The sequence below is a fragment of the Vibrio sp. S/42/10 genome (assembly GCF_029890535.1).
Lineage (GTDB): Bacteria > Pseudomonadota > Gammaproteobacteria > Enterobacterales > Vibrionaceae > Vibrio > Vibrio cyclitrophicus.
Genome location: NZ_JAKMZC010000011.1, coordinates 57,672 through 115,342, shown reverse-complemented (window position 1 = coordinate 115,342; position 57,671 = coordinate 57,672). Strand labels below are relative to the sequence as shown.

48 protein-coding genes and 1 pseudogene (2 of these 49 cut by a window edge) are annotated in these 57,671 nt (G+C 44.1%); 29 read left to right on the top strand and 20 right to left on the bottom strand.

Annotated elements, in window-relative coordinates; genetic code table 11:
* A protein-coding gene (locus L8S15_RS13555) for an anaerobic C4-dicarboxylate transporter (protein ID WP_016766967.1) crosses the window boundary here: on the top strand, positions 1-468 show its 3' portion. Its footprint begins 861 nt before the window's first position; the window shows 468 of its 1,329 coding nt (coding positions 862-1,329); its start codon lies beyond the left edge, outside the window; it ends in the stop codon at positions 466-468.
* A 107-nt stretch (positions 469-575) separates the two neighbouring features.
* Here the strand turns inward: L8S15_RS13555 and L8S15_RS13550 are convergent, their stop codons facing one another.
* From L8S15_RS13550 to L8S15_RS13540, 3 genes are all read right to left on the bottom strand, one after another.
* Positions 576-899 (bottom strand): DUF4144 domain-containing protein, encoded by a 324-nt coding sequence (locus L8S15_RS13550; protein ID WP_010432783.1) that lies wholly within the window; start codon positions 897-899, stop codon positions 576-578.
* A 93-nt stretch (positions 900-992) separates the two neighbouring features.
* Positions 993-1,784, bottom strand: coding sequence for a CLCA_X family protein (locus L8S15_RS13545; protein WP_032544918.1), 792 nt, complete (start codon positions 1,782-1,784; stop codon positions 993-995).
* Between the two features lie 135 nt (positions 1,785-1,919).
* A complete protein-coding gene (locus L8S15_RS13540) occupies positions 1,920-2,621 on the bottom strand; it encodes a flavin reductase (RefSeq protein WP_016795531.1) in 702 nt (233 codons plus the stop codon).
* Between the two features lie 260 nt (positions 2,622-2,881).
* Here L8S15_RS13540 and L8S15_RS13535 point away from each other — a divergent pair, with 260 nt between their 5' ends.
* The 3 genes from L8S15_RS13535 to L8S15_RS13525 all read left to right on the top strand — a co-directional run bounded on the left by L8S15_RS13535 (position 2,882) and on the right by L8S15_RS13525 (position 6,660).
* The gene (locus L8S15_RS13535; RefSeq protein ID WP_010432794.1) at positions 2,882-4,213 is read left to right on the top strand and encodes a ferric reductase-like transmembrane domain-containing protein; all 1,332 of its coding nucleotides are present in this window, start codon (positions 2,882-2,884) and stop codon (positions 4,211-4,213) included.
* A gap of 172 nt (positions 4,214-4,385) precedes the next feature.
* A complete protein-coding gene (locus L8S15_RS13530) occupies positions 4,386-4,793 on the top strand; it encodes a hypothetical protein (protein ID WP_010432797.1) in 408 nt (135 codons plus the stop codon).
* 493 nt (positions 4,794-5,286) lie between these two features.
* Positions 5,287-6,660, top strand: a complete 1,374-nt coding sequence (locus tag L8S15_RS13525) for a carbohydrate porin (RefSeq protein WP_016766971.1) — start codon at positions 5,287-5,289, stop codon at positions 6,658-6,660.
* A gap of 167 nt (positions 6,661-6,827) precedes the next feature.
* Here the strand turns inward: L8S15_RS13525 and L8S15_RS13520 are convergent, their stop codons facing one another.
* On the bottom strand, positions 6,828-7,814 hold the full coding sequence (locus tag L8S15_RS13520; RefSeq protein ID WP_016787549.1) for a LacI family DNA-binding transcriptional regulator: 987 nt from the start codon (positions 7,812-7,814) through the stop codon (positions 6,828-6,830).
* A gap of 234 nt (positions 7,815-8,048) precedes the next feature.
* On the opposite strand from L8S15_RS13520, the gene L8S15_RS13515 reads away from it, so the two are divergent.
* The 3 genes from L8S15_RS13515 (at position 8,049) to L8S15_RS13505 (ending at position 12,085) form a co-directional block, all read left to right on the top strand.
* Positions 8,049-9,488 (top strand): sucrose-specific PTS transporter subunit IIBC, encoded by a 1,440-nt coding sequence (locus tag L8S15_RS13515; protein ID WP_010432806.1) that lies wholly within the window; start codon positions 8,049-8,051, stop codon positions 9,486-9,488.
* A gap of 195 nt (positions 9,489-9,683) precedes the next feature.
* Positions 9,684-10,643 carry an aminoimidazole riboside kinase gene (locus L8S15_RS13510; RefSeq protein ID WP_016787551.1) on the top strand — a complete coding sequence of 320 codons (960 nt, stop codon included), beginning with the start codon at positions 9,684-9,686 and terminating at the stop codon, positions 10,641-10,643.
* Positions 10,640-12,085 carry a sucrose-6-phosphate hydrolase gene (locus L8S15_RS13505; RefSeq protein ID WP_016787552.1) on the top strand — a complete coding sequence of 482 codons (1,446 nt, stop codon included), beginning with the start codon at positions 10,640-10,642 and terminating at the stop codon, positions 12,083-12,085. Before L8S15_RS13510 ends, L8S15_RS13505 begins: the two co-directional genes overlap by 4 nt.
* A 69-nt stretch (positions 12,086-12,154) precedes the next feature.
* Here L8S15_RS13505 and L8S15_RS13500 read toward each other — a convergent pair whose 3' ends face one another.
* A complete protein-coding gene (locus tag L8S15_RS13500; protein WP_016766975.1) occupies positions 12,155-12,802 on the bottom strand; it encodes a glutathione S-transferase family protein in 648 nt (215 codons plus the stop codon).
* Between the two features lie 97 nt (positions 12,803-12,899).
* Between L8S15_RS13500 and L8S15_RS13495 the strand changes: the two genes are divergently transcribed.
* Complete coding sequence (locus L8S15_RS13495) at positions 12,900-13,751, top strand: LysR family transcriptional regulator (RefSeq protein WP_016785528.1); 852 nt, start codon at positions 12,900-12,902, stop codon at positions 13,749-13,751.
* Here the strand turns inward: L8S15_RS13495 and L8S15_RS13490 are convergent.
* Together L8S15_RS13490 and L8S15_RS13485 are read right to left on the bottom strand one after the other, a co-directional pair.
* Entirely contained in the window at positions 13,744-15,222 is a 1,479-nt protein-coding gene (locus L8S15_RS13490) for a deoxyribodipyrimidine photo-lyase (RefSeq protein WP_016785529.1), read from the bottom strand. The genes L8S15_RS13495 and L8S15_RS13490 overlap by 8 nt on opposite strands.
* A 107-nt stretch (positions 15,223-15,329) precedes the next feature.
* Complete coding sequence (locus L8S15_RS13485) at positions 15,330-17,126, bottom strand: sigma-54-dependent Fis family transcriptional regulator (RefSeq protein ID WP_280573552.1); 1,797 nt, start codon at positions 17,124-17,126, stop codon at positions 15,330-15,332.
* 330 nt (positions 17,127-17,456) lie between these two features.
* Here L8S15_RS13485 and L8S15_RS13480 point away from each other — a divergent pair, with 330 nt between their 5' ends.
* A complete protein-coding gene (locus L8S15_RS13480) occupies positions 17,457-18,977 on the top strand; it encodes an aldehyde dehydrogenase family protein (protein WP_016797750.1) in 1,521 nt (506 codons plus the stop codon).
* 143 nt (positions 18,978-19,120) lie between these two features.
* Here the strand turns inward: L8S15_RS13480 and L8S15_RS13475 are convergent, their stop codons facing one another.
* From L8S15_RS13475 to L8S15_RS13460, 4 genes are all read right to left on the bottom strand, one after another.
* Complete coding sequence (locus tag L8S15_RS13475; RefSeq protein ID WP_010432825.1) at positions 19,121-19,858, bottom strand: NUDIX domain-containing protein; 738 nt, start codon at positions 19,856-19,858, stop codon at positions 19,121-19,123.
* 230 nt (positions 19,859-20,088) lie between these two features.
* Complete coding sequence (locus L8S15_RS13470) at positions 20,089-20,490, bottom strand: hypothetical protein (RefSeq protein WP_010432828.1); 402 nt, start codon at positions 20,488-20,490, stop codon at positions 20,089-20,091.
* A gap of 222 nt (positions 20,491-20,712) precedes the next feature.
* A complete protein-coding gene (gene fghA, locus L8S15_RS13465) occupies positions 20,713-21,552 on the bottom strand; it encodes an S-formylglutathione hydrolase (protein ID WP_102386616.1) in 840 nt (279 codons plus the stop codon).
* A gap of 157 nt (positions 21,553-21,709) precedes the next feature.
* Positions 21,710-22,858 carry an S-(hydroxymethyl)glutathione dehydrogenase/class III alcohol dehydrogenase gene (locus L8S15_RS13460; protein WP_012601124.1) on the bottom strand — a complete coding sequence of 383 codons (1,149 nt, stop codon included), beginning with the start codon at positions 22,856-22,858 and terminating at the stop codon, positions 21,710-21,712.
* A gap of 510 nt (positions 22,859-23,368) precedes the next feature.
* Between L8S15_RS13460 and L8S15_RS13455 the strand changes: the two genes are divergently transcribed.
* From L8S15_RS13455 to folM, 7 genes are all read left to right on the top strand, one after another.
* A complete protein-coding gene (locus L8S15_RS13455; RefSeq protein WP_280573543.1) occupies positions 23,369-25,555 on the top strand; it encodes a metallophosphoesterase in 2,187 nt (728 codons plus the stop codon).
* Between the two features lie 241 nt (positions 25,556-25,796).
* A complete protein-coding gene (locus tag L8S15_RS13450) occupies positions 25,797-26,141 on the top strand; it encodes an SMR family transporter (RefSeq protein ID WP_016786018.1) in 345 nt (114 codons plus the stop codon).
* A gap of 228 nt (positions 26,142-26,369) precedes the next feature.
* A complete protein-coding gene (locus L8S15_RS13445; RefSeq protein WP_010432840.1) occupies positions 26,370-26,615 on the top strand; it encodes a hypothetical protein in 246 nt (81 codons plus the stop codon).
* Between the two features lie 466 nt (positions 26,616-27,081).
* Complete coding sequence (gene folK, locus L8S15_RS13440) at positions 27,082-27,606, top strand: 2-amino-4-hydroxy-6-hydroxymethyldihydropteridine diphosphokinase (protein ID WP_016766985.1); 525 nt, start codon at positions 27,082-27,084, stop codon at positions 27,604-27,606.
* An 86-nt stretch (positions 27,607-27,692) separates the two neighbouring features.
* Positions 27,693-28,070: a dihydroneopterin triphosphate 2'-epimerase gene (gene folX, locus L8S15_RS13435; protein WP_010432847.1), complete on the top strand. Its 378-nt coding sequence runs from the start codon at positions 27,693-27,695 to the stop codon at positions 28,068-28,070.
* Positions 28,071-28,080: 10 nt separating this feature from the next.
* On the top strand, positions 28,081-28,719 hold the full coding sequence (gene folE / locus L8S15_RS13430; RefSeq protein WP_010432850.1) for a GTP cyclohydrolase I FolE: 639 nt from the start codon (positions 28,081-28,083) through the stop codon (positions 28,717-28,719).
* Positions 28,716-29,432: a dihydromonapterin reductase gene (gene folM / locus L8S15_RS13425; protein ID WP_016766986.1), complete on the top strand. Its 717-nt coding sequence runs from the start codon at positions 28,716-28,718 to the stop codon at positions 29,430-29,432. The genes folE and folM overlap by 4 nt, the downstream gene beginning before the upstream one ends.
* 275 nt (positions 29,433-29,707) lie before the next feature.
* On the opposite strand, the gene L8S15_RS13420 is transcribed toward folM, so the two are convergent.
* Together L8S15_RS13420 and L8S15_RS13415 are read right to left on the bottom strand one after the other, a co-directional pair.
* Complete coding sequence (locus L8S15_RS13420; RefSeq protein WP_016787557.1) at positions 29,708-30,301, bottom strand: NAD(P)H-dependent oxidoreductase; 594 nt, start codon at positions 30,299-30,301, stop codon at positions 29,708-29,710.
* Positions 30,298-31,206, bottom strand: a complete 909-nt coding sequence (locus tag L8S15_RS13415) for a DMT family transporter (RefSeq protein WP_016785536.1) — start codon at positions 31,204-31,206, stop codon at positions 30,298-30,300. The genes L8S15_RS13420 and L8S15_RS13415 overlap by 4 nt, the downstream gene beginning before the upstream one ends.
* Before the next feature lie 130 nt (positions 31,207-31,336).
* On the opposite strand from L8S15_RS13415, the gene L8S15_RS13410 reads away from it, so the two are divergent.
* From L8S15_RS13410 to L8S15_RS13380, 7 genes and pseudogenes are all read left to right on the top strand, one after another.
* Positions 31,337-31,819, top strand: a complete 483-nt coding sequence (locus L8S15_RS13410; protein WP_010432882.1) for a MarR family transcriptional regulator — start codon at positions 31,337-31,339, stop codon at positions 31,817-31,819.
* A 779-nt stretch (positions 31,820-32,598) separates the two neighbouring features.
* Positions 32,599-33,732 (top strand): outer membrane protein transport protein, encoded by a 1,134-nt coding sequence (locus L8S15_RS13405; RefSeq protein ID WP_016795545.1) that lies wholly within the window; start codon positions 32,599-32,601, stop codon positions 33,730-33,732.
* 297 nt (positions 33,733-34,029) lie between these two features.
* Entirely contained in the window at positions 34,030-35,355 is a 1,326-nt protein-coding gene (locus L8S15_RS13400) for an anaerobic sulfatase maturase (protein ID WP_016787559.1), read from the top strand.
* Positions 35,356-35,358: 3 nt separating this feature from the next.
* On the top strand, positions 35,359-36,204 hold the full coding sequence (locus L8S15_RS13395) for a LysR family transcriptional regulator (RefSeq protein WP_010432889.1): 846 nt from the start codon (positions 35,359-35,361) through the stop codon (positions 36,202-36,204).
* Positions 36,205-36,434: 230 nt separating this feature from the next.
* A pseudogene (locus L8S15_RS13390) lies at positions 36,435-38,789 on the top strand (arylsulfatase).
* A 180-nt stretch (positions 38,790-38,969) separates the two neighbouring features.
* Entirely contained in the window at positions 38,970-39,278 is a 309-nt protein-coding gene (locus L8S15_RS13385; protein ID WP_016785541.1) for a hypothetical protein, read from the top strand.
* Positions 39,278-40,309, top strand: a complete 1,032-nt coding sequence (locus L8S15_RS13380) for an efflux RND transporter periplasmic adaptor subunit (protein ID WP_016785542.1) — start codon at positions 39,278-39,280, stop codon at positions 40,307-40,309. The genes L8S15_RS13385 and L8S15_RS13380 overlap by 1 nt, the downstream gene beginning before the upstream one ends.
* Before the next feature lie 103 nt (positions 40,310-40,412).
* Here the strand turns inward: L8S15_RS13380 and mpaA are convergent, their stop codons facing one another.
* The gene (gene mpaA, locus L8S15_RS13375) at positions 40,413-41,114 is read right to left on the bottom strand and encodes a murein tripeptide amidase MpaA (protein WP_280573657.1); all 702 of its coding nucleotides are present in this window, start codon (positions 41,112-41,114) and stop codon (positions 40,413-40,415) included.
* Positions 41,115-41,434: 320 nt separating this feature from the next.
* Between mpaA and L8S15_RS13370 the strand changes: the two genes are divergently transcribed.
* The 3 genes from L8S15_RS13370 (at position 41,435) to L8S15_RS13360 (ending at position 46,499) form a co-directional block, all read left to right on the top strand.
* A complete protein-coding gene (locus tag L8S15_RS13370) occupies positions 41,435-43,060 on the top strand; it encodes an ABC transporter substrate-binding protein (RefSeq protein ID WP_280573529.1) in 1,626 nt (541 codons plus the stop codon).
* Between the two features lie 504 nt (positions 43,061-43,564).
* On the top strand, positions 43,565-44,767 hold the full coding sequence (locus tag L8S15_RS13365; protein WP_280573526.1) for a GGDEF domain-containing protein: 1,203 nt from the start codon (positions 43,565-43,567) through the stop codon (positions 44,765-44,767).
* A 226-nt stretch (positions 44,768-44,993) separates the two neighbouring features.
* A complete protein-coding gene (locus tag L8S15_RS13360) occupies positions 44,994-46,499 on the top strand; it encodes a bifunctional diguanylate cyclase/phosphodiesterase (protein WP_016766994.1) in 1,506 nt (501 codons plus the stop codon).
* A gap of 157 nt (positions 46,500-46,656) precedes the next feature.
* On the opposite strand, the gene L8S15_RS13355 is transcribed toward L8S15_RS13360, so the two are convergent.
* The 4 genes from L8S15_RS13355 to L8S15_RS13340 all read right to left on the bottom strand — a co-directional run bounded on the left by L8S15_RS13355 (position 46,657) and on the right by L8S15_RS13340 (position 52,020).
* On the bottom strand, positions 46,657-48,069 hold the full coding sequence (locus tag L8S15_RS13355; RefSeq protein ID WP_102344526.1) for a fructose-specific PTS transporter subunit EIIC: 1,413 nt from the start codon (positions 48,067-48,069) through the stop codon (positions 46,657-46,659).
* A gap of 13 nt (positions 48,070-48,082) precedes the next feature.
* Complete coding sequence (locus L8S15_RS13350) at positions 48,083-48,523, bottom strand: PTS sugar transporter subunit IIA (RefSeq protein ID WP_280573522.1); 441 nt, start codon at positions 48,521-48,523, stop codon at positions 48,083-48,085.
* 259 nt (positions 48,524-48,782) lie between these two features.
* On the bottom strand, positions 48,783-50,000 hold the full coding sequence (gene manA, locus L8S15_RS13345) for a mannose-6-phosphate isomerase, class I (RefSeq protein ID WP_280573520.1): 1,218 nt from the start codon (positions 49,998-50,000) through the stop codon (positions 48,783-48,785).
* Between the two features lie 115 nt (positions 50,001-50,115).
* Positions 50,116-52,020 carry a fructose-specific PTS transporter subunit EIIC gene (locus L8S15_RS13340; RefSeq protein ID WP_280573518.1) on the bottom strand — a complete coding sequence of 635 codons (1,905 nt, stop codon included), beginning with the start codon at positions 52,018-52,020 and terminating at the stop codon, positions 50,116-50,118.
* Positions 52,021-52,398: 378 nt separating this feature from the next.
* Between L8S15_RS13340 and L8S15_RS13335 the strand changes: the two genes are divergently transcribed.
* Positions 52,399-53,238, top strand: coding sequence for an AraC family transcriptional regulator (locus L8S15_RS13335; RefSeq protein ID WP_280573516.1), 840 nt, complete (start codon positions 52,399-52,401; stop codon positions 53,236-53,238).
* A 552-nt stretch (positions 53,239-53,790) separates the two neighbouring features.
* Complete coding sequence (locus L8S15_RS13330; protein WP_010432926.1) at positions 53,791-55,569, top strand: sodium:solute symporter family protein; 1,779 nt, start codon at positions 53,791-53,793, stop codon at positions 55,567-55,569.
* 149 nt (positions 55,570-55,718) lie between these two features.
* Here L8S15_RS13330 and L8S15_RS13325 read toward each other — a convergent pair whose 3' ends face one another.
* Both L8S15_RS13325 and L8S15_RS13320 read right to left on the bottom strand, forming a co-directional pair.
* Complete coding sequence (locus L8S15_RS13325) at positions 55,719-56,492, bottom strand: PTS sugar transporter subunit IIA (RefSeq protein WP_016797734.1); 774 nt, start codon at positions 56,490-56,492, stop codon at positions 55,719-55,721.
* Between the two features lie 7 nt (positions 56,493-56,499).
* A complete protein-coding gene (locus L8S15_RS13320) occupies positions 56,500-56,802 on the bottom strand; it encodes a fructose PTS transporter subunit IIB (protein WP_010432939.1) in 303 nt (100 codons plus the stop codon).
* A gap of 320 nt (positions 56,803-57,122) precedes the next feature.
* Between L8S15_RS13320 and L8S15_RS13315 the strand changes: the two genes are divergently transcribed.
* A protein-coding gene (locus tag L8S15_RS13315; protein WP_280573513.1) for a fructose-specific PTS transporter subunit EIIC crosses the window boundary here: on the top strand, positions 57,123-57,671 show its 5' end (the start). The gene runs 1,317 nt beyond the window's last position; only the first 549 of its 1,866 coding nucleotides appear in the window; it begins with the start codon at positions 57,123-57,125; the stop codon falls past the right edge of the window.

Here is a 57,671-nt window from a genome sequence, read left to right as displayed (position 1 = left end):
GATCCGCGTGATGTGCCAAACGGCGTGGTATTCAAATCGGGTATGGTGGCGGCGATTGCTATCTTCGGTATCGCATGGATGTCGGATACTTACTTCCAATATGCAATGCCTCAATTTAAGTCGGGCATCGTGGAAATGGTGACTAACTACCCATGGACGTTTGCACTAGCGCTATTCATTGTATCGGTTGTGGTGAACTCTCAAGCAGCAACTGCACGTATGATGCTACCTGTTGGCCTTGGCTTAGGGCTAGACCCAGCACTGCTTATCGGCTTGATGCCAGCAGTTTACGGCTACTTCTTTATCCCGAACTACCCATCAGACATCGCAACAGTGAACTTCGATGTCTCTGGCACAACCAAGATTGGTAAGTGGTACTTCAACCACTCATTCATGTCGGTTGGTTTAATCGGTGTAGTAGGCGCATGTTGTTTAGGCTACGCATTGGCTCAGATTTTTATCGCTTAATTAAACTAGCGATAACGAGATAAGAAACGAAAAACAGCGCCTATTGAGGCGCTGTTTTTGTTTAATCTGTCTTGGGCATTAGCTTTGATACGAGCTCTAAACCAATATTAACGTGGCTCAAAAGCCAAAGACTGAATCGCTTCTTCAATGGTCAGGAAGTGGATCTTCATCAGACACACTTCTGCCTTCTGGAACTCGTGATTTCGAATAAGTTTAGTCACGCTTTCAACCGAATATTGGTTTGCTCGTTTCGCTAGAGACAGTTGATTTGAGTTTGATTGAAGCGAGTAGCTATCGCCTTCAGAATCAATGAGATAATCATCTTCGCCCAAGATCATGTCTGAGCATTCTGCCTGAAAATCGTTCTCGGATGCGACGTAAATAAGCTCATCGTCACCGTCGAGTTTTACCAAAGATGGCCAACTGATCATTACTGCCTCTAAATCATGGATGTTGAAATTTGAGTACCGACTATAAACACTTTCCGCTGTTGGATCACCTATTCCTCCTAACGATTTAAAACGTTACTTACTTAGAGAACGACCCAACGGCGCGAAATAACCTTGGAGTGCTTGATAAATCTCTTTGCGATGCGTGAGGTCTGGATAGAGAGGGAGCATATCCGTTTTGGTCGTACCATCGACTAAATAAGAGTTTTCGATCTCTGAGCAAGATTCTATGGTAGCTTCAAAGGCGCGCGCCATCATCTCTGTAGGTAGTGAGAAGTAACGGGTAGACATTGCTTTGTCTGCAATAACACTACGTGCAACGTAATCGTGTTTATCCAGGTTGTTGTCGCTTAGCAGGGTAGCATCGAAGAGAGACATCAAATACTCGTTTAATGGATGAGGCCGTACTTTTCTATCGTGCAACCAACAATCGGTGGCAAACAAGATCTGCTTACGAGGACCTGAGGTATCGCCAATCTCAAATGCTTTCTCAGCTATATAGTGATCAAAGGCATGCCAGAACTCATGCGCTAGCGCACCAGCGCCGGCGTTCTTGGCTAGGGCGAGTTCTCTTTGATTTGGGGCGTAGTGTGCTTGTACACCTTTTCTACCACCACTGCCGAATGCTAAACCTAACGTGCCTCGAAGGCCAATTGCTTCAGGTGGTAGAGCCAAGATATAGGCCAAATCTGCTAAAGAATCGAATATCAGATTTGCAGCCAATTCTTTCTCTTCTTTCGTCACCCAAGCTCCGACACGAATGCTGCCCATACCAAAGGTCTGTTTGATGTCCATAAAAGACACCTGATCGCCATGTCGGTAGTCTGGGCCTTTACGAGTCTTGTATTTAAAGTGGGTTAGCTTCAAAGGGGGCCTTGGAAACAGAAATAGGGTTGAATGAGATGCTATTTTGGGGTTGCATGATGTTTAGTTGCACTCTTTTAGAACCACTTTGAGCTGCATCTCTTGTAATTAAAGGAAGTTAGCACTTTTGACTGCAAATTACCGCTCAAAATGAGTTAGATTAAATTCAAAAGCCTCCCATGAGGTTGGGTTACCTTCGCGAGTCAGAGGAAACAAAGACTCGTGTGGTTTTGCATAACTTAAACGATGCAGTCTTTGAGTGACGTGGTAGCTATCCAATCCTGATATTGTGACCAAGTCTAACGCTTCTAAATCGAGGTAGCCATCCGGCATCATGGCGCGCTTTGGTGCGTGAATCGTAATAACTTCACCAATCAACATCTGAGTTTGATTACTTTCTATTGTAATTTTCTCTTTGAAGGTTAAGCCTATTTTCAGTGGGCTTTCTAAGACAAACGGGGCTGGAAATACATCGTCGTAATATGGCGTGAGACCGACCGCATTGAATTCTGAGATTGGTTTAGGATAGCGAGCCGAAGTTTGATGCGCTTTTCTGACAAATTCGGCACCAATGCTATTAATGGTGAAGTGCTTCGTTTCTAGAATATTCTCTAATGTGTGACGTCGACTTTCACAGGGGCGCACGATAAAACCAAACAATGGTGGATTCGATCCTAAATGAACGACCGAGCTGATAACCGCAAGGTTATCTAAGCCTTCTTTATCGCAGGTACCAATAAGGTTAGCGCTTTTGAACCCCGACAGAGAGTTAATCAAGCGAGTCCGATGCCTTTGATCCATTGTTTGCAGATCATGCTTTGCAAGGGTGATGTCCTTCATGTTTTCTCTAGTTTTCATTTTTTATCACAACTTTGCTCACTAACGGATCAATATGTACGCAGCACTACTCTCTATCGATCAACAGGTTTTCATTAAATAGCGATTTAGAGTGACGCTAGTGACAACTACGCGAGGTCATTACTCGTTATGTGGTGTTTCTCTTTCCGCAGCGATAACTCTTTGCATAGATTTACGCACTTTGACTTCTCTTTACATCCCAGAAACTAAAGTAAAGTTATAGTCTATGAGAGTGCAGAAAAATGAAAACAGTTCGTAATGTCATTTGGGTAATGGTTGCCACGATGTCAGTATTTTGGTTTGCGATGGAACCGCAACTCTTCGCTTCAAATAACGTATTTGAATGGCGCTCGGCCATGATTCAGTATTCGGGTATTTTGTCTCTGATGTTGATGTCGATAGCCATGCTGTTAGCGATGCGTTTTCCTATGATCGAGAATTGGCTTAACGGTATGGACAAAGCGTATCGCGTGCATAAGTGGCTTGGTATCGGTGGGGTGTCTCTAGGTGTCGCGCATTGGCTGTGGTACCAAGTCCCTAAGTGGTTGGTTATGTCTGGAGTGCTGGAGAAACCGATTCATCATGACGGTTTAGGCCCTCAAGGTGTTTTGTCTGGTTGGGAAGCTTGGGCCAATGAATTACGTGGTTTTGCTCAGAACATCGGGGAGTGGGGGTTCTATTTATTGCTTGTTTTACTTGTTGCCTCGTTATGGGCGGCAATCAAGTACAAACCATTTAAACTGTCACATCGCCTTATGTCGTTGGCGTATCTATTGCTCGCCTTTCATTCGGTGTTACTTATCAAACGAGCGTATTGGGGTGAGCCTATTTATTACCTAACTTTGGCTTTTGCTGTGATGGGTTCTATTGCGGCGGTATACAGCTTATTAGGTTTTGTTGGGCGTCGTAATCGCCATTCTTCCACTGTAGTTTCGACTCGCTATTTCCCCCAAGCATCAGTAATGGAATTGATATTAAAGCCGAATGTATCTTGGCAAGGCCATAAAGCTGGACAGTTCGCGTATTTATGCTTTGGCAATGAAGACCCGCATCCATTTACCATCGTTTCAGGTAGTGAAGAGTCAGAACTCCGTTTCTTGATCAAAGAGCTAGGCGATTTTACTACAGATTTGTATGGTCGAGTTAATATTGGTGACGGTGTCACAATTGAGGGGCCTTATGGGCGTCTTGAGTTTGACCTAAGTAAGCCACAAATTTGGGTTGCTGGTGGAGTCGGGATCGCTTCATTTTTTGCGACACTAGAAGCTCTCAAAATAAAGACGAGTCATCCTCGGATTGAATTGTTTTATTGCACTCGCGGCGTTGATGAAAACTTAGTCGATGAACTATGGCATCTCGCACATCAAGTAGGCGTGAAGTTGAACGTGATAGATACTGCTCATTCACCACGGTTAAACGCAGAGCAAATTTTGAACCGATGTGGTGATCTAAATGATTACGAACTCTATTTCTGTGGGCCTGAGTTATTCTCAAAATCACTGAAAAAAGAGCTCGATGCGTATCAATTTAATATTGAAAAAAATTACCATGAAGAATTATTTGTGATGCGTTGATCAGATGAAATACGCGTCTTTAATTCGGAGTAAGATAGCTTCTTGGGGCTGAGGCTGATAACAGCAGCCACGCGGAAAGTCTAAAAATGTACGAACTCGCTCAATTTGCTATTGCAGCAGTTTGCTATTGAGCGATACCATATAAGGCTATTTATTTGGTAAAGATTCAATTATGTCAGATGAAAAACTCGCACTAGAGTGGATGCGTCAACAAGCTCATAAAGTTGACCCATATGTTATCAATCCGTCGTTTGATGAATGTGTTGAGCTGCTCGACCCTGCTTTCAAGAAAGGCAAGAGTGTTGCTCAGCTAAAATATCTGCTATCAGAAGCGGATCGCCGAGCAGGTGCTGCCGAGCGTAAACATGCCGCCTTAAAGTATGCCAAAGAGAAAAGTCCAAATGCAGGTCAAATCTTGCGCCTGCAAAGCAAACTTCAACAAGTCCAATTAGCATTAAAGCTAGCGACTGGCGATAACAATATGACTATCTCGCAGTTCTGTTCTGAATACGATGTCTCTAAACGTGACGGTAATACGGCATGGAATGAAAAGCTAGTTGAGCAGGGTAAAAGAAAGTAACGGCTTCAACGAATCTATACCTTTTTCAACCACGGCTAGAAAGGCTAACCTAGCTTCGAAAACATCTCCCACTGTTGGTGAGAATGTTCTGCATTTAAAAAGCCTGAAAATTTCACCTCAGGCTTTGCCTCTGCTTTTCCTAATTGATGTTCACTTAATTGTTACCTTCGCTTCAATGGAAGACTTTAATACGCTTAGGCTCAATCATAGGCTCGTTTTTATTCGTTGAGCTATGTGCGCGATACACTATTTTTCGCCCATTAATCAATTTCACTTGTGACAAAGTTATCAGAATCATGCATTTTCGGTAACGTTCCCGAAATTATCGATCTATCATCCACCCAGATACAAAAGTGAAGTAATCAACACGACTGATTTCTATTTCTTCTTCGATATAGAGCTTATACATCAAAATTATAAGCCGAAATGCGCTTACGAATTATTTTGGGAACGTTTGCAAATAATCCAAAACAATTAACGTGAGAACATAAGAATGAAACTACACACTTTAGCGGTTGCTGTAACAATGGGGCTAATGACTACATCGGTATTAGCAAGTGAAGACGTTGCAGCATTAGAGCAACGTATTAATGAATTAGAACAAAGAGTTGCACAAACGGAGCAGGTTTCTACCGAAGCCAATGAAAAGGCTTCTTCGTTTGAGTTTCACGGCTATGCGCGCTCTGGGTTATTGATCAACGACGACCTAAACGGCGCGACAGGTACTGGTCCTTACATGACAGCGGCGGGTGCGATTGGTGCGCCTATTGGACGACTTGGTGTGGAAGATGATCATTACGTTGAAGCGAACTTGATTCACAAGCGTTTTGCGGATGATGGTTCTAGTGCCTTGTTTCGTATCATGTTAGCCGACAGTACTGAAACAAATAACGAATGGACAGCTAGTGAAAGCCAGTTGAATGTACGACAAGTGTATTCAGAACTGAACCGTCTGAGCATGTTCTCTGAATCCGAAGCGTTTTCTGAAGCAACGTTTTGGGCGGGTAAACGATTCGATCGTGACAATTTTGATATTCACTTTTTCGATTCGGATATTGTCTTCTTATCAGGTACTGGTGCGGGCGTTTACGACGTTCAGATGAGCGAAAACTGGAAAGCGAATTTCTCTATTTATGGCCGAGATTTTGGTGAGATTGATAGTTCATCGACAGATGTAGAAAACTACATTGCAACGATGAATAACCGTATTGGCCAATGGCAAGTTATGTTGAGTGGCATGACTTCAGCAGACAACGATAGTCGCCTAAATGGTGCTGCTGAAAGCGGTGTACATGCAATGTTTACGTACCATGGAGACAACTTCTTTGGTTTGAGCGAAGGCTTCTCTAAAACGGGCATGTTAGTGGGTAGCGGCCTAGGTGCAGAGCTAAAAGGCATCGGTTCCAATGGTGACCTGCTGGATGACGCAAAAGCCGTTCGCCTGTTTAGCTACGGCGTCACTCGTATTGGCGACAACTGGCGTTTAGCGCCTGCATTGATGGCAGAGCATAGCCAAGACCGTCTGAAGAAGAATGACGAGTTCACATGGGCTTCTTTAAACTTTCGATTAGCTCAAGAGCTCTCAGAAAACTTTGAGATGGTTTACGAAGGTTCATTGCAGTACATGGATTTAGACAACTCGACAGAGCAAGCGAGCGGAGGTTTCTACAAAGCGACAGTTGCACCAACACTGAAGCTTTCAACCAGCACTGGTTTTTTTGACCGACCAGAACTACGTTTCGCTGTAAGCTATGTAGATTGGAGTGAAGACCTGAATGGTTACTCGATCAGCACTGAGGCAGATGCAGCAACGATGGGAGAGGGCGGCGAGGTTCTGTTTGCACTGCAGATGGAAACTTGGTTCTAATTGCTTGATATATCGTTGAGATAGAGATCGTCAATCATGATGTGATATTTGCATCATTAAATGCCAACCTTATCATTTTAACTTGTAGGTTGGCATTTTGGCATCTGTGTTTAGATGTTTGACTAGTTAATACTCTGGCTCTTTTTGCTAGCTGTTGAACTGATTAACTAGCAAGATTCTCGGTCAATGGTGGTGAAGGTCAGCACCATTTTACTCATTTCAAAGCCTTTTTTCTCAATACGGTCGAGCAACAGTTTGGCTCCATTTTCTCCCGCTTTATCAAACGCATAGTTAAACGTAGACAGCGTTGGTGTGCATACGGAAGCGAGTTCATCGTCACCCACACCGAGCACCAATACATCTTTCCCTGGAATGAACCCTGCTTCCTGAATCGCTCTGATCGCACCGATTGCGATACGGTCAGTGGCACAGAACAGGCCGTCGAGCTTCTTGTGCTCTTTGAGAGACTGCTTAGCCAGCTGGTAGCCGGAATCTATGGTGAAGTCGCCTCGCGCGTGAAATTGCAGTATGAGGTCGTTGAATTGGAGCGATTGAGTAAATCCTTCCGATCTCATCTTGTCGACCGCGATGTCATCGCCTTGAACGCCAATGAACCCCATATTCTTACAACCTTTCGCGATTAGGCGATTACCCGCTTCGAACCCTACACGTGCATCATCGTGCACAATGCTTGGGATGTTAAACATAGATCCGTCTTGACCAACCAATACCACCGGCACAGCAGAGCTTTGAATGGCTTTAACTAATTGCTTGTCTAGATGAGTCGCGTATAGGATGATGCCTTCTACTCGCTTTTGGTTAAATATCTGAATATATTCAAGTTCTTTGTGGTGTGTTTGGTGTGTGCTCGCTAATAAAACATGCTTGCCCGCTTGCTCTAAGACTGCGGTTAAACCGTCGACACCTTGAGAGGTAGCGTGGGAAGAAACCCTAGGGACAATCACACCAACGAGATTAGTTTTCTGAGATTTCAAGTCTTTAGCGACTTGGTTTGGGAGATAGCCACACTCTTCGACCGCTTTACGCACCTTCACTTTGGTCGCGTCTTTTACACCATATTCATCGTTGATTACTCTAGAAACCGTCGACTTGGAAACTCCAGCGAGACGAGCAACATCATGAAGACTAGCCATTATTCATTATCCATTTGTAATTTTAGTTTTGGGATTGTTTGCAAACCTGGAATAACATTTCCTGTTTGTAAGGCGATTTTAACCTTGTCACTTCATCCTAGGGAGATAATTTAAAGATCATTCTCACATTATGGAGCCATTATCTTTGATCATTTGTTATTTATAGGCAAAAATTTGTTTTGCAAACGTTCCCGAAAATTCAAAAGCTCAAATGATAATCCAATGGGGTATGTAATGAATTATCCAAAAATAGCAAAAGAGCTGCTTTCTCTATTAGGTGGTAAAAGTAATATCACCGCACTTGCACACTGTGCGACTCGTCTGCGTCTTGCGGTTGCAGACCAAGACAAAATTGATGAACAGGCGATTGATAACCTAGAAGGGGTTAAGGGCCAGTTTAAAGTGGCAGGTCAATATCAGATCATCTTTGGCTCAGGCATCGTAAACCAAGTTTATGCTGAGTTGGCTAAGCTGACTGAAATGACGGAAATGTCGACCAACGATGTAGCGTCTGCAGGTGCTGACAACCAAAATATCCTGCAACGCGCAGTGAAAGGTCTGTCTGATATTTTTGTACCAATCATTCCGGCGATTGTTGCTGGTGGTCTTTTGATGGGTATCTACAACTTATTGACGGCTCAAGGCTTGTTCATTGATGGCAAATCTTTAATCGACGCTAATCCGGGTTTGACCGACTTAGCAAACATGATCAATACATTTGCTAATGCTCCTTTTGTCTACCTACCTATTTTATTAGCATTTTCAGCGAGTAAGAAGTTTGGTGGTAACCCATACCTTGGCGCGGCTCTAGGTATGTTGATGGTTCACCCAGACTTGCTTAACGGCTGGGGCTTCGGTGGCGCATCGGTTTCGGGCAGTATTCCAGTTTGGAACATTTTAGGTTTCGAAATCGAGAAAGTGGGCTATCAAGGTTCAGTACTGCCCGTTCTTGTTTCTGCGTTTATTCTAGCGAAAGTTGAGCTTGGCCTACGTAAAGTTATTCCTTCGGTTCTGGATAACTTGCTAACGCCGCTACTGGCTATTTTCGTGACTGGCCTTCTGACATTTACGGTTGTGGGTCCATTTACACGTGATATCGGTTTCTTACTGGGTGACGGTCTTAACTGGCTATACAACAGCGCTGGCTTCATTGGTGGTGCGGTATTTGGTTTAATTTATGCGCCGTTCGTTATTACTGGTATGCACCATAGCTTTATTGCTATTGAAACTCAGCTGCTTGCGGATATCGCAACGACTGGCGGTACGTTCATCTTCCCTATCGCGGCGATGTCTAACGTGTCACAAGGTGCAGCGGCACTGGCGGTTGGTTTCATGAGTAAAGATAAGAAAATGAAAGGTATCGCGATTCCTTCTGGTGTGACCGGTTTGCTTGGTATTACTGAACCTGCAATGTTCGGTGTGAACTTGAAGCTTCGCTATCCATTCATTGCTGCGGTCTGTGCAGCTGCGGTTTCAAGCGCGTTTATCACTATGTTCAATGTGAAAGCACAAGCACTGGGTGCGGCGGGTATTCCGGGCATCATCTCAATATCACCAGAAAAAATTGGCTACTACGTGGTAGGTATGATTATCGCGTTCGTGACTGCCTTTGCTCTGACCGTTGTTTTAGGTCTGCGTGAGCGCAGCAAGCAAAACATTAAAGCAACAGCTTAACGTTTCTCCCTAGAAGTGAAGCCCCCTTTTTCACTTCATTTCCTAAGCTTTGGGGTGCTAGCTAGGTGATTTGGCTTAGCTAGCCTTTTTATATTTTTATATGACAGCGTGAAGTGTCACCTTGCTTTCGGTTGCTACTGCTTTCGATGGCCATCGCTTTCGGTTGTCATGATTTTCAGTTTTAAGGTAAGAAAGATGAATCAAGTTTGGGTAACTGGAGACGCTGTCGTCGACCTCATTCCGGAGACTGACTCGACATTATTGAAATGTCCGGGCGGTGCGCCTGCCAATGTCGCGGTAGCGATTTCTCGCCTTTTAGGCAAAAGCGCATTTTTCGGCCGAGTGGGTAACGACCCGTTTGGCACTTTTATGGAAGTGAATCTGCAAAAGGAAGGTGTGAATACCGAGCGTTTGGTGAAGGACCCTGAACAACGCACATCAACCGTGGTGGTAGATCTTGATGACCAAGGCGAGCGCAGTTTTACGTTTATGGTTAAGCCAAGTGCCGACCAGTTTATGTCTGTTGAAGACATTCCCGAATTTAAGGAAAACGAGTGGTTACACGTCTGCTCAATCTCTTTAGCTAATGAACCAAGCCGAAGCAGTACCTTTGAAGCTATCCGACGCATGAAAGCCGTGGGCGGTTACATCAGTTTCGATCCAAACCTTCGTGATGAAGTATGGCAAAACCCATCTGAAATTAAGTCTGTGGTCATGAAAGCGGTTGAATTGGCTGATGTGGTTAAATTCTCAGAAGAAGAGCTGGATTTCTTAACCGATTCAACTTCTATCGAACAAGGTTTAGCTAACATTGCAGATCTTAACAACAGGCTTGTTTTGGTTACGCAGGGCGCGAAAGGCGTTTGGCGAGTATTTGAAAACCAAGGTGTGTTGATTTCAGGTTGCTCAGTGACGCCTGTGGATACCACGGGTGCAGGCGATGCTTTTGTTGGCGGTTTGCTTGCAAAGCTTTCTCAACATGAAGAGTGGAATAATCAACGAGTCGTTGATTCTGCAATTCAGTGGGCGAATGGTTGCGGTGCATTGGCAATCACGCAAAAAGGCGCGATGACTGCACTTCCCACGCAAGAGGCTCTCACTCAGTTTATTCAAAAAGACTCTTCAAATACGAATGCCGTAGAGGAGAGTGTATGAGTTTGAATTCGAACTGGACAGTAGAGAAAAGGTACTGTCGCGTAGAGCAGATTTCTCAAGACAGTATGGATGCGATGGTAAAACAGCGTAAGCAAGATTCTGGATACCCTAGTTACCATATTGCTCCCAAATTTGGCTTGCTGAATGACCCAAATGGTTTGTGTTACTTCAACGGCGAGCATCATATTTTTTACCAATGGACGCCGGTTGGCCCTGTTCATGGCATGAAGTATTGGTATCACCTGTCTACAAAAGATTTTGTTCACTTCGAAGACCATGGCATTGGACTGCATCCAGATCAAGACTACGATTCTCATGGGGTTTATTCTGGTGGAGCTCTCGTTGAAAACGACGAAGCTATTTTATTCTTCACGGGAAATCATCGTGATGAAAACTGGGAAAGGTCCTCAACTCAGTGTGTTGCAAAGATGTCCGTCAAAGGGCAAATAGAAAAGCATGGTGTGGTTATCGAAAATGAACACTACACAGAACATTTCCGCGACCCAAAAGTGTGGAAGGACGGTGACGATTACTTGATGGTTGTTGGGGCTCAGACCCAAGAAAAACGTGGTTCAATGGCGCTGTACAGAAGTCGTGATCTCATGAACTGGCAGCATAAAGGTTCTATTCAAACTCGTTACAACAATCTTGGCTATATGTGGGAATGCCCTGACTTTTTCGAGATAGATACCCAGTCAGTGATGTTGTTTTCTCCACAAGGTGTCTCTAGCGATAATCCGTACGATTTTAAAAATATTTACTCAGTGGCTTACATTGTTGGTGATTGTTTGAATTTAGATTCGATGGAATTTGAAAACCATCAAGATATCGCGCAGCCTGATTACGGATTTGATTTTTACGCACCTCAGACTTACTTAGACGATTCCGGTCGCCGGATCTTGATTGCTTGGGTAGGCCTTCCTGATATCGACGCTCCATCTGTAGCGCACCAATGGGCGGGTATGTTGTCATTACCTCGTGAGTTGAAAATCCAAGATGGTTATCTTGTTCAATCTGCTTTACCTGAATCGAAAGCGCTGCAGGGTGAGGCTGTGGTGGTTGAGAACACTCTTGAACTGAATACAACCAGCTTCATGATTGAGATCGAAACAGGTGCGGACAAGTTTGAGTTTACGCTTGCCAACGCCGCGGGCGAGAATATCGTGTTCAGTGCCACAGAGACGGAATTCATGCTTGATCGCAGTAAGATGTCTCAACTTTACGCGGAAGAGTTTGGCTGTGTGAGAAAAGCGCCGAGGTTAAGTGTTGAGCAAACTATCGAAGTTTATGTCGATAAATCGGTGATCGAAATTTTTATCAATGGCGGTAAACATACAATGACCAGTCGTTTCTTCATCGATGATTTGAAGTTGTTGTCGATTGCCGGTGACATGGAAGCCGTTTATCACTCGATGAGTTCAATTAAAGGGTTGGATGAATAGTCCTCTTTCATTTCAGTTACAAAAGCCGCTGTTTACCAGCGGCCTTTTTAAGCTTGTGAACTTCATATTTTAAGCGAGTTGACCGGCTTCATCCTCTTCAACCACATCGGTTTCCAAGCTTGCTTCTGCTAACCATTTTTGTATTGAAGGGCTGTTAAGCACGCGTTGTTGATACTGTGATGCCTTTTCGGAAAGTTGTATTCCATAGGTTTCTACACGTAAAGCCACAGGTGCAAACATCGCATCGGCAATCGACCATTCACCAAACAACCATTCCTCTGGGTATTGTTCCATTTGTGCAGACCATATTGCATCGATACGAGCGATGTCTTTCAGTGCATCTTCACTCAAAACGAGCTTTCTTTTAGCTCGGCAGTTCATCGGCATTTCATTTCTGACGGCAAAAAAACCAGAATGCATCTCTGCAGAAATTGCTCGGGCATGGGCGCGATCTGCAACTGAATTAGGCCATGCCGCGCCGTTCAAATGTGCGTCGTTGACGTATTCAAGAATGGCTAACGAATCCCAGACGGCAATATCACCATCGACTAAGGTTGGAACTTTGGCCGTTGGTGTAACGGCAGCCAACGTATCGTAGAAATCAGAGGTAAAAAGTTTAAGCTTGATGATGTCTGTATTCAGGTTGTAGTTATCAAATATCAGCCATGCTCGTAATGACCAAGTTGAGTAATTCTGGTTTCCAATATAAAGCTGCATAGGTGCTTCCTTGCGTTTGGTGAGTATGTTTTGAGCTTAGGGGATTGTATTGCGGAGCACTAACGGATAATTTTGATGGAATACATTAATAAAAGCGATGGGTGGTGAGTTCAATATGGATATTGATGCGTTGCGAGGCTTTCTCGCTTTTGTGGAAACCAGCAGCTTCACGCGAGCCGCGAAACAGATCAACCGCACCCAATCGGCATTCAGTGCTCAGATGCGTAAGTTGGAAGAAGAACTTAATGTAACTCTTTTTCAAAAAGAAGGACGCAATCTTGTGCTCACTGAAGCGGGCTTAGCGCTACGTTCTCACGCGGAGCAATTGGTTGCCCTCCACAATTCGGCCCTGAAACAGGTAAAGCGATATGGGGACAAACAGCCGCTTCGGTTAGGTTGCCCAGAAGATTACAACGACACCATTCTTCCGAAAGTGATTCGACTGTTGCAGCAAGCAGAACCCACCTGTTCTATTCAAGTATTCAGCCTACCAAGTATTACGCTCAGAGAGTGGCTAGATGATGGCCGATTAGATGCAGCGATTGTCACCCGAGCGCCTGACAGCGAAGAGGGATATTGGCTGACTCATGATGTCGGAGTTTGGATTAGTAGCCCTGAGTTTGCGTTTGATGACGTTAGGCCAGTTCCATTGGCGCTGTTTCAGACTGATTGTAAGTATCACGCGGCGGCGGTGAACGGTTTAACCAAGCAAGGTACGTCTTACCAACTGTTGGCATGCAGTAATACTGCTTCGGCGCAGCGTGCAATCGTGAAGGCCGGTTTAGCTATTGGGGCGATGGGTAAGCTCAGTGTTACCCCTGATTTGAAGATCCTTGAAGACATGCCTCCACTGCCTTCGGTGGACATTGTGCTTATTCTTGCGAGTAAGCATCATCCTGTATTAGACAAAGAAGTGCTCAATCAACTTGTCGAGTTGGGAACTAATTAGATTTCTTCTTTGATGGCCTGACATGCCGAGATAAGACCCGACTATTTTCTTGCTTTACCTCAGTCAGTTTTCGCCATGACCATAAACGTACCCGTGCCTCTTTTGCGCTGGTTTCGAGATCTATGACAGGATTGAGGTAAGGAGAGTTAGGTTCAAATTTATGCATCATCATTTCCATCGGCGTCATCTTCCAGGGCTCAAATAATAATGGCGTCGGAACCTCTGAGAGTTCTGGAACCCATTTTCGAATAAAATCACCATCGGGGTCGTGTTCTTGTGCTTGCTTCGTTGGGTTATAAATTCTTATGGTATTGATTCCAGTTACTCCAGCTTGCATTTGAAACTGCGGATAATGAATACCGGGTTCGAAATCGAGGAAGAGTTGCGCTAAATGAGTCACGCCATTTCGCCAGTCCATATTCATGTGGTGAGTGAGAAAGCTCACTAACATCGAACGCATCCGAAAGTTGATATACCCCGTGTGATGCAAACAACGCATGCAGGCATCGACCAATGGCACTCCCGTTAAACCGAGTTTCCATGCTTTTAATCGTGTTGGGTCGTTTACCGTTTCATTGTACAACAGCGCCTCATAGGCGAAATTTACACAGCGAAATTCCATGTCACATTCCGATTCAAACTTCTGTATGAAATGACAGTGCCAATGAAGCCTTGAAGAGAGAGCGATGAGGCTACGACGAAAGCCTGCGACCTGCCAGTGTTCCAACAGATGTTGATAAACTTCACGCAGCGAAATGTTACCCCAAGCCAAATACGGGGACAGGCGAGTGCAAGCATGTCTCGATGCTTCTGGGCTTGAGATACTGCGGTAGTAATCGCGACCTCGTCGCTGAAAGAAGTCATGCAAGGTTGCCCATGCCAACGTACTGCCGCCCGTTTGTATACCATTGCTTTTGGTTAACCAGGCTTCTGGAGGCACTATTGCTAACCCAAGCTCATTAGCATCCAGAGTATGCAATGATTCTGTTGTCAATTTGGTTTGGATTATGGGGGCGCGCATGACACTGTTCCAGTGTTTATCCCAACCGATTCGGTCTTTCGCCCCTCTGACGACAGCGCCCTGAGCAGACTCTTGCCAATAGATGTTGTGTTCTTGAAACCAGTCAGAAATTTGCTTGTCACGATCGAAAGTACAATTTAAGCCTACCTCTTGATGGGAGAATACATTTTGGATGTGGTAACGAGATTGGACCGCTTCGAAGCAGTCGATAGCGTTACCATAGAGTATTGATACTTGATGTCCATGCTCGCTCAATGACAGGTTCATGCATTGGAGCGATTGCCAAATAAATCTCCAGTGCCGTTCTGAATAATGCGCATTGTCTAACAGCATGGGCTCAAAGATGTAAAGTAATACCGTTGGGTGTTGCTCTGATAAAGCCTGCTGCAATGGCTCGTGATCGGTAAGGCGTAAATCTCGTTTTAGCCACACTATGTTAATTGTTTGCATCTGAACCCTCTGTCGTTTTGAAGCATTACGTAGCAGAGGTCAAAATTTCTCACTAGATGTGCAATTTTTTATTGCTAAGAAAAGCCACAAATAAGAGTGTCGGGTACTTATTGTTTATTAATAATCCCTAAGCTCTTCAGTTTTCGATAAATAGTGTTGCGGCTGATGCCGAGTATTCGTGATGTCTTGCTGATATTTCCTTGGTTGGCTTGATAGGTTTGTAGCAAAGTATCTTCAACGGTGCTTTTTAAATCTGACTTTGGCGTACTTTCGATGGTGTTAAGCGCCATGGGCTTATGATGATTATCTTCTGTCAGCGATGTCAGCTGTTGAGCAAGATGGCTCGGTACATGTTCTAGTGTGAGTTGTGCTTCCTCACCGGCGAGTAGGGCAGCGACTTTAAGTAAGTTGTCTAACTCGCGGATATTGCCAGGCCAAGAATAGGCGCATAACAAACTCATCAAATGTGGGCAGATTGCTTGTTGGTTTTCAGCGTATTTATTATGAATGTTTTCGATTAAGGCTTGTTTGTCTTGTCTGTGTTGTAGGCTTGGTAAAGTGAAGGCTAAGCCGTTCAAGCGATAATAAAGATCTTGTCGAAATTCTCCGGTTGTGACTAGCTGCTCTAAGTTTTTATGAGTCGCGGCGATGATCTGACAATCTACTTGATAGCTTTGGTTTGAACCCACAGGCACTACAGATTTGTCTTGCAGAACATGCAGCAATCGACACTGAGCTTCTAAAGGCATGTCGGCAATTTCATCTAGAAACAGGATTCCCTTATCTGCTTGGCGGATCTTACCTTGGAATCCTTTGTGGCTTGCGCCAGTAAACGCGCCTGGTGCGTAACCAAACAGTTCGGATTCGATAAGATCTTTCGGTAGCGCACCGCAATTCACTGCAACTAAGGGCGACGATTTACGCTGGCTTTGCTTGTGTAATGCTTTAACAAATTCGCCTTTTCCAACGCCCGTCTCTCCTAAGATTAGGAGGCTGATCCCTTTGTCGATTACCTTATTGGCTTGCTGCCAAGCATGTTCAATTTGTTGCTCGCCATGGTGCAAATCGCACGATGCCGAAATAGAGCGAGTGCGTTTTGCGGTTGGCTGCTTGAGATGCTGTTTTTCAAATACGAATGGCGTATCTAATGAGGTTCGGTTGAAAAGAGTGTCGATGCATTCACCAACGATCGAGGTTTGATCCAGTAGTTGAGAGGCAACCTGATTGTGCGCTAGTACTTCGCCAGCTTCGTTTGCTATCACAATTCCTTGCCAACCACTGTGCAGCAACGATTTCTCACATGCGAGGTCAATACGAGTCGAGCCTTGTGGGATATGGCTCAAAAGTTGGTTTTCAATAAGCTGAACCATATTTTGTACCAGCAATTGCACCGAACTGTCGTGCTGTTGCTGCTCGCTAGTAATGTCTAATATGCCAACCATTTGCCCTTGATGATCAAACACCGGACTTGCTGAACAACTGATAAATCGATGCTGGTGGATGAAGTGCTGTTCGCCAATGATAGTTACTGGCTTGGCTTCTACAATCGCAGTGCCTATTGCGTTAGTGCCTTTAAGTTGTTCCTGCCAACACGCTCCTGAGCTGAGTGCTATAGAAGTTAGTTTCTCTTTAAACCGCTCTTGTCCCCAGCTCGCCAGAATCACCCCTTCTATATCCGTCAGAATTAAGCGGCTGTCAGTACGAGCAAACATCTGATTGAACAAAGGCAGGGCATTACGTTCGACAATGTGGATCAAGTCAGATGATTGGTGACGTCGCTGCTTAAGAATGGATTGCGGCAGGCGAATGTCTTCGGGAAGTCGTCTCTGTTTTAGGCCTGCTTCTGTGCTGCGATGCCAAGAGGATGAAAGCCAATCTGATGTGTTTGCTTGTTGAAGGTGCATGACTGTTCCATGTCGTAACAGTGAGGGTGTACCAAATTGGAACAGTTGAACACTGGAGTGGTCTCCATACGTCCGTTCAATGCCAACTCACTTTAGGTTGTAAACGTTTGGTAATCATAGTTTTACATTTTGTTAACAACAAGGTTTGAAGTTCTGGCGTGTGATTTGCGTTGTTACTGTTGTAAAGAAAACATGAAGTATCAGTGTTTTAAACAGGAAGTATAAATATGGTGACTCTCTTCTCACGAGAAAGCGCCGTGTATTTTCAACAACACAAGTTCAATAAAACAAATACAACATTGAATAATAAAATCAAAGAAGGATCGAACTATGATTTACGCACAGCCGGGTAGTGATAACGCAGTGGTGAACTTTAAAGCTCAATACGATAACTTTATTGGTGGTGAGTGGGTTAAGCCTGTGAGTGGCGAATATTTTGATAATATTTCTCCTGTTAACGGTCAGGCTTACTGTCAAGTGGCACGTTCAACAGAGGCGGATATTAGCTTAGCATTGGATGCCGCGCATGCTGCTCGTGCAAGTTGGGCTGCGACTAGCGTGACGGAACGCTCAAACATCCTGCTTAAAATTGCCGATCGTATTGAAGCGAACCTAGAAGAAATTGCAGTCGCGGAGACGTGGGAAAACGGCAAGCCAGTTCGTGAAACGCTAGCGGCAGATATTCCTTTGGTTGTTGACCACTTTCGCTACTTTGCAGGTTGTATTCGAGCGCAAGAAGGCAGTGCAGCAGAGTTAGATTCAAACACAGCAAGCTACCACTTCCCAGAACCGATTGGTGTGGTGGGGCAGATTATTCCTTGGAACTTCCCGATTCTAATGGCGGCTTGGAAGCTAGCACCTGCGCTAGCGGCGGGTTGTTGTGTCGTGATGAAGCCAGCTGAGCAAACACCCACATCAATTTTGGTGATGATGGAGAAGATCGCCGATCTTCTACCTGCAGGTGTGGTCAACATTGTTAATGGTTTTGGTAGCGAAGCGGGTCAAGCACTGGCAACCAGTGATCGTTTGGCTAAATTGGCGTTTACTGGCTCAACTGAAGTTGGACATCATATTCTGAAATGTGCGGCTGAAAGCTTGATTCCTTCAACGGTTGAGCTTGGTGGTAAATCTCCAAATATCTATTTCCCAGATATCTTCAATCATGAAGACGATTACCTAGATAAGTGTGTCGAAGGCATGCTGCTTGCGTTCTTCAACCAAGGTGAAGTATGTACGTGTCCGTCGCGTGTTCTTATCCATGAATCGGTGTACGACAAGTTCATCGCCAAGGTGATCGAGCGTGCGCAAACCATCAAGCAAGGTAACCCATTGGATACCGATACTCAGGTGGGTGCGCAAGCTTCAAAAGAGCAGTTTGATAAGATTCTGAGCTATCTTGAGATAGGTCGCCAAGAGGGCGCTAAAGTGCTAACTGGTGGTGAAATTGCGCAACAACCTGATGATTTGGGGGACGGTTATTATATTCAACCAACCATGCTCGAAGGCAACAACAAGATGCGTGTCTTCCAAGAAGAGATCTTCGGCCCTGTTATCGCGGTAACCACTTTTAAAGACGAAGCGGAAGCACTAGAAATTGCCAATGATACCGAATATGGCTTGGGTGCAGGTGTGTGGACTCGAGATGCAAATCTAGCGTATCGCATGGGACGCAACATCGAAGCAGGTCGTATTTGGGTGAACTGCTACCACGCTTACCCAGCACACGCGGCGTTTGGTGGTTACAAGAAGTCGGGTATCGGTCGTGAGACGCACAAGATGATGCTCGATCATTACCAAAATACGAAGAATCTGTTGATTAGCTACGATACTAATCCGTTGGGCTTCTTCTAATACTGGTTTGTTTTAAAAGTATGAGAATGAATCATGGGTACAAAGAATAATTAACAACGCAGTTGGCTTATATTAAGAAAAACAAAAAGTGAAAGCAAAACGCCTAACTCATTTGAGTTGGGCGTTTTTATGCTTGAATCGTTCTAGCTTTGCGAAAAGAAGATCTCTGGCTTGTGGACAGGGCCATAGTTGCCTTCTAACTGAGTGAGCTCCAAACCTTGCTTTCCGATCAGAGTACCGACCAACTGGCGGTTAAACGGGTAGCTGTCGGGGTTGTTAATATATTCTTCAACATCAATCCATTTAGCTTCTGCAATTTCATCAGTGTCTTGAATCGAAATCTCTTGGGTTTGCGCGATAAGGTGACAAATAAAGTAGAGGTTCGATTTACCGAATTGATACGGGTGCCTTGTCGCCATGCCAACCACAGAAACGAATGTGGCTTCGATACCTGTCTCTTCCAATGTTTCTCGAATTACTGATTCTTCAATGCCTTCGCCCAACTCAATATGACCGCCAGGTAACTTGTAGCCAGTCATACCGTGCTCTTTGATCATCAGCACTTGGTTGTGTTCGTTAGTGATCAATGCGCCTGCACCCAAAGTGTGGGTGGGGATGAAAGGCACAAACTCTACAATCTCAGATTTATGGATCAGCGTAATCTCGTCTTCTAGACAGTTGTGAAATACAAAGCCAAGTTCAGTCGCCACCGGAATAAGGTGCGACAATGAAATAGGCAAGCTAATCCAAATGATGCCTTTGTTGTTCTGATTTGAAAATTCGGTGATCTCGCTGAGTTCGGCATTGAATGAATCAGCATCGTGAGGGGCTGTTGCTGGGTCAATGATGATGCCGTTAAATTTGTCGAGCGTAAATTCCACGGGTGATCCTTTATTATTTTTGATTTATTGGGAGTCGAGTATAGGTGGAGCTTATCTTATCTCAAGAGCTTATAAAACCTGCTCTGATTGTAGTATTTTTAAGAACACGGCAGTGGTGGAAAAGTGATGGAGAGTTTAAAGCGGGCGGCTTGAAAAAATTGCGCTAGAAACAAAAACTGCGCTTGGAAGCTAAAGCGCAGTTTTAGAATCGGGTCTATTTGGGTTCGACGCTAACGAATATAGTTTGCATCAATACTCACGTACCAGTGCTGAAGCTTGCCGTCAGATTTTTTGATCCATAAATCGTTGGTGTAGCTCTCGATCTTACCGTTAACCGTTAAATTGAACGTGTTTTCGTCGAATTCGCCAAGCTTCACGAACTGGTCTGTGGTAACTAAAAACGGGTCCATGTCGTCCACGCCAACCACATCTGAAATCACATAGTAGTGGTATGTCAGCGGCTTGCTCGCGTCATTCGGGTTGCTGCGGTACGCCACAAGCTTGAATGGTTCCGTTAATGGAACATCGAGCGTTTGCTTGTCCATGGTCGCTGGAATTGGAATAAACAGCCAAGCGGTAAACAGACCGCTCAATAAAACCATCAGGAAGAAAAGAATCTTAATTGCTTTCATAGCAACCTTCAAAATAGGTGATGTTGAAGGCGCTATGGTAACAGGTTTGATTTGCTGATTGTAAGAGTATGAATGAGTGAAAGTATCACCTGTCTGTTAGGAAGTTTGAATGAATTGACACACTGTTCATAAACCTTGGTTTACATTTATTTGTGCGAGTAATGAACAGTCATAAAAAAGCCCACACCTTACGGTTGCAAGGTGTGGGTTAAATAACGGTGATTACTTGTTTAGGTAAGCAGCATGGAACTCAATATGCTCATCAATAAAGCTAGAGATGAAGTAGTAGCTATGGTCGTAACCTGGCTGCATACGTAGTTCTAAATCGGCATTGGTTGTCTTTGCTGCTTCTACCAATTGCTCAGGCTTTAGCTGCTCAATTAGGAAGTTGTCCGCTTCTCCTTGGTCTACCAACATTGGCAGCTTAGTGCCTTTGGTTTTTAGAAGTTCAGAAGCGTCGTAGTGTTTCCACTCTTCAATATCTAAGCCTAGATATTGGTTGAATGCTTTTTGTCCCCAAGGGCATTGCATTGGGTTGGTGATTGGGCTGAATGCCGAGATAGAACGGTAGCTATCTTCGTTTTTGATACCAATCGTTAGGGCACCGTGTCCGCCCATGCTGTGACCAGAAATCGATTTCACCGAAGTCACAGGGAAGAAAGATTCAATCAATGCTGGAAGCTCTGTTACCACGTAATCGTACATGTGGTAATGGCTGTCCCATGGTGCTTGAGTGGCATTCACATAGAAGCCTGCACCTTGGCCGAGATCGTAGCTTTCATTGTCGGCAACACCTTCGCCACGTGGGCTTGTGTCTGGGGCAACAATGGCAATGCCTTGCTCAGCCGCAGCTTTGAACGCGCCGGCTTTTTGCATGAAGTTTTCATCGGTACAGGTTAAGCCTGATAACCAATACAAAACAGGAACTGGGTTTTCTTTGCTTGCATTAGGCGGCAAGAAAATCGCAAAACGCATGTTGCAGTCAAGCGTTGCAGAAAAGTGGGTGTATTGTTTGTGCCAACCACCAGCAACCTTTGCTTGGCTAATGTTTTCGATTGTCATCTATTGTGCTCCGTTAGGTTGATGGTTTTGGGGAATAACATGTCTATATTATCTAAAGTTTCACCACCCACCGGGCAGGAGGTGGTGAAGACAGTTTCGCTCTGATGGTTAAGTCAGAACTGTGGTCTCGACACCTAAGTGCCGAGACCGAGGGGTGTTACTTATCCATGTGTAGAACAGTACGGATAGATTCACCTTTGTGCATTAGGTCGAATGCTTCGTTTACGTCTTGCAGACCCATTGTGTGAGTGATGAACTCTTGAAGACCAAACTCACCTGCCATGTAACGGTTAACGATTTCTGGAAGCTCAGAGCGGCCTTTAACACCACCGAAAGCAGAACCACGCCATACACGACCAGTTACTAGTTGGAATGGACGAGTTGAGATCTCTTGACCTGCACCCGCAACACCAATGATTACTGATTCGCCCCAACCTTTGTGGCAGCACTCAAGTGCTTGACGCATTACGTTTACGTTACCGATACACTCGAAAGAGTACTCAACACCACCGTCTGTCATCTCAACGATAACGTCTTGGATTGGCTTGTCGAATTTAGTTGGGTTGATGCAGTCGGTCGCGCCAAGCTGTTTAGCTAGCTCGAATTTGCTCTCGTTGATATCAACACCGATGATGCGGTCAGCACCAGCCATGCGAGCACCAATGATTGCAGAAAGACCGATACCGCCAAGGCCGAATACAGCAACGTTGTCGCCTTTTTCAACTTTAGCTGTGTTCAGTACCGCGCCCATACCCGTTGTTACACCACAACCTAGAAGACAAACTTCTTCAAGTGGTGCTTCTTTGCTTACTTTCGCTAGAGAGATTTCTGGAAGTACCGTGTACTCAGAGAAAGTCGAGCAACCCATGTAATGGAAGATTGTTTCGCCATTGATAGAGAAGCGGCTTGTACCGTCTGGCATTAGGCCTTTGCCTTGCGTTTCACGAACCGCTTGGCACAGGTTAGTTTTACCAGATTTACAGAACTTACATTCGCCACATTCAGCTGTGTAAAGTGGGATAACGTGGTCGCCAATCTCAACACTTGTAACGCCTTCGCCGATCATCTCAACGATACCGCCACCTTCGTGACCAAGGATTGAAGGGAAGATACCTTCTGGATCGTCACCTGATAATGTGAATGCGTCAGTGTGACAAACACCAGTAGCAACGATGCGAACTAGAACCTCACCAGCTTTAGGAAGTTGTACATCAACTTCTTCCATTTTTAGTGGCTCGCCAGCTGCCCATGCAACCATTGCTTTTGATTTGATATGAGTTTGACCAGGTTTAATTTCGATTGTCATTGGATGCTTCCTATATATGTCAGTACAGCGGATAACTGTGCAATTAGCTTCAACCCGTTAAGAGTAGTTGAGCTTAATTGTTTCCGCTCTCTCGTTTTGTTGGAGCTAGTATAGGTGTGAGTGCATGTTTTGATAATCCCCTTAAATAGAAAATGATTATTACGTATTTGTAATAGTTAGTATGAAGATCTGCTCTGTGTTCCCAGTAATTACTTTATTCAGATCGAGTCGGGTTTTGATGGAGGGCTACTTATCCAAATAGTCTGAATGCATAGTTATCATTGATGTTTTAGTGGTTGTGTTATGCCAGCTTATATATTAATAACTGATTCCTACGATAGAGTTATCAATACTTATAATCGTTACTAACTAATTGAATTTTAAGGATTGAAGCTAGGTCGCATAAGTGCTCTGTCTGCAACGTTTTGTAAGATATCCGAAACAATAATGTCATTTTTCTCACCTAATCTCCTCGCCAAATTTTTAGTTCTAACTTTTTGGGAAGAGAAAATGAAAAAGAGTACATTGACCGTACTGTCAGGCTTGATAGCCGCCACGCTGGTTGGTTGCAATTCGAATTCGTCAAGTGATAGTTCACCAGGTGATGACAACGGTAATCTAGAGAGCGCAGTACAAGTCGCATTCATGCCAGATATCCACTTCCATGATGTTTACGGTAAATTTGAAGACGGTTCGTTCGCAGGACTCTACAACTCGGATAGTCGTGAGTATGCGACAATTCGAACGATGGAATCTCAAATGAACTCTACTCGTCTTTTCAATGAAAACTACTTTGCGATGATCGCAGCACTGGATGATGTGGTTGCGCGTGGTGTGAAGTATGTGGCCTTGCCGGGTGACTTTAGTGATGACGGGCAGCCAGTCCATATGCGTGGTTTGGTTAGTATTTTTGACCATTACCGTGATACACACGGCCTTGAATTTTTCGCAGCACCTGGTAACCACGATCCAGTGCGTCCATTTACAATTCCCGCAGGTAAATCTGATTACCTAGGAGAAGGTGGTAAAGAGCAACGCATCTTCAGCCTTGGTAAAGAAGAGTGTGTTGGTTATGACGATGAATGGACAACTATTCCAGGCCAAGGTGACAGCCTAGACACGATTTGTACTGAAGAAGTACGCGAGTGGGGCTATGAAGAGATCATGAGTATCCTTGGTACTCACGGCTTCTACCCTCAACAAGATTACCTCTACTTTGAAACCCCTTACAGCACCGACCAAGCTCGAACTAATTACAGCTATGATTTAGCGAAAGAAGAAGCGGCCTTTGATAAACGCATGTATGAGATCTGTTACGAAGGCACAGGTGGCAGTTACAAAGAAAATGGTTACACAAGCTGTTCTGAAGTGCCGGATACCAGTTACTTAGTAGAGCCAGTGAAAGGACTTTGGTTGTTGGCGATCGACGCGAACGTTTATCGCCCGAAAGAAAACTCGTCTGATAATTCTGTCGATGGTGGCACGTTTGACGGTTCAAGCAACGCTGGTTACAACATGATGCTGACTCACAAAGAGCATGTGATCGATTGGATCTCTGATGTGGTAAAGGCGGCGAAAGAGCAGAACAAGACGCTGGTTTCCTTCTCGCACTTCCCGATGACCGATTTCTATAACGGTGCCTCTGAAGAGATTGAAGATCTGTTCGGTGAGGGGAGCCATCAACTTGCTCGTGAACCGGATGACAATACTAGCCGCGCATTAGCAGCGACTGGCTTAAATATCCACGTTGGCGGTCACATGCACTTTAACGATACCGGTAAGAAGAGCTTCAATATTGATGGCGTTCAGCACACCCTTTTTAATATCCAAGCACCATCGCTAGCAGGTTATGTTCCTGCATATAAGCTCTTAAATATTCGCCCAGATAATCAGATCGAAGTTGAGACAGTAATTATCGACCAAGTGGCACGTTACAACGAGTTATTCAGTCACTATGAAGAAGAGCATGAGTACCTTACTCAAGCTGCAGTCGGAGACCCAGAAGCACAAGCGAAAATCTGGAACAAAGACATTTTGGATTCAGAAAACTACTACGAACTGACTGATTGGCACATCCGTGAACTAACGCGTCTGCGTTTCCTTCCGGGTGACTGGCCGCTAGAGATGCGCGCTATGATCATGGAAATGAACGGTGAAGAGATGATGATTATGTCTCAGCTACAAACCAACTTCACGGTCTGTCAGCTAGCGAACAAACTCGGCTACGACGTAGGTACTTGTGTTGAAAATGGTGTGGATGACTACGAGCAATTCCAACGAGATTGGGAGACAGCTAAGGTTGTTGCTCAAAAGCTGGCTTCTTTAGAAGGACTAGAATTAGCTGATTTTGCAGAGTGGAGCGGTGAGCTACTAGCGACAGATTTCTACCGACTACGTAATGCAGACGAACTGGCATTCCGTGATATCGGTGAAACACAACTTCGCCAATACGAGTTGCTAAGCCGAGAGCTTTCAGAATTTGATGGTACGGTGGATTCTGAACTGGGTGACCTTGGCCAATATACCGTGGGAGAGGTATTCCGCTCTCGTTTTGGTAGCTTGTTTGTCATTCTTGAAAAATTCGCAACAGGCCAAGCGAGTGACCACTTCTTGATTGATATCGACCAGCAAACACTGACCGATCTGAAAGGTGAAGTGAAGCGCGATATTCTTAGAGGCTCTACGACAGTAAGCTAAACGTTGCAGCTTTGCTTTTTTAAAGACTAAGTGTCTTGATATCTCGATTAAAAAGAGCCTGTTAGCCATGAGTTAGCGGGTTCTTTTGTTTTTAAATGAATGAGTGGGTTGGGACTTATTCATTGGTTTTCTGGTTAAGCTCTCTTAGGGTATGTCATAATAATTACTTACTGAAAAACACATGAATTAGACATAAAACTACAATATTCTAGCCGCCGAATTTAATGTTGTGGACCTAAACATGCTTTTATCTCTCCCACCGCCAGTGATGCTGTCACTCGCCATCGTGCTTGAAGTTGTCGCGACTTCTCTATTGCCTAAAACGCAACAGTTTACTTATTTACCGGCTACTGCCGCAGTATTGGCTAGCTACGGCTGTGCCTTTTATCTGTTGTCTTTAACAGTGCAAACCATGTCTTTGGGTGTGGCGTATGCGATTTGGTGTGGGGCAGGGATCGTGCTGGTCGCAGCTCTGTCTTGGCTGGTCTACGGACAAAAACTCGATATCTTCGCGATCATTGGCATCGCTTTGATTTTATCTGGCGTAGTGATTATCAACCTGTTTTCATCGTCTGTGAGCCACTGAGCAAGGTCTAGCTCGCGTTTCTTGTGTTTTGAGCATGGATCGAACCATTTGGTGGAGCGTTGCATACCTCTCCCTTTCTAAGGTAAATAGTACTCGATTACATGTCAGTGGATTCCTGTATCAGCGTCAGCTTTTTGGGGTTAAAATGCCTTTTGGTATATGCGATAAAGTTGTAAATACTTCCGGCCTTGCTGCAGTGACTCCCCAACTTAAACTAAAAGACTTACTATGAATTTTGATATCAATGCACTGAAACACCACCAACTGGTCGAAGATGGTCAACTAGAGGGGTGTTACATTCATCAGCCTGTTAAAGGCAGTCAACAAGATGACAAAGCCGTGTTAGCAGAGCGTGTAGCGCTGGAAAATATGGGATATAAGGTGGTGCAAGTTCAAGCGAAAGGCGGGACAACAACGTTTGCCGAGGCGATGCAAAAGTTTGCGAAGAAGACGGGGCACCAGACCAAAGAGTAAGCGAATGGGGTAGGGGGTTATAAAACTCGCTTACCCCTATCGAACCTCTCAATCGGTGTTATTCATGTTGACAAAGCTCTGTCCAACAATGGTTTAGGTCAAAAATCAAACCGATACTGCTTATCCACGATGGCACCCCCTCCAAGCATGCATCGAAAAGAGTCGATAATCATGATGAGGAGCACACCATGCTTGTTGTGCTCAGAGCAGGCTTTCAGTGGGGTGCGTCTAGTGCTAATGCTATTTGTAGCTCTGTGCATCATCATCTTCAAGATTGGTGTTACAGCTTATCAACCGTCATATGCGCTCGCATGGGAATTGTTCTAGATAATGGTTCTATTGCGTGAATATCTAAATTTGCCACAGATGCGTATTTTTCTTTTATCTTCCTGACATTAAAAGGAGTACATAGCTGATCTTCATAGCGAGTTGGACGTATAGGCCAACTAAAAAGGAAGAAAATAATATGGCTACAGTCTATGTAAGCATCGGAAGCAACATTAACCGCGAACATCACATCACAGAATCTCTTAAGGCATTAAGTCACCTCTTTGCACCCCTACACATTTCTAATTTCTACGATTGCGAGCCTGTTGGTTTTGAAGGGGATAATTTCCTAAATCTAGTCGTTGGATTCGAATGTGACTTCTCTGTCGCAGAACTGGTTAAGGTTCTACATCAAATTGAAATAGAGAATGATCGTAAGCGTCAGACTAAAGCGTATGCTTCACGTACGATGGATATCGATATACTTCTTTATGGCAATCAAGTGGGCATGATCGACGGGGTAGAACTGCCTAGAGGCGAAATCACCGAATACGCTTTTGTGCTCAGGCCGTTAGTCGATATTGCCGCGCAAACACTTCACCCCACTCTAGACATTTCGTTTCAACAGATCTGGAAAAATTTTGACCAGTTAAGTCAGAAAACTAAACCCATCCCTTTTGATCTCAGTTTCATTAAGCCCTTGCAACGACTGCAAAATGAATGACTGAAATTGTAATCGCTCGCGTTCTAATGATCTTTTCTTAAAACATGCACGTAACTGACTTCACTTTCTAAGGATTGGACACTGTTATGAATCACAACGCTATCATTACCATCACAAATCTCAGATTAAGAACCTTCATCGGCTTTAACGAAGAAGAAAAAACCAAGCAGCAAGACATCGTCATCAATGCAGAAATCCATTACCCCGCTAATAAACTTTGTCTCTCTGATGATGTGGACAATGCTCTCAACTACAAAAATATCTGCAAAAAAATTATTCAACACGTCGAATCAGGAAGATTTCTGCTTCTTGAAAAGTTAACAAGCGACGTACTCGGCATTTGTATCGACCATCCATGGGTTCAATACGCTCAAGTGAGAATTGACAAGCCTCATGCTCTGCGTTTTGCCGACTCTGTTTCGCTCACCCTGAGCTATGAAGCAGATAACGACAATAATTCATAAGGAGTGAGTCATGTTAAATACGGAAGCCGAAAAAGTAAGAGAAGCTTTGCTCGAAAAAGGACTTGAAACCCCGATGATACCGAGCGAAATGAATCCTGATCAGAAGTACAACCGCATTAAAGGACTTTTAACGGAAGTTGTCAGTACGCTTGGGTTGGATCTAACCGATGACAGTCTCGCTGAAACACCCCATCGCATTGCAAAGATGTACGTTCATGAGATATTTTCAGGTCTAGATTATGATAACTTTCCAAAAATCAGTGTGATAGACAACAAAATGTCGGTTGATGAAATGGTCAAGGTATCGAATATAGATTTAACTTCGACGTGCGAACATCACTTCATTACCATCGATGGTTTAGCAGAAGTGGCCTATATCCCTGAAAACAAGATTCTTGGGCTGTCTAAAATAAACCGCATTGTACGATTCTTTGCTCAGCGCCCTCAGGTCCAAGAGCGCCTTACCCAGCAAATTTTGGTCGCGATACAGACTCTAGTTGAAACAGAAAACGTGGCCGTGACGATTAAAGCAACCCATTATTGCGTTAAATCTAGAGGTGTCATGGACGCCAACTCTGAAACTTCAACAACCGCTCTCGGTGGTATCTTCAAAACTAACCCTCAAACCAGAGCTGAGTTTTTACGATGAGTGAAACCATACTAATAACTGGCGTTGGAAAACGTCTAGGCTTCGCTTTGGCGCAGCAACTTCTAGCGGAAGGGTACAAAGTGGTTGGCACCTACCGCAGCCACTATCCCCAATTACAGCTATTGCGAGACAACGGGGCAGACTTGCAACAGGTAGACTTTTATCAACAAAGTAGCTTAGAGGGCTTTCTTGACTACGTTAGTCAAGAATACAAGGTAATTCGAGCCATCATACACAACGCTTCCGACTGGAAGCCTGAGAACAAGAAAGATCCAAGTGAAAATGCATCACAAATCATGCACCAGATGATGACGATTCACGCCACCGTGCCTTATCTGATCAACTTAACACTCAAAGACCAACTGATGTCTGACGATCACACTTCAGACATCATTCACATCAGTGATTACGTTGCGGAAAAAGGCAGTAAAAAACACATTGCCTACGCTGCTAGTAAAGCAGCGCTCAACAACCTGACGCTATCGTTTTCTGCAATGCTGGCTCCCAAGGTGAAAGTAAATACCGTTTCTCCAGCTATGATTAAGTTTAATGAAAATGACGATGAGGCGTACAAAACCAAAGCTCTGAAAAAAGCTCTGATTCCGGCCGAGGCAGGCTTTGAAGAAGTGATAGATGGTATTAAGTTTGTTCTGGCTAGTCATTATATGACAGGAAGGACTTTGCACCTTGATGGCGGCAGGCATTTGAAGTGACCCCTTTGTAGTAAGAGCTTGTGGAAGCACAGTCAATGGAACTATCTAAACCGCTTCTGATCCAATTATTGTTAGTGCTAATTTTTATTTATAGGCTGTTAATTCAGGCATTCAATCCCAGAGCTAATATGAAGATGAATAGGGTACTACGCTCACTTTATCCTTATACGGTGTATTCGAATAATTAGGATAATTATAAGCGAGCGTATGACTACTCATCTTCGTTCTTAACAAGAACCACATGTTTGGGCAGGTGACTTTTGTATTGCTAGTGGCTACATCCCATAGCGGAACTTTTTACCTATATTGATCATATCGCGATGCACTGGAGCTAGTGCATTAGCGTAGGCAGCTAGTAGCTTCATGGTATATTCGCTGCGGTCATGCAGATTCAGGTCGGTACATTCGTGTTCAGTTGTCAGAATATCTTCGCAGTTACGAAACATCAGATGATCAGGCAGAAAACACACATGATTGTTTTTATTACCCGTCATCCGTAATTCACTGATCGGGTAGACACCATTTACGCTCGCTGAAACGCTCACCAGCAGCGCTGCTTTATGAGCCAGTTCCTCGTCAGTGGTCAGCATCAAAAAGTTCTTTAATGCCGGCGTTGCCATTCCATGCCATTCTGGGGTAATAAAAATGAACGCGTCCGATTTCTTAAGGATTTGAGCGACAGGTTTCCATTGTTTCCACTCCTCACTGTCTTGCCATACTCCTTCATTCCAAAACGGTAGATTCAGTTGGTGTAAATCGAGAACGGTTGCCTTGTCAAAATGAGGCTCAGCCAGTGTTTGTAGGTAATAGGCAACATTTAGGCTCTGAGAATGCGCTCTTTGACTTCCTGATACGATTGTAATATTCATATTAATTCCTTTTTACGGTCTGAAATTGTGTTAGTTGATTGGTTTGATGGTGAGCGAGGCGTAGCCAGCACAATTGAAAATAGAATTACAGAGGCACCAAGTAATTGGGGCCAGGTCAGTGTTTGATTTAGGATTAGATATCCAAGAAAACAGGCAGAAACACTGCTTAGAAATCCGAGAAAAGAGACGGTCACCGGAGGCAGTTTCTCGATACCGCGAAACCACAGAAAGTAACCCAAAACGGCACCAATCAGGCTTAGGTATCCATAGCCTAGGTAGTTGATTGACGTAAGTTGGTTTGGAACGCCTTCTAGCCAAAGCGAGACTGGTAGCAAAATGATGCCGCCAAATAACAATTGCCAACCTGTAAACCCAAGCATCGTCATGCCCGTAGGACGTCCCCATTTTTTTGTCAGCACCACGCCTAAAGCCATGCTCAGCGTTCCAAGTATGGCGGTAGCCACACCTTCAATATTGATTTCGGCTGAGCTGTTAAGCACTAGCAGGCCTACGCCGAGAATTCCCAACACACTAGCGGTCAGTTGTTGTGAAGAGAAGTTGGCACTCAATAGGTACCAACTCATGATCATTACAATCACCGGCTGAATAGACATCACCATCGATGCCATGCCACCCGGTAGGTAGGTTGCCGCGAAAAATAAGCAATAGAAAAATAGCCCGATGTTCAGAAAACCTAGCACTGCCATACGGAGCCACCACAATCCAGTTAGCCCCGTTCGGCTAATAAGCACAAGCAATATACCAGCAGGAAGCGAACGGATTGTTGAAGCAATAAGCGGACTTTCTGGAGGTAGCGCTTCCGTTGTGACTATATAGGTACTGCCCCAGATAATAGGTGCAATTGCGGTTAACGCTATTGTCTTAACTTGTTGAATCCTGTTCATAACTCTCCTTAACTGACTAGTTATTACTTTAATAAAAGTATCTTTTACAAAAGATACTTTTATTAAAGTAATGGAAGCCTAATCTTTAATCAAGTATATTTTTGAAAAGATATTTACTTGAGAGATAAAAATGACATCAGATAAAGTTGATAAAATTCTTGCTCAATGGCTTGCAGTCAGGCCGGATCTGGATTGCTCAGCAATGGGTGTTGTCGGGCGATTACGTCGAACCAGTGGTATATGGAAGAAGAATTTGGAGTCGGTTTTTCAAGAACATGGGCTGAGTAGTATTGAGTTTGATATTTTGGCTACTATGCGCCGCAGCGATACTGTGGTCACTCCTACTGAGCTGTATCAAACTCTGATGCTTTCGTCTGGTGCGGTCAGTACACGTATTGAACAGTTGGTAAAACGTGGTTTTGTCCAACGTATTGCCAGTGAAGAAGACAGACGCAGCTGTAAAGTTACCCTGACTCAAAAGGGAGTTGAGTTGGTGGACACAGCATTAAATGCACATGTTGCTAATATGGATAACATGCTGAGCGTACTTAGTAGCCAAGAACAAGATCAGTTGGCAAGTTTGTTGAGAAAGATACTGTTGGAAAGGCAATAACGAACAGTCGCTTTTTAGGTTTTCAATATTCCTTTACTCGTTTACTGGCTGTTAATGATGGCTTGCGATACTAAAAATTAACCGGAACGCTGTAATTAGAGCTGAAGAGCTAGCAAGTTTCTGTCCAGAATCTTCTCAGGTTGAACTTTTACCGTGGCACTTTCTAGCTCAAAAGTGCCCAACTCTGCGTTACGTTGTCTACTCCCACTTATTCCAGATAGTGGAGTCTGACTTACAAATAGTAACCTCATTAAGTGGATATATTCCCCAAGATTACCTCCGACTAAGCAACCAACTTCAGCCCGCTACTGCGAAGTTAGTAAGTATAAATTCTGTTTATAGTAAATGTAATCACCACCAACTATTTAGACCAAAACCGAACCTATAGAATAGTGGAACACACTTATATGGACCGTTTTCATTAATGGCCAAGTCGACGGGTTCTGTTTGTCATTTTGGTTGCAACTCCCTTTTCTATTTCGAAACACACCAACTCTGTCCTGGACACCTAATCAATTGTTAAATGAGTGATGACACGTTAAATGCGGATATGAATCGGGGCATCGAAAATCTACAAGTGAAATTGGTCTAAGTTAAACGAAATCCAAGACAATATTGAGTTTTGTGGCTGAGTTGAATGACAAGAAAGGTTCGGGCGCCACTTAATTACTAATTACGTGAACGCTCTAGCTTTTATTGCGGATGGTTCAAGTGTGGGCTTGTTGCATGTGTGCAATACGCCGAAAAATTCTCTCGAAACATCCTAAGGAATCTATAAAATGAAGATGACGCAAGTCGCTCTCAATGTTGTGGTTGCATGTGCCACTCTCTCCCCCTTTTGGGTCAATAGTGCTGGCTTAAGCATGTCTCAAATAGCGACAACCAAAAGCGTTGCAACAGCAGGGGCCGCCAACGTTACAAATAGTTCTGACTCTTCTGCAACAATCTCAAACGCCGCTGCACTTTCTGGCATTGAAGATCGCTCGTATGTTTCGGGCGCTCAGTATATCAATGTATTCAACCAGTTCACTCGTGATGATTCAGGAGAAAGCACTGAAGCCTCAAAGGGATTAATCGCACCTCACGCCTCTTATGCTAAAAGAGTGAATAAGAAAGCGGTACTTGGAATTAGTCTTCATTCCGCGGGTGGCTTAGGTGCTGAATATAGCAATGGTGTCGGCGCTAATCCAATCAATGCCATTTCAGAGAATGCTATTGCTGTCGTCGATATTACAACTGGTGTTTCATATCAAGTTACAGACAAGCTCTCCCTTGGCGGTTCTTTGATTCTTCAATACATGAAGATAGACGTCGTTGGTGGCGTGAACACTCAATTGGAAGAACTTGCTACCGGTGACAGTGTTGCTCCTTCTTTTGCTCTGAGCTCTTACTACACGTTGAGCGACAATACACACTTGGGTCTGCAATATCGCCATAAAACAGACCATGAAATTGATATTGAAACGTCGCTAGATGTGAATCCAACCGCGAATTTGTCTTGGGTTACTAGTATCGACTTGGGGCTTAAGCATGCTCTTTCCAAACAAACCGATGTAATGGTTAACGCTAAGTTTGAAAACTGGGAAGATTATGACGACAAATATACATGGACCTATTCTGTAGGCGTTGGCGCAGCGCATAAGATGGATAAGTTTACGATTTATGGTGGCGCTAGCTACGACTCTTCTCCAGTGAACGAGAATGAGCGAGACGTACTACTGCCCGTTGACCAGCAATGGCGCATTGGGTTTGGTAGTGAGTATGAGCTTGAATCTGGCAACAAGTTAGGTTTAGCGTATCAATATCAAAATAATGGAACCGCGGATATCACAGCCGACAACGTGACACTCCAGCCAACAGGAAGTTATGAAGATAACCGTATTCACTTTGTGACCCTTTCTTATCGTCACTGATTCGTTTAACAAGCCTAGATGTCGAGTTATACACTTTAAACTCACCCAGAACCAAAGCAGAAGAATATAAGAGTAGAGAGCAGAAGAAGGCTTTGGTTAATCACTAAAATGTGTCGATATTTGTCGGTGGTCGTGGATTTGAGCTATTCAGAGGTATGAACTATAAATCCTGTTTATAGTAAATGTAACCACCACCGACTATTTAGCCAGAAACTGAACCTATAGAATGGTGATACACACTTATGGACGCTTCTCACTAATTAGCCACAATGGATGGGCTGACTATAAGGTTCACTCATGCAAGCACCTCACAATTGTCACGTAATGGCTAAGCCGACCGGCTCTGTCTGTAATCTTGATTGCAGTTACTGTTTCTATCTTGAAAAACACCAACTCTATCCTGAACGTCAAACAAACTGGCGAATGAGTGATGACACGCTAAGTTCCTATATAAAGCAGACCATTGAAGCTCAAAGCAACAACCATGTTCAATTTACTTGGCAGGGCGGTGAACCAACAATGATGGGGCTCGCGTTTTTTGAAAAAGCCATGCAGTTATGTGAACAGTACGGAAAGGGAAAAAAACTTGAACACACCTTTCAAACCAACGGTATTTTGCTTAACGATGCTTGGTGTGAGTTTTTCAAAAAACATCACTTTTTAGTCGGTGTGTCCATTGATGGGCCACAAGATCTACACGATGCTTACCGAGTCACCCGCTCGGGTAAACAAACACATGCTCAAGTTATGCAAGGTATCGAATTGTTAAAAAAGCATGGTGTTGAGTTTAATACGCTTACCGTCGTCAATAATGAAAATGTAAAGCATCCAAAGCGGGTGTATCAGCATTTGAAAGAGATTGGTTCAACGTATATTCAGTTTATTCCGTTGGTCGAACGAGCGAAGCAAACATGTTCTGAAACGGATTTAAAACTTGTCTTACCCGATGAGCCTTTAGCGGAAGTGACGTCATGGTCGGTGCCTTCGCAAGCCTATGGCGAATTTCTTTGTGATATTTTTGATGTATGGGTACGCAAAGATGTGGGCTCCATTTTTGTGAATATGTTTGATAGTACGTTGAGTGCTTGGTGCGGACAGCAGTCTGGAATGTGTCATTTTACTGAACGTTGTGGTCATGCTTTTGCTCTTGAGGCGAACGGGGACTTATACAATTGCGACCATTATGTATACCCTGAACATCGTTTGGGCAATATTCATCATAAATCGATTTCTGAATGCAATAACAGCCAGCAAGCCATTGAATTCGGTCTACAAAAACAAACAACATTGACTCCCGACTGTAAAAAATGCCCATTTCAGTTTGCCTGCAATGGAGGGTGTCCAAAACATCGTTTTGAACGCAGTTCAAGCGGACATCCAGGGCATAACTATTTTTGCCAAGGCTATAAAAAATTCTTCGAGTACAGTGCTCAATACATGAAAGAAATGCGTAGGCTATTATCTGTTGGTCGTTTTGCAGATGAAATCATGTGGGCATTGGCTTATCAAGATGTGAAGCTGACAGCAGTTGTAAGCAAAAGCTCGGTGACCATTGGTCGTAATCAATCCTGTTCTTGTGGAAGTGGTATAAAATACAAACATTGCTGCGGAGTAAGAAGGTAAACCATGGATTTTGATCTGAATTTGATAAAAGTATTCTTAGAAGTTTACCAGTATCACTCTTATACCAAAGCCTCTGAAACCATAGGTATCACGCAACCAGCGGTGAGTGCATCTATAAAGCGAATGGAACAAGAGATTGGTGAGCCCCTGTTTTATCGAGAGGGGCGGACGATGAAACCGACCGCGATGGCCATTCGTTTAGCCACTCGATTTCGCGTTGGGTTTGATGAAATACAAAATGCCTTGAGTGAGCGTTTTACTTATTCGGTTTATGTGAACGAGGCGCTGGCATTGGATTTGCCCGTTCTACCGTCAATGATGATAGAACATACTCCATTAGATCAGGAAATACTGCTGCACCAACTTAAATCGTTATCTGTCGATTTAGCCGTGGGTATATTTATGGTCAAAGACCACTCCATTGTCACTGAGCCGTTATTCAGCGAATCGACCGTTATTGTGTGCCGTCGTGACCATCCAAGAATTCATGGTCATATTTCACGGAATCAATTCTATGAAGAGGGGCATGTCGCATTAGCTACCCAATGGAAAGGAATGGATGGATTCGAACATATCCGCTTGGAGAGTCCAAAAAGTAGGAATATCCAATGCAAGACCCATTCAATTTCAGCGATGCTGCTTGATGTCACCATCAGCGATAGAGTTGCGATCGTACCTCGACATCTTGCACTCAATTGGCAAGAGCGTTTAAATTTTCAAGTACTGGAAAACCCGATAGAGCATAAGCCATTGGAATACTGTCTGGCTTACCATCGACGCTATCAAAAAACAGAAAACCACATAAAAGTTAGAGAAACTATTCGAGCACACCTAGGATGCGCGGATTAGTACTATAAACCCCACTTATTGCTGATATAAACGCCACGCTCTACCTGCATATCCCCCTTTTGAATAACCTTAGCACTGAAAAACTACATTGGTGCTGAGGCTATTTTCTTTGACCCCTCGCCATTGAGTTTTACATCTCTGATCTATTTTGCTTCGCTAAATGACGGTATACGGATGTCTTTAGCACAACAGGTAGACCGGAGTTAATTCCTGTTCTCAAAGGTGTCCGAATGAAAAAGCTTAGTGCCATCATGATGTCTTGTTTTGCTGCGGGTTCTGTCGCACAAGAGGTCTTACCGTTTCCTAGTCAGCCATCGACCTCGGTGGCCAAACATACTCTTGCTGAATCTACTCATAACAAGCGTCCTATTTCCAACCATTTACCTGAAGATGCTCCTAATATCGTCATCGTGATGATCGATGATGTAGGTCCTGGCCAAACGTCGACTTACGGCGGTCCAATCGATACGCCTACATTAGATGAAATCTCTGGTGAAGGTATTTCCTACAACCGTTTCCACTCGACAGCGATGTGTTCGCCTACACGAGCTTCATTGCTTACTGGTCGAAACCATCACCGTGTTGGCGCGGGTGTTATTGCGGAATATGCTAACGATTGGGATGGTTATGCAGGGGTGATCCCGAAAACCAGTGCGACCTTTCCTGAAGTACTTAAAAACTACGGTTATTCAACCTCTGCTTTTGGTAAATGGCACAACACTCACCCGTTAGATTCCACAGCTGCGGGGCCTTTTGATAATTGGCCTACGGGTTATGGTTTTGAATATTTCTATGGGTTTGTTGGTGCTGGTGCATCTCAATATGAACCGACTATGGTGGAAAACACCACGTTTGTTGATCCAGAAAAAATCCACCGCGAAGGCTATCACATGAGTGAAGATCTTGCGGATCAAGCGATAAAGTGGATGCGTCAGCACAAGTCTCTGCAGCCTGACAAACCTTTCATGATGTATTGATCTAGTGGTGCGGCACACGGCCCTCACCATGTAACTAAAGAATGGGCTGATAAGTACAAGGGCAAATTTGACGCAGGTTGGGATGAATACAGAAAAGACGTATACGAAAAAGCCAAGAAAATGGGTTGGATTCCTGAAAACGCGCAGCTAACACCAAGGCCTGAAAGTATGCCTGCGTGGGACGATGTACCTGAAGATGAAAAAGCATTCCAAGCACGTTTAATGGAAGTGTACGCCGGCTTCATTGAGCATACCGACGCTCAGGTTGGTCGTTTGGTCGATGAAATCGATGAGCTTGGCTACAAAGACAACACTGTCTTCTTCTACTTGTGGGGTGACAATGGCGCGTCATCGGAAGGGCAAAACGGCACGCTTGCTGAATTGCTCGCTCAAAACGCCATTCCAACCACGACAAAGCAACAAATTGAAGCGATGAATAAGGTCGGTTCAATTGATGAGCTAGGCGGTCCTAAATTTGAGAACATGGCGCATGCAGCATGGGCTTGGGCAGGCAGCTCCCCTTATAAATCAACCAAGTTAGTTGCGGTTCATTTTGGTGGAACACGTCAACCTCTTGCGGTGCGTTGGCCAGCGAAAATTGAACCCGATGCGACGCCACGCTCGCAATTCCATCACGTTAACGACATCGCGCCTACTATCTACGACATCTTAGACATTACACCACCTAAAGTGGTCAACGGTCATGTTCAAGATGAAATCGATGGTAAAAGCATGACTTATTCGTTTGACGATGCGGATGTGAAAGGGCAGAAGAAAACCCAATACTTTGAGATCTTAGGCAGTCGCGGTATCTATCATGATGGTTGGTTTGCGAGTGCGTTTGGGCCAAGAGCACCTTGGGTTCAAGGTATGCCCGAAGGTTTTAGAGAGTGGAGCCCTGAAACTGATAAATGGGAGCTATACCACATTGATGAGGACTGGTCTCAAGCGGTTGATCTGGCTGATAAGTACCCTGAAAAACTGGAAGAAATGAAGGCGATTTTCAGGCAAGAAGCGCAGGATAACAAAGCATTCCCGATTGGTGGATCATTATGGTCTACTGCAGCACACAGCCCGCAAGATGCGCCAGAGAGTAAATATACGCAATGGACGTATCCTGATGAAATCACCAGAATCCCTGAAATTGCAGCACCAAAAGTCGGCAACCGTTCTACGCTCGTCGAGTTTGATGCGGTGGTTACTCCTGATACGAATGGTGTGCTCTACGCGGTCGGTGCATTCTCAGGTGGTATGACGGTGTACGTGAAAGACGGAAAACTTAACTATGAGTACAACCTGTTTTTGATGGAACACACACATATCCAATCTGAGAAAGTGTTACCAGAAGGTGAAGTGACGATAGAAGTTGAATCTAAAGCGACTAAGCCGGGGCCGTTTACGCCTTTCGATATCACCATCAAGGTGAATGGTGAAACGTTCGCCTCTGGTGTGGTTCCAAAAACAGCGCCTTCGTTCTTCTCATTCAATGATGGGTTTGATATTGGCTCTGATTTAGGCTCGCCAGTATCACAAGCTTATTATGATGATATGCCGTTCAAATTTGACGGCAAAATCAAAGAAGTTCGTGTTAAGTACCTAGAACAATAAAGTGTATGCCGTCTATTGATACCGATGACAATGGGTATTGATAGACGGCTTTTTTCGTTCATTCCGGGCTCAGCGCTTAAGTGCGTAAACACATAAGTACATAAGTACATAAGTGCTTAAGTGATTGGAATAGTCCCAATGGCTTTGCCTTAGAGACGGGATGATAATTTAGGAAATCGTATGAAGATTCATCCAACTACCTTGGTTTACGATGCGTATCCTTCGGTCTACAACATTCTAGAATCGACGTTGTTCATGTGGTTCATTGTGGCAGTCACATTGGGCATCCTTGTATGGACATTGAGCAAGCTATGGTATGTCCATTCTATTCCCAAACACCTTGCTAAAGAGCGTGGTTTGGCTCAGGCCAAGTTGATTTTTTGGCTGTGCATATTGGGCATGTTTTACAAACCGCTCTGGATTATTGCGGTGCTCGCGATTGTGACGGACTGGGATAAATTACAACAGTGGATTAGAGGCGCTTCGTAATGAAAGAGATTATGCTCCCCTACATATTAGTGGTTTGGTTGTTATTCAAATTTAATGTAATCAAACGAACCCCAAAGAATTACTTTGTGTCTGTTGTGATTGGCTTGCTGTTACTGGTGAGTTTGTTTGTCGGCCATCGTTTTTATTCGCCGATTGATTTGACCAATTCAACCACCGTCAAAGCCCCCCATGCTGTGATGTCTCCAACACTTGGTCAACACATCGACAAAATATACGTTGATCACAATAGCGATGTGAAAAAAGGCGAAGTGCTTTACACTCTCAAAGATGATCTGATCTCTGCGTCGATTTCTGAGGTTGATTCTGGTCTGATTGAAATTGATAGAACCATTGAAGCTCAAGAAGTGAAAGTGGCCCAAGCTAAGCGAAACCTATCGCGTAACCAGAACTTAGAGCAACATGTTAGCCTTAAAGAGTTAGAAGAAACTCAAGACAACGTTGAGTTTTTTATGGCTGAGTTGAACGTGTTGCACGCCAAGAAAGATGGCTTGCTCGCTAAGAAACAAAGCTTGATGTTTGACCTTGACCGCCTTACGGTTCGAGCGCCATTTAATGGCATGATCACCCATGTTTTTATTGCTGATGGATCTCGAGTTGGTTCTCTGCATGTGTGGGATACATCGAAGAAATTTGTCGAAATGCGTATCCCTGATCAAGCGTTTGCCAATATCGAAAAAGGTCAGTTTAGTGAGTTCTTTATTGATACATTTCCGGGGCAAATTTTCCGCTCTCGAGTTCACAGCAAAGTAAAAGCAACCGGTGAGGCTCAAGGAAATTTACTCCCACAAGAGCAGCGAGTTTCGGCACACATTCAAAGGGGCTCTCCAGCAATTGGTCGAACCGTTATTTTAGAAATTGATGAAGAAACGATGAAAAAAATACCGATTGGCGCGACAGGCTCAGCATGGATCAGTGCGTCTAAGCCTTACCCTATACTCGGTTTTATAGACATCATTGGTGGGGCCACTTTACGTCTTGCGTCTGTTAAATCGTATCTATTGGCGATTTAGTGTTTTTTATTAGCTAGCTCTAAATTAATCTACAAAAAGGCGTAAAAAATATGAAACTCTTTTACGCCTCTCTCTAACTCAGAAATATCCCAAACGTGTTTCTCTAAACAATACCCTCACACCCCAACACCACCACAAACGCATCCAAATACTGTTCGATAGTCAAATCCGCAGAAACGGGTGGTAATTCTACGGTAATACACGGTAGGTTTCTTTCTTGGCACCAAGTGCCGAATGAGCCTGGGGTTTCGTAATCAACGTCTTCGACGATTGGTAGGTTGAACTGTTTGCCTAGCCAAGAGGCGAGTTCTGATTGAGTTGGGTCGTCGACCATGGCGAGAGGTTCGTGGAAAGAGATGACGAACTTGGGTTTGCGTTGCTCAATGAGGTTGATGAGTGACTGCACTTCTGGTTCGAGCTGGTTGGCTTGGCCGGTTTTCACTTTGACATCTCTGACAGGTGTGTGGGAACTCCAGCGATAGACGGTGCCGTTTTCAGTCCAGTTTTGAGTCGGAAAGGCGCGGTTCAAATCGACTTGGTTAGCATTAGCGCGGGTACCTAGCTGATTGCCATCTGGGTTCATCGACAGAATCACATCGTGTCGTAAGTTGGCGGCAGGCAAGCTTCTTAGGGCGCAAGACAAACCCGCGATAGAAGCGGTTTCATCGCCGTGTGTGCCTGCTAAAATCAGCCCGCGAGATTCGCTTTCTATTTGTGCGGGGAAGTAGAGCAAAGGCGCACCTAACACCGATTTTCCATATGACAGCGGCTTTATCGAAAACGCAGCTCTTTCCGTTCTTGGAATTAAACTCACCTTAATCTCCTGATTGATCAAGTACTATCAAATAGTAAAACCAATCGTAGTAAATAACTGTTCACCTTAGCTTGTTAAAAATCTCGATAACGTCGTTAGATTTTTTGATTGTAGAATAACTACTTATCGAAAAAAGCCGCCTTGTTCTCAAGCTTTTTTCCTGCGCTATTTTTGAACACTTACTTACTGTGATTGCTATAATTACTATTTAGATGACCTCTATTTAATAAACCATAGCGTCAAAACTCGTCAACCGTCACATTGTTAATTTTATTACTTGCTTCAAAGATAGGCTAGGAGAGCAAACAAACATGGATTTTAAAAAACATTCAACGGCTTTACTCATTTCATCTCTATTGACCCCTTTTATCGCAGTGACAGCCGTTGCTGAAACCTTACCTGCTGGTGTTTCATTGGCAAAAGACCAACACTTAGTTCGTGCCAATGATGCAGAAGCGGCGACACTCGATCCTGCGAAAGCTGAAGGCCTGCCTGAAATGCACATTTTACGAGACCTATTTGAAGGTTTAGTGATTCAAGATCGCGATGGCAACATTACTCCTGGTGTTGCGGAATCTTGGGAAACCGAAGACAACCAGACGTTTGTATTCCACCTACGTAAAGATGCTAAATGGTCGAATGGCGATCCGGTGACAGCCGATGATTTCGTGTATGCGATAAGACGTGCGGTAGACCCGAAACTTGCTTCGCCGAATGTTTGGTATCTCAAGCTTACCAAAATCAACAATATTGCTGACGTAGCAGAAGGTAAAAAGCCCGTCGAAGAGCTCGGTATCTCTGCTGTCGATAAACACACGGTGAAGTTCGATCTTGATAGCAAAGTGCCGTACTTTGTTGCGATGACGGGTCACACATCTATGATGCCCGTTCATAAGGCAACGCTAGAAAACAGCGATAAGCCGTGGAGCGACCCTAAGCAGTTTGTGGGGAATGGCGCTTTTGTTTTAGATGAGTGGGTGGTTAACGAACGGATTGAACTGAAGAAGAATTCTAACTACTGGGATAGCTCAGATACCAATCTAACCCAAGTGACTTACATTCCGTTCGAAAACCAAAACGCTTCGATTAACCGTTATGCGGTGGGCGAGGTCGATATCACGTCTGACGTACCAACACACATGGCGCAGCAGCTTAAAACCAAATACCAAGATGCGTTTACCGCGGTACCTTTGTTGTGTACCTACTACTACGCGTTCAATACCACGCGTCCACCGTTTGACGATTCACGAGTGCGTAAAGCGGTATCGTATTCAATGATGCGTGATGTGATCACCAATGGTGTCACTCAGGTGGGTAACCTACCTGCTTATACTTTTGCCCATGAGTACACGGCAGGTTTTGATGCGACTCAGCCTGAATACAGCACATGGACTCAAAAGGAACGTGACCAAAAAGCAAAAGAGCTACTGAAAGAAGCGGGGTACGATGCAGCTAATCCATTGGATTTCAAATTGCTCTACAACACCAGTGAGTCGAACAAGTCGATTGCAGTGGCCATCGCTTCAATGCTGAAAGGCAACCTAGGCGCGCAAGTTGAGCTGGAAAACCAAGAGTGGAAGTCTTACCTAGTATCACGTCGCCAAGGTGATTTTGATGTAATGCGAGCGTCTTGGTGTGGTGACTACAATGAAGCGTCGACCTTCTTGAGCCTATTGCGCTCTGAGTCATCGGGTAATTTTGCTCGTTACAACAACGACAAGTACGACTCTGCGATGGACAGCGCATTAGCCGCAACCAATGAGCAAGATCGCCAAAGTTTCTATGATCAAGCCGAGCAGTTACTGGCTGAAGATACGCCTATCGCGCCAATCTATTACTACATGCAGGCCCGCCTAGTGCGACCAAGTGTCGGTGGTTTTGCTAAGAACAACGTTGAAGGGCGCATCTATTCTAAGGATCTTTATATCAAAGAATAGATAATCCTGATGCGAGCTCTGATATGACGAAGCGAAGGCATTGAGTATAAAAATAGAAATAAGAAATAGAAGAAAAGGGACGTTGGTCATAAATATCTGATCAATGTCCTGCTGATGTTCTTATTCTGAAAATACCTGTTTAACCCTATTTCAGGTAGTGACATATTTCAACTGTTACCCACTTTATTTATAATGGATTAACTAAGAAAGGCAGTAACTTAAAGAACTGGATTATCGCTTATGGAGCTATTTGATTTTTTACTAACCCTTATATCAGTTCGTTCCATAGAACAAAATCTCTCAAGGTAGGAGAAATGGTTCAGAGATGTGATTTGTATTAAAAATTGCTATACTCGGCCGCCTGTATTGTTGCGGTGCTATGCAGTTTAGTGCATTTTAATTTGCTTGATGAAAAATTGAAATGAGAGAAGGAAGGTAGAAAACAACATGTCATGTTTAATAAAAGCAATATGATATGATTTTCTATCCTATTTAAGGAAAAATATGGATAATTTCCCGTTAGATATAAGAACTCTAAGTATAATTTTCATTATATTCTCACTTATCTTTAGTATTGGCTTGTTATTATTCCAGTCAGCTCAGAAACAAGTCCTGGGGCTTTCCCTTTTTTCATCATCTATGTTCGTGATTGGCAGTGGTACCATACTATTAAGCTTGAGAGGCTCTATCTCGGACTTTATGAGTATTATTGTTGGAAATTTAACCATTGCTTATGGTTTTCATTTGGTACTACATAGTTTGACTGTTTTTCGTCGTCATTCACGTCAGATTGTTCAATATAGTCGCATTGCACTGTTTTTGGTTTTAGTAAGTTTTGTTCAATTTACTTATTACGAACAGTCTATTCAAAACCGCATTATTGTTATGAGTCTCTACTTAGCATTCGTAACCGCAAGTTCGGCTATAGTGATACTGAACGGGAAAAGGAATGATCTTTCGTTGGCTGTAAATATGATGGCTTTGCCTTTTATTATTTATAGCTTTTTTATGACTTTTCGAGCTATAAAAACGCATTTTTCATTGAACGAGATGAATAGCCTTATCAGCGCGAACTACTTAAATGAATATACGTATATTTTAAGTATTATTCTTATTGTATCTATGTCCTTCTCAATGCTTTGGTTGATAAACTCGAGGCTCGTACATTCACTTCAATGCCTTTCACAACAGGATCCTCTTACGGCACTAAAGAACCGTCGAGCTCTGGATCAGGCAGTAAAAAAACATCAAGTACAGGTGAATTATAAGCCGGTTTGCATTGTATTACTGGATATCGATAACTTTAAACAAGTGAACGATCAGTTTGGGCATCTTGTAGGTGACGATGCGATTAAAGCTTTAGCGACAACGGTATTGATGTTAATCGATTTACCTAATACGGTCTTCCGGCTTGGAGGAGATGAAATTCTTATCTGGTTACCCAATTCGAACCTGGAACGAGCCGCTGCGCTTTCAGAAAAGCTACGCTCGGCGATTCAGAAGATCAGACTTGAGCAACAACCATCCCTGAAAATTACGTCAAGTTTTGGTATTAGCTTGCTATCAGAAAATGAAAATTGGAAAGACTGTGTCGCGCGCGCGGACAGAGCTCTTTATCAAGCAAAGCTCAAAGGACGAAATACCATTGTGATTGAAGAGTCACATAACAATTACTCGATACCAACAAAAGCGGTAAGCAACTCCTAGTTTGACTAAGAGTTAGTTCAGTGGATACCTAGCATTCTCACAAATTGTTTTTGTAATGTTTTAACCTTAAAATGTTTTTTTTGCTTAGAGCTGTGATGAAAATTGCCAAACTAAGGTTAAAAAATAAAAGCTCGAACGGTAGATTGTGACTTATGTTAGTGCTACGTTATGGACAATTTATAACATATGAGTCATGACACATTAGATTGAGAGACAGCAGCTAACGATGAATAAGATAAAACGATATCCGGTAAATATAGTACTCAGCTACTTAATACTGTCATCATTATGGGTTTTTTTCTCTGATCTTGCGGTTGAATCACTATCAAATGACTTACAAGAACATGCTTTAGCACAGACAATCAAAGGTCTGATCTTTATCGTTCTGACGTCTACTTTATTGTGGATAATGGTTCGGAAAAATAATCGTGATTTAGAGAGCGCCAACGACCTTGATAGTGTAACTGGACTTCATAGCCCATCAGTTTTTTATCGATATTTAAACAAAAGACTGAAAAAATCCCAGGTCACTGACCATTATGTCCTCTTCTTACTCGACATTGATAACTTCAAATCTGTCGCTGACCAGATTGGGTTTGAAAACACTAATTCATTTTTAAAAGATATCGCACGATCTATTGAACTTCCTATTGAGCATCTACCGCTTTCGTCTCGGGTACACTCCGATGGTTTTGCGTGTTTAGTCAAACTCAATGATAAAGAAGATATTGAATCCTACATTGCTCTCGTACATCGTAGATTTAACCAATGTGCTTATCGTTATAATACCAACGCAACTTGCTGTATCGGTGCCGCCCTATTTCCTTCGGATGGTCATAATGCCAAACAACTTATGGCGTCAGCGACCCATGCTTTAACGGAAGCAAAAAAAAGCAAAAATTCGATTGAATTTCATGACCCCAAACTCACAGAGCTTGAACGCCAGCGTCAAGAAATGGTGCAAGAGTTACGTAAAGCGATTGATGACAAAGCGATTGATATTGTTTTTCAGCCGAAATACAACATTGAAAATAGACTCGTCTCAGGTGTGGAAGTGTTATCCCGTTGGACGCATGAACGCTATGGTGTTGTTTCACCTGATATCTTTGTCGCGCTAGCAGAAGAGAATCATTTTTGTCGAGATTTGACCACGTTAGTTCTAGAGAAAACTGCGGTACAACTAAGAGCTTGTGGTTTGCTTGGGAGTGTCCTTAATAGTGTCTCGGTCAATATTTCAGCGGTAGAGCTAAATAGCGTGGATGACATGGACCATCTGGATAATTATCTACGAAAGGACCCCGAATTTGCTCGCTTACTTTGTCTTGAAATCACTGAAACCGCTATTTTAAAAGATATAGATCAGTGTGCAATCGCTGTTCAAAAATTAAAAAAGCATGGGGTATCTTTTTCGATAGATGACTTTGGTGTTGGTTACACTTCTTTTGGTATATTCAGTAAGTTGGATGTTGATGAGATTAAAGTTGATCGCAGTTATATCAATGGGTTAGAAGATGATTATCGTTCTAGAGCCATAACGTCTGGGATCATTGATATAGCTCGAGGATTTGGCATTCATGTGGTGGCTGAAGGGGTTGAAAATGCCCAACAGTTGTCAATTTTAAAAACGTTAAATTGCGAACAAGCCCAAGGTTATTATCTTGGCTATCCGGTGCCGTCCAAACAGTTAAAAGAAAGTATCACTTCTGAAACAGAACCATGTTCAGCAACATAACGAGTTTCTTTTCATATTATATGACAGACACTCAGATGACTGATTATCGAGAAGGATTTGTCGGTCTACCAATAAAAAATCCCCATTCGCTGACAAAACGAATGGGGATTTTAGCTACTAGGGGGTAGTAATTTTATCTTCTAACTTGTTTCAGGTTTTAGATAGCCACCATAGTCGCAGCTTTCTTCATTGCTTCCTTCGTTGAACACTCAATCACGTTCGCATTCGCAAAGCGGTGAGCGTCTTTCACTTGAATATCGTGAGCCAAGATAACCAGTCTCGCGTTAGCTACATCTAGGTCGCTGATGCGGTTCTGAATGCCGTTTTGACCTTGTGTTTCTACCTTAATCTTAAGGCCAGCTGCTAAGCCTGCTTTTTCTAGTGCTTTCGCTGCCATGAAGGTGTGTGCAACACCAGAAGGGCAACATGTTACGGCTACGATGTCGTACTCGCCTTCGCCTGCTACAGGAGCTGTTTGAGCTTGTACTGGTGCTTCAACCATGTCTTCTTCGGTTTCAACCGCGACTGGTTTCCAGAAACCAACGATAACCGCTGTTGTCAGTGAACCTAGCGCAATACCGACGACGTACATTGGAATGTTGCTTGATACTGGCGCAGTGATTAGACCGCCCCATGGTGCGTGCAGTAGAACGTCTGTCATGAAGCCAAACACACAACCAACGATACCACCGGCTACGATTGAAGGAAGTACACGCATTGGGTCGTTTGCTGCGAATGGGATAGCACCTTCCGAGATACCGATAGAACCCATAATTGCTGCTGCTTTACCTGCTTCTTGCTCTTGTTTAGAGAACTTGTTTTTGAATAGGAACGTAGCCAGTGCCATGCCTAGAGGTGGTGTACAAATTGCGATGCCTACGCCGCCCATTAGCCAAGGTTGCGTGTCTACTTGAGTTTGAGCAAATAGGGTCGCTACTTTGTTGATAGGGCCGCCCATATCAAACGCCGTCATACCACCAAGGATCGTGCCCAGAACCATCTTAGATGCGCCAGCCATTGAAGCTAGGAACTCGTTCATTGAAGACATGAACAGTTTGATTGGCTCACCGATGCCCCATAGTACGATACCTGCAGAGATTAACGTGCCTAGAAGCGGGTAGATGAAGTAAGCACCCAGCGCTGTCATGTTCGCAGAAAGCGGGATCTTCTTAAGTTGGAACACCACGCCACCGGCGATAAAGCCTGCCACGATACAACCAAGGAAGCCGCCGCCCATGTCAGCCATGATGCCAGAAGAGATCATCGCAGGTGCAAGTGCTGGTTTGTCTGCAATAGAGTAACCAATAAAGCCGCCAAGAATGATTGGGAAAAGAACAAGGCCTTTGATACCGATATTAGAGATGTCTGCCAGCAAACCGTCTGCTGGAACCGCACCTTTGCCTGATGCCATTACCGCTAAAGCCAATAGAACACCACCGGCTACGATGAAAGGCAGCATGTGTGATGTACCGAAAAGCAGATGGCCTTTCATGGTACTAAGGATTTTTTTATAGTCGCTACTACTATTTTTATTGCTAGTATTGGTAGCTTGATTTGCTAGGGTACTCATAATTTTCTACGCCTTATGAATTAATTAAAATATTAAGGATTTGATGTTCATCTTTTGCGTTATGGATATCTTGAATAAATTCATCGCTGAATTTTCCAAACAGTTCTTGTAGTACATAAATATGATGGTCAGCACCGTTGTCTGGTGATGCGATCATAAAAAACACGGTTGGATTGATGCCGTCTTCATCGCCATACTCAATGCCTTCACGCTTAACACCGACAGCGATTGCTGGCTCAGTGACAGCCTTGCTTTTTGAGTGCGGATAAGCGATGCCGTCCATTGAGGTAATGCTTTGAGATTCGCGAATTTCAATGTCTGCCAAGAAGGCTTCTTTATTACTGATTCGGTTGTTTTTAAATAACATGCTTGCCAATTCTTCAAACAGTTCTTTTTTATTATTCGCTTGAAGGTTGTTATTAATTAAGTTGACGTTAGTTAGCTGTGTGACCATTTATTAACTCATTCACTATTGAAGTTCTTGAATTAAAATTAATGGATTAACGGCATTCGCGAAATAGCAAATAAAAGCCCTTCACTGTACATTTGTACCAAGCAAAATTAAGTGTGATTTGCATCATTCATCCAGTGTGAGATGGGTCATATTTGATGGTGTTTTTGATTATGTTTTTGATACGCCGAGCGGCCTCATCAGAAACAAAAATGCCCCGCATGAGCAGGGCAGTAAGACTTTGTACTGAGTTCTAAGGGAGCTAGCTGTAAGCACGCGCTACTCGGCCAACGCAGTCCAGTTTGTAGCTCTCAGCATAAGCAGGAATGAATACCGATTGGCCTTTCTCTATCACGCAGGTTTCGCCGCACTGGTGAGTAAGCACCATAGATTCGTCGAGAGGTAGTAGGATCTCGGCACCTTCGGTAGTGATCCGTCGCTGATGTGAGTTTTGCACGATAGAGAACTTAAAATCCTCCACTGGAATTTCGTATTCCATCACATCACCTTGTTCAATAGGGCTGAGCAGTAATCTATCCGCAGGCTTTTCATTAAATCGAGTACAAGAAACCAGCTCATTCACGTCCATGTATTTAGGCGTCAACCCAGCGCGCAACACATTGTCTGAGTTCGCCATGATCTCTAAGCCTGTCCCTTTGATGTAAGCGTGGGGCGTTTCGGCATCCAGATACATGGCTTGCCCCGGCTTTAGGGTGATCACGTTCAATAGCAGTGGTGCGAATAGGCCGACATCACCTGGGTATTGATCTTCCAGTTCTGAAATCAACTGAAACACCGGTGTATCTGAAAGCTTCGCCTTCACCAGCAACATGGTCAGCGCCATGCCTTTTTGTTCACCTTGCAAAGACAATAAGCTCGCGAAGAAGCTCGCTAATCCATTAGGCGTTTGGTCGCCCGCGAGGTCATTGACCATCGAATGCAGTTCGGGAATATCAAGGTAATGGAAGTGCTCAAGAATCTCGTTGATCGACCTAAAGCCATTCATCGCGGTGTAGTCGGTTAGGGCATACACCAGCTCTGGTTTGTGGTTGGGATCCTTGTAGTTACGGTTACCCGCTGTCATCGGAATGCCTTGCTGCTCTTCAAGAGCATATCCAGATTCCGCTTGTTGCTTGTTCGGGTGAACTTGAACAGACAGCGCTTTCTCTGCTGCTAACACCTTGAATAGATATGGCAGCTCACCAAAACGACTTGCTACTTTCTCGCTTAAGAACAGGTTGAGGTTCTTAGAAATCAAGCTCGATAATGTGGTCTGCTGCCCGTTATCAGTGACCATTGAGCAACCATTCGGGTGAGCACCCATCCAGATCTCCGCTTGCGGCTCACCAGACTGGTTATCAATACCAAACAGTTGGCTAAACGAAGAAGGGCTACCCCATGCGTAGTTTTGAATCACGTTGGTCATAGGGTAGAAAAAGCGTTGTACGAACGAATCGTTCGCTAAAGAAAAATCAGACATCGAAATCACCATGAAGGGAAACATGGCTTGAGTTCTATTCGACCTATTTGTAACTAAAGTATTAGCGACTAAAAAAGGAGAGTAGAAGGGCTCAAGCCATTGGAGTTGAAATGGCTTAAGCCGCTGCTGTCGTTAGCTTGGCTTTGCGTAGATTTTTAAGCGCGATACAAGTAACCGCAGTCACACCCGCACCTGATGCCATGCACAGAAGTGCCAGCATTGGGTAGTTCATTGCGCCTAGTAGAGCAACAACCGGACCACCGTGAGCAACGCTGTTGGTGATACCAAATGAGAACGCCATTACCGCGGCCGTCATTGAACCAAGCACGTTGGCTGGGATAACCGACATCGGATCTTGAGCCGCGAAAGGAATCGCACCTTCAGAGATACCCACTAAGCCCATTGCACCTGCAGCTTTACCTGCTTCAATTTCAGAAGATTCGAACAGGTCGAACTTACGGCCCAATCTGGTTGCGATAGCCATGCCTAATGGAGCGACAGGAATTGCACACGCCATTGCACCCATGAACTGAGTTTGACCGCTGGCAATCATGCCGACTGAGAATAGGAACGCCACCTTGTTGAACGGACCGCCCATATCGAAACCGGCCATGCCACCAAGGACGATGCCAAGCAGAACCACGTTGCCTGTGCTCATGCTCGTTAGTAGTGCAGTAAGAGCATCCATCAGCCCAGCGATAGGTGCGCCGATAACAAAAATGAACAGGCCTGCGATGAACAAAGAGCCAGTGATCGGAGCGATCATGATAGGCACAAGCGGTTGCACGAATTTGTGGTAGTTAAACGAGGTGATCCATTTAACGAAGTAACCCACTAATAGGCCTGCGATGATTGCGCCAATGAAGCCAGTACCAGCGTCAGCGCCATAGAAAGAGCCGTTGTTAGCAATCCAACCACCGATAAGGCCAGGGGTTAGGGCAGGGCGGTCAGCAATCGCGTAAGCAATGTAGCCAGCCAAGATTGGGATCATCAATGTGAAGGCAACCACGCCCACTTCTAGGATTTGGTTCCACATGCTGCCAGCAGGAATCGCCATGCCAGATTCACTTGGCTCGCCGCCAATCGCCAGTGCAAGGGCAATCAATAGGCCGCCAGTCACCACGAATGGGATCATGTGTGATACGCCATTCATCAAGTAACGATAAAGGTCTGAACGCGCTTGTGAGGCTTTCTCTGCAACAGATTGGTTGGTCGGCGTTTGTTCAGCTTGGTAACTAGGTGCATCGAGAGCTTGCTTAATCAAGCCTTGCGCGTCTTTGATTGGTGCTTTTACGTTGGTGCTAATGACACGTTTTCCGGCAAAGCGAGCCATGTCGACCTGTTTATCACAAGCCACGACAATCGCGTCTGCACGTTCGATCTCTTCTTGAGTCGGGCTGTTTTTAACACCAATAGAACCGTTAGTTTCGACCTTGATGTCGTAGCCAAGAGCCGCCGCGCCTTTCTCTAGCGCTTCAGCTGCCAAATAAGTGTGTGCAACGCCAGCTGGGCAGCCTGTCACACCAATGATGAAGCCTTGTTTCTCAACGTTGTTTTCCGTTTCTGAAGGCTCAGGCTTGCTAAGCAGTAGCTCTAATGCTTCTTGTTCAGATTGAGCATTCATAAAGCTTTCGATAAAGCCTTCTTCAATCAGTTTTGAAGAAAGCTCTGCTAGTACTTCGATGTGGTGATTATCACCGCCATCAGGAGAGGCAATCATGAAGAACAGTTTTGATGGCTGACCGTCATCGGCGCCGTACTCGATGCCCTGTTGATGGACGCCGATAACAACCGCGGGTTTGATCACCGCAGCGCTTTTCGCATGTGGCAGGGCGATGCCTTCTTCAAACCCTGTGTTGCCTTGTTCTTCACGCGCCTTAATGTCGGCAAGAAACTGTGCTTTGTCTGAAATTCGACCTTGCGCATAAAGTATGTCTATCAGCTCTTTAAATACGTCTTCTTTTGAATCAGCGCTAAGCGAAAGCTTAATCAAATCTTGATTGATCAATGTTGTGATCATAATGAACCCCTACTCTGTTTTTATTTTGTTAGGGGTATTCTGGAATTGATCACTCACCTTCTGTAGTGAAGAAAAAATGCATTTACTGGATGATTGTTGCGTTATAAATGGAGTGTGATTTTGATCGGTCGAGTGGTCGTTTTTAGGCTTGTGTTGACAAGACTTATCATGCTTTGGTGCTTTTATTTATAAGGGATTCGGCGTGTTTTGTTATCTGGGAAATAACGTGATTCATCAGTTTTTGTACTGGAGATTTATTTCTAAAACTGGATTTTTGTAACCTAGATCTCAAATTGTGATTTTGCTCAATAGCACTATGTTTCACTAAGGAGTATATCTATTCCCATAGCTTTATTGCTGCCCATAAGAGTTTTAAAAATGATATTTCATGACTTAATCTCCTCTGTATTAAATGAGCGAGAACCGTTTCACAACATCTGGTTTGCTGGAGATTTTCATACGCCTCCAGCGTGCAGTTACCAGGTGAACTTTCCACGTTTAGAGTTGGTGCTAGACGGAGAGTACGTTAATGAAATGGAGAGTCATGATCGCAAAATAACCAACGTTATTGCCAAAGCCGGAGACGCAATTTTCATCCCTCCGAACTGTTGGAATAAACCTAACTGGGATACCGACTGTTCGGTGTTGAGCATGCTATTTGGTCGTCGTCAGCTGGGTTTAAGTTTGGTGAGTAAGCGCAAAGGCGAGGAGAGCTTTTACGATATTCAAAAGCACAGTATTCAGACTCGTTCTGGGTTTGCGATTGATAACATTTTGGAGGCGCTAAGTTCGTTAGCGAGAGAGAGTAACAAGCAGCCGATGGATGAGTTATTGTTGCAAGCTCTACTGCAATACAGCAAGACGATGTTGGAAGCGCCCGTAGAAAAATCTCATAGCCGAGTACAGGATGTGTATCAGGGGATCTGTATCTACATTCAAGAGAACTTCCACCGCCAAATAACCCGAGACAGCATTGCCTCTCGCTTTAGCATTTCATCGAACCACTTGTCGCGAATGTTCCATCAACAAGGCCACATGACCCTGGCGGAGTACATTACCCGTGTTCGTGTCGACCGCGCTAAGTTCATGCTTAAGAAGTACAACTTCAAACTCAATGAAGTGTCAGTCCGCTGTGGCTTTAAAGATGTGAACTACTTCTGCCGAGTATTTAAAAACCGAACAGGAAAAACCCCAACCGAATATCGTGGTTCAATCTAATATACTCTAAAGTTCCCTTTTCTGACCTGAGCTTATACGACCGAAATTTGTATGACTAGAGCATCACTGCTGGCTCTGAGCTGTGGTGGTCACTTACTTTGTGTTTTCCTCTAGTGTTTATTCCTACGCTTCATCTCTAAGCTCGTTTTTCTATTTATCCCACTTCACTAAATACCCCTAATTAATAACATTAAGGGTTAGCTTTGCGAGTTGCTTATTATTTCCGCTCTCTATTAATTGAATTAAACGTGTGAGAGTTGATGTATTAACGCGATGCATTTAATGAATGTTAAGTAAATTAAAAACCACTTATCGAGACGACAAAATCTTGTTATTGTTGTCCGAGTTACTGATTGAGGTTCTTTTAAGTGATTGATTTTAAATGTTTACTTCATGTCGGATTATTCTTTGTTTACTAGCGCGTAATTAATGCCTCGAAATCGAATATTCAGGTTTATATGTCCCATCACAATCTTGACTTATAATACTACAAATTAAATTTTCTATGGATAATATGCTCTTCAGATATTAATAATAAAGAAGACTTAATTCATGGAACTCAATACTCTGATCGTAGGAATTTATTTCCTTTTCCTTATCGCAATAGGTTGGATGTTTAGAACGTTCACCAGTACAACCAGTGACTATTTCCGCGGGGGCGGTAACATGCTTTGGTGGATGGTTGGCGCAACTGCGTTTATGACTCAGTTCAGTGCTTGGACTTTCACCGGTGCAGCAGGTAAAGCGTATGCCGATGGTATGGCTGTCGCGGTAATCTTCCTAGCAAACGCATTTGGTTACTTGATGAACTACCTGTACTTTGCTCCGAAATTTCGTCAACTGCGTGTAGTAACGCCAATTGACGCGATACGCATGCGATTTGGTAGCTTCAACGAGCAAGTGTTTACTTGGTCTGGCATGCCGAACAGTATTGTATCTGCAGGTATCTGGCTAAATGGCTTGGCGATTATTGCATCGGGCATCTTTGGCTTCGATATGACGACAACCATCGTTCTAACCGGTCTTGTTGTACTGGTGATGTCGGTTACTGGCGGTTCATGGGCGGTTATCGCGTCTGACTTCATGCAGATGGTTATCATCATGGCGGTAACGGTAACGTGTGCAGCTGTGGCTATCGTGCAGGGTGGTGGCGTTACTGAAATCATCAACGATTTCCCTGTTGCAGAAGGCGCGTCATTTGTTTCTGGTAACAATCTGAACTACGTAAGCATCTTCGGAATCTGGGCATTCTTCATCTTCTTCAAACAGTTCAGTATCACCAACAACATGTTGAACTCTTATCGTTACTTAGCTGCAAAAGATTCAAAGAATGCGAAAAAAGCGGCTCTGTTGGCGTGTATTCTGATGACAATTGGTCCAATCATTTGGTTCATGCCACCTTGGTTCGTGGCAGGGCAAGGCGTTGATCTTGCGGCGCATTACCCAGATGCTGGTTCTAAAGCGGGCGACTTCGCTTACCTATACTTCGTAGAGCAATACATGCCAGCAGGTATGGTGGGGCTTCTCATCGCAGCAATGTTTGCAGCAACTATGTCTTCAATGGACTCAGGTTTAAACCGTAACTCAGGTATCTTTGTTATCAACTTCTACCAACCTATTCTTCGTCCAAACGCGACAGAGAAAGAGTTGATGGTTGTGTCTAAGTTGATGTCTTCGGTTTTCGGTGTCGCTATCATCCTTATCGCACTGTTTATCAACTCGCTGAAAGGTTTGAGCTTGTTCGACACTATGATGTACGTTGGTGCATTAATCGGTTTCCCAATGACGATTCCAGCATTCTGTGGCTTCTTCATTAAGAAGACACCGGACTGGGCTGGTTGGGGCACGCTAGTGGTTGGCGCGATTGTGTCTTACATCGTAGGCTTCGTGATTACCGCTGAAATGCTACAAAACTGGTTCAACCTAGAGCCGCTAACAGGCCGTGAATGGTCTGATTTGAAAGTAGCGGTAGGTCTGATTGCTCACTTAACGTTTACAGGTGGTTTCTTCATTCTGTCGACTTTGTTCTACAAACCATTAGAAGCGTCTCGTCAGAAAGATGTCGATACCTTCTTCAACAACCTTGCGACACCGTTGGTTTCTGAATCAACAGCACAGAAGAAATTGGATAACAAACAACGTCACATGCTGGGCTCACTGATTGCAGTGTCTGGTGTAGCCGTGATGGCGATGTTTGCTCTACCGAACCCATTCTGGGGAAGAATGATGTTCGTACTGTGTGGCGGTATCGTGTTTATCGTTGGTCTGATGCTGGTGAAAGCCGTGGACGACTCGGTGGAAGATGCGAAACAAGAGAACAAAACGGCTTAGGTAACTAAACCTACAAGATAAGCCATTTAGAATAGAACGGCTGAGCGTAATTGCTCAGCCGTTTTTTATTGTGTGAACAATGGAGATTATAACCAATGGAGCGAGTAACTTAGTTAATCAAGGAAATGAATTTAAAAGGGAGAGAAGAATTAAATCAGACGTGAAGAGATGTACATCAACAGGGCTTGTAGGTCGACACTGCTTCGGGTCTTTTGTAGACGTTCATTGACCTGATCATGAAGCAGGTTTCTGGTTAGATTAGTGGCCGCCACAATGTGCTCTCGCTGTGGCTTGGTAGGCAGTACCAAAGCGATGGCAACATGCACTTCACCAATGCGTGATGCCCAATCAATAGGATCATCACTGACAATGACTGCAATCGAGAGATCTTGAGTCGATTCAAACATCACATGCGGCAGTGCGATCCCAGGTGACACACACGTCGAAGAGCGTTCCTCTCGTTTAATAAACGCCAGAATCAGTTCATCCGGATCTTGTGGATACACCAGATGAGCAAGCCCTTTCAAGCATTCAAATTTGGTCAGTTGAGTTTGTGCTTTGGCATGATGCCACTTGATGTCACAAGGTGGGCAAATCTGCGGCATACGCTGGATGAGATCTTTCGAGAACTCATGGTTCACTTGTGAGCCGACCATAGCGTAATGCTCAGCAATCACATCTTTAAGAACGAAGCATGCTAGCTCGGCATCAATACCGATCGCGGTGATCTGACATAAATCGCCACGAACTAGGCCCACTTGCAACATCGCAACAGATTTGGAGAGATCAGCCGTTCGGTTTTGAGTGATGTTGATAATACGGATGGTACTTTTGAATTTCTTTGCCAAGCGGCTAAGTGGCTGCGCGATGTGTGAGTTCGCGGCAGGATCGTCAACGAAGAAGGTGATCTGATACTCGTTCATGAAAGGTTTAAGTTCGACAATGCTTAATAAAGACTTTATCGACACTCAACAACACTTCTTCCATTGGAATGAATAAGGTTTTAGCTGGGTCGAAGCGGCTTGGCTGCTCAATGTCGATATCAGAGACGATCAACACCTTGTCTGCGAGGCTAATGTCCTGTGCAGAGAGTAAGTTTTCAATACCCATAGCGCCTTGTGTTTCAACTTTGATTGAAACGTTGAATTTAGGGGCTGTTTTATTTAAAGCATCAGCTGCCATATAGGTGTGTGCAATGCCTGTAGGGCACGCAGTTACCGCTACAATTCTCATTATTATTCTCGGCTTAATCTCGTCCCAGTTACGTTACATAAGCTACCTTTCACAAGCTATTTTGCAAAAGCTATCTTGCATGGGAAATCCAGTATGGAAAGCTCGCATAGGGAAGGGGCGATATTGTTATGGGTTCTCTGGATTTTATGGATTGGCGTTTTTTATTCCAAGGTGAAAGTCACACTCTGAGTTCTTGGTTACAATAATCCAGTTAATGCACCTTTCGTCCTATATATTGAGTGCCCCCACACCGTTAATCTTTTCATCTTATTAACCTCTTTATCTCATTCACTCAAATTGGTACTCGGACGAGGCGGCACATGGATATCACTGACATTATCGAGCCCGAGATTATCTGCTTGGAACTACAGGCAGACTCAAAACAGGCGGTATTTGAAGAGCTTGTCGAGCTGCTCGACCGTTCTGGTAAGCTCTCCAATAAAAGTGAATTCCTTGATGATATCTGGAAGCGTGAAGCCATAGGTAACACGGGCTTTGACGATGGTATCGCCATTCCACACGCAAAAAGTACCGCAGTTGCTAAGCCTGCCGTTGCGGTTGGGATTAGCCGAACGGGTATTGATTATGGTGCCGATGGCGGTGAACTGTCCGATGTGTTCTTTATGCTTGCTTCGCCCGACAACAATGATGACCATCATATTGAGGTACTGGCTCAGATCTCGACCAAACTGATTGAAGATAACTTTGTTACAAAATTAAAGGCGGTTGAGTCGGTCGAGGAAGCTCAAGAGTTGTTTCTCGAAGCCAATTCTGAATCGTTTGATAGCTACGCCTCAAGCCATCATCAAGTCTACGTCGAACCACTCAGCCCTTGGGCTCAATCTCTCAATCGACTCAAAGAACACCTG

Coding starts and splice junctions, on each gene's coding strand:
- L8S15_RS13480 (WP_016797750.1), top strand. CDS start 17,457: ATGATTTACGCACAGCCGGGTAGTGATAACGCAGTGGTGAACTTTAAA.
- L8S15_RS13385 (WP_016785541.1), top strand. CDS start 38,970: ATGAAGATTCATCCAACTACCTTGGTTTACGATGCGTATCCTTCGGTC.
- folX (WP_010432847.1), top strand. CDS start 27,693: ATGAATCACAACGCTATCATTACCATCACAAATCTCAGATTAAGAACC.
- L8S15_RS13540 (WP_016795531.1), bottom strand. CDS start 2,621: ATGAAGGACATCACCCTTGCAAAGCATGATCTGCAAACAATGGATCAA.
- L8S15_RS13515 (WP_010432806.1), top strand. CDS start 8,049: ATGAATTATCCAAAAATAGCAAAAGAGCTGCTTTCTCTATTAGGTGGT.
- L8S15_RS13380 (WP_016785542.1), top strand. CDS start 39,278: ATGAAAGAGATTATGCTCCCCTACATATTAGTGGTTTGGTTGTTATTC.
- L8S15_RS13395 (WP_010432889.1), top strand. CDS start 35,359: ATGGATTTTGATCTGAATTTGATAAAAGTATTCTTAGAAGTTTACCAG.
- L8S15_RS13420 (WP_016787557.1), bottom strand. CDS start 30,301: ATGAATATTACAATCGTATCAGGAAGTCAAAGAGCGCATTCTCAGAGC.
- manA (WP_280573520.1), bottom strand. CDS start 50,000: ATGTCTGATTTTTCTTTAGCGAACGATTCGTTCGTACAACGCTTTTTC.
- L8S15_RS13335 (WP_280573516.1), top strand. CDS start 52,399: ATGATATTTCATGACTTAATCTCCTCTGTATTAAATGAGCGAGAACCG.
- L8S15_RS13455 (WP_280573543.1), top strand. CDS start 23,369: ATGAAAAAGAGTACATTGACCGTACTGTCAGGCTTGATAGCCGCCACG.
- L8S15_RS13490 (WP_016785529.1), bottom strand. CDS start 15,222: ATGCAAACAATTAACATAGTGTGGCTAAAACGAGATTTACGCCTTACC.
- L8S15_RS13365 (WP_280573526.1), top strand. CDS start 43,565: ATGGATAATTTCCCGTTAGATATAAGAACTCTAAGTATAATTTTCATT.
- L8S15_RS13445 (WP_010432840.1), top strand. CDS start 26,370: ATGAATTTTGATATCAATGCACTGAAACACCACCAACTGGTCGAAGAT.
- L8S15_RS13350 (WP_280573522.1), bottom strand. CDS start 48,523: ATGGTCACACAGCTAACTAACGTCAACTTAATTAATAACAACCTTCAA.
- L8S15_RS13470 (WP_010432828.1), bottom strand. CDS start 20,490: ATGAAAGCAATTAAGATTCTTTTCTTCCTGATGGTTTTATTGAGCGGT.
- L8S15_RS13355 (WP_102344526.1), bottom strand. CDS start 48,069: ATGAGTACCCTAGCAAATCAAGCTACCAATACTAGCAATAAAAATAGT.
- L8S15_RS13340 (WP_280573518.1), bottom strand. CDS start 52,020: ATGATCACAACATTGATCAATCAAGATTTGATTAAGCTTTCGCTTAGC.
- L8S15_RS13370 (WP_280573529.1), top strand. CDS start 41,435: ATGGATTTTAAAAAACATTCAACGGCTTTACTCATTTCATCTCTATTG.
- L8S15_RS13530 (WP_010432797.1), top strand. CDS start 4,386: ATGTCAGATGAAAAACTCGCACTAGAGTGGATGCGTCAACAAGCTCAT.
- L8S15_RS13415 (WP_016785536.1), bottom strand. CDS start 31,206: ATGAACAGGATTCAACAAGTTAAGACAATAGCGTTAACCGCAATTGCA.
- folE (WP_010432850.1), top strand. CDS start 28,081: ATGTTAAATACGGAAGCCGAAAAAGTAAGAGAAGCTTTGCTCGAAAAA.
- L8S15_RS13485 (WP_280573552.1), bottom strand. CDS start 17,126: ATGCACCTTCAACAAGCAAACACATCAGATTGGCTTTCATCCTCTTGG.
- L8S15_RS13460 (WP_012601124.1), bottom strand. CDS start 22,858: ATGACAATCGAAATTAAACCTGGTCAAACTCATATCAAATCAAAAGCA.
- L8S15_RS13525 (WP_016766971.1), top strand. CDS start 5,287: ATGAAACTACACACTTTAGCGGTTGCTGTAACAATGGGGCTAATGACT.
- L8S15_RS13330 (WP_010432926.1), top strand. CDS start 53,791: ATGGAACTCAATACTCTGATCGTAGGAATTTATTTCCTTTTCCTTATC.
- L8S15_RS13510 (WP_016787551.1), top strand. CDS start 9,684: ATGAATCAAGTTTGGGTAACTGGAGACGCTGTCGTCGACCTCATTCCG.
- folM (WP_016766986.1), top strand. CDS start 28,716: ATGAGTGAAACCATACTAATAACTGGCGTTGGAAAACGTCTAGGCTTC.
- L8S15_RS13550 (WP_010432783.1), bottom strand. CDS start 899: ATGATCAGTTGGCCATCTTTGGTAAAACTCGACGGTGACGATGAGCTT.
- L8S15_RS13410 (WP_010432882.1), top strand. CDS start 31,337: ATGACATCAGATAAAGTTGATAAAATTCTTGCTCAATGGCTTGCAGTC.
- L8S15_RS13505 (WP_016787552.1), top strand. CDS start 10,640: ATGAGTTTGAATTCGAACTGGACAGTAGAGAAAAGGTACTGTCGCGTA.
- folK (WP_016766985.1), top strand. CDS start 27,082: ATGGCTACAGTCTATGTAAGCATCGGAAGCAACATTAACCGCGAACAT.
- L8S15_RS13535 (WP_010432794.1), top strand. CDS start 2,882: ATGAAAACAGTTCGTAATGTCATTTGGGTAATGGTTGCCACGATGTCA.
- L8S15_RS13400 (WP_016787559.1), top strand. CDS start 34,030: ATGCAAGCACCTCACAATTGTCACGTAATGGCTAAGCCGACCGGCTCT.
- L8S15_RS13320 (WP_010432939.1), bottom strand. CDS start 56,802: ATGAGAATTGTAGCGGTAACTGCGTGCCCTACAGGCATTGCACACACC.
- L8S15_RS13500 (WP_016766975.1), bottom strand. CDS start 12,802: ATGCAGCTTTATATTGGAAACCAGAATTACTCAACTTGGTCATTACGA.
- L8S15_RS13325 (WP_016797734.1), bottom strand. CDS start 56,492: ATGAACGAGTATCAGATCACCTTCTTCGTTGACGATCCTGCCGCGAAC.
- L8S15_RS13450 (WP_016786018.1), top strand. CDS start 25,797: ATGCTTTTATCTCTCCCACCGCCAGTGATGCTGTCACTCGCCATCGTG.
- L8S15_RS13360 (WP_016766994.1), top strand. CDS start 44,994: ATGAATAAGATAAAACGATATCCGGTAAATATAGTACTCAGCTACTTA.
- L8S15_RS13495 (WP_016785528.1), top strand. CDS start 12,900: ATGGGTGGTGAGTTCAATATGGATATTGATGCGTTGCGAGGCTTTCTC.
- fghA (WP_102386616.1), bottom strand. CDS start 21,552: ATGACAATCGAAAACATTAGCCAAGCAAAGGTTGCTGGTGGTTGGCAC.
- L8S15_RS13520 (WP_016787549.1), bottom strand. CDS start 7,814: ATGGCTAGTCTTCATGATGTTGCTCGTCTCGCTGGAGTTTCCAAGTCG.
- L8S15_RS13405 (WP_016795545.1), top strand. CDS start 32,599: ATGAAGATGACGCAAGTCGCTCTCAATGTTGTGGTTGCATGTGCCACT.